49 protein-coding genes and 1 pseudogene (1 of these 50 running past the window's edge) are annotated in these 56,604 nt (G+C 74.6%); 32 read left to right on the top strand and 18 right to left on the bottom strand.

Annotation, left to right across the window (positions count from 1 at the left end):
* On the top strand, positions 1 to 231 hold the end of the coding sequence (locus tag BM093_RS03110) for a MarR family winged helix-turn-helix transcriptional regulator (RefSeq protein ID WP_093336861.1). The gene continues 258 nt to the left of window position 1, outside the view; 231 of the gene's 489 nt are visible here — the last part of the coding sequence; the start codon falls outside the window, past its left edge; the stop codon is at positions 229 to 231.
* 481 nt (positions 232 to 712) lie between these two features.
* Here BM093_RS03110 and BM093_RS03105 read toward each other — a convergent pair whose 3' ends face one another.
* Entirely contained in the window at positions 713 to 1,999 is a 1,287-nt protein-coding gene (locus BM093_RS03105; protein WP_093336859.1) for an acyl-CoA dehydrogenase family protein, read from the bottom strand.
* 233 nt (positions 2,000 to 2,232) lie between these two features.
* Between BM093_RS03105 and BM093_RS03100 the strand changes: the two genes are divergently transcribed.
* Positions 2,233 to 2,727 (top strand): hypothetical protein, encoded by a 495-nt coding sequence (locus tag BM093_RS03100; protein ID WP_177238235.1) that lies wholly within the window; start codon positions 2,233 to 2,235, stop codon positions 2,725 to 2,727.
* Positions 2,728 to 2,852: 125 nt separating this feature from the next.
* Positions 2,853 to 4,397 carry an AMP-binding protein gene (locus BM093_RS03095; protein ID WP_245773292.1) on the top strand — a complete coding sequence of 515 codons (1,545 nt, stop codon included), beginning with the start codon at positions 2,853 to 2,855 and terminating at the stop codon, positions 4,395 to 4,397.
* On the opposite strand, the gene BM093_RS03090 is transcribed toward BM093_RS03095, so the two are convergent.
* A complete protein-coding gene (locus tag BM093_RS03090; RefSeq protein ID WP_093336854.1) occupies positions 4,390 to 5,685 on the bottom strand; it encodes a L,D-transpeptidase in 1,296 nt (431 codons plus the stop codon). The two genes, BM093_RS03095 and BM093_RS03090, sit on opposite strands and share 8 nt — an antisense overlap.
* 104 nt (positions 5,686 to 5,789) lie before the next feature.
* Here BM093_RS03090 and BM093_RS03085 point away from each other — a divergent pair, with 104 nt between their 5' ends.
* Genes BM093_RS03085 through BM093_RS03070 form a run of 4 tightly spaced genes read left to right on the top strand, consistent with a single transcriptional unit; the run spans position 5,790 to position 10,147 of the window.
* Positions 5,790 to 7,001, top strand: coding sequence for a cysteine desulfurase-like protein (locus BM093_RS03085; protein WP_093336850.1), 1,212 nt, complete (start codon positions 5,790 to 5,792; stop codon positions 6,999 to 7,001).
* 22 nt (positions 7,002 to 7,023) lie between these two features.
* Complete coding sequence (locus BM093_RS03080) at positions 7,024 to 8,202, top strand: ABC transporter substrate-binding protein (protein WP_143105240.1); 1,179 nt, start codon at positions 7,024 to 7,026, stop codon at positions 8,200 to 8,202.
* The gene (locus BM093_RS03075) at positions 8,199 to 9,302 is read left to right on the top strand and encodes a FecCD family ABC transporter permease (protein ID WP_093336844.1); all 1,104 of its coding nucleotides are present in this window, start codon (positions 8,199 to 8,201) and stop codon (positions 9,300 to 9,302) included. The genes BM093_RS03080 and BM093_RS03075 overlap by 4 nt, the downstream gene beginning before the upstream one ends.
* Positions 9,299 to 10,147 (top strand): ABC transporter ATP-binding protein, encoded by an 849-nt coding sequence (locus BM093_RS03070; RefSeq protein WP_218162639.1) that lies wholly within the window; start codon positions 9,299 to 9,301, stop codon positions 10,145 to 10,147. The genes BM093_RS03075 and BM093_RS03070 overlap by 4 nt, the downstream gene beginning before the upstream one ends.
* Before the next feature lie 19 nt (positions 10,148 to 10,166).
* Here BM093_RS03070 and BM093_RS03065 read toward each other — a convergent pair whose 3' ends face one another.
* Positions 10,167 to 10,967, bottom strand: coding sequence for a TetR/AcrR family transcriptional regulator (locus BM093_RS03065; RefSeq protein ID WP_093336842.1), 801 nt, complete (start codon positions 10,965 to 10,967; stop codon positions 10,167 to 10,169).
* 101 nt (positions 10,968 to 11,068) lie between these two features.
* Between BM093_RS03065 and BM093_RS03060 the strand changes: the two genes are divergently transcribed.
* Together BM093_RS03060 and BM093_RS03055 are read left to right on the top strand one after the other, a co-directional pair.
* A complete protein-coding gene (locus BM093_RS03060; RefSeq protein WP_093336840.1) occupies positions 11,069 to 12,271 on the top strand; it encodes a DUF418 domain-containing protein in 1,203 nt (400 codons plus the stop codon).
* A 27-nt stretch (positions 12,272 to 12,298) separates the two neighbouring features.
* Entirely contained in the window at positions 12,299 to 12,703 is a 405-nt protein-coding gene (locus BM093_RS03055; protein WP_093336837.1) for a hypothetical protein, read from the top strand.
* Positions 12,704 to 12,709: 6 nt separating this feature from the next.
* On the opposite strand, the gene BM093_RS03050 is transcribed toward BM093_RS03055, so the two are convergent.
* From BM093_RS03050 to BM093_RS03040, 3 genes are read right to left on the bottom strand one after another with little or no spacing between them, the layout of a single operon-like run.
* The gene (locus tag BM093_RS03050) at positions 12,710 to 13,735 is read right to left on the bottom strand and encodes a glycoside hydrolase family 183 protein (RefSeq protein WP_093336834.1); all 1,026 of its coding nucleotides are present in this window, start codon (positions 13,733 to 13,735) and stop codon (positions 12,710 to 12,712) included.
* A gap of 42 nt (positions 13,736 to 13,777) precedes the next feature.
* Complete coding sequence (locus BM093_RS03045; protein ID WP_093336828.1) at positions 13,778 to 14,524, bottom strand: enoyl-CoA hydratase/isomerase family protein; 747 nt, start codon at positions 14,522 to 14,524, stop codon at positions 13,778 to 13,780.
* Complete coding sequence (locus BM093_RS03040; RefSeq protein ID WP_093336826.1) at positions 14,521 to 15,387, bottom strand: alpha/beta fold hydrolase; 867 nt, start codon at positions 15,385 to 15,387, stop codon at positions 14,521 to 14,523. Before BM093_RS03040 ends, BM093_RS03045 begins: the two co-directional genes overlap by 4 nt.
* A 197-nt stretch (positions 15,388 to 15,584) precedes the next feature.
* Between BM093_RS03040 and BM093_RS03035 the strand changes: the two genes are divergently transcribed.
* Positions 15,585 to 16,829, top strand: coding sequence for an MFS transporter (locus BM093_RS03035; protein WP_218162638.1), 1,245 nt, complete (start codon positions 15,585 to 15,587; stop codon positions 16,827 to 16,829).
* Positions 16,830 to 16,850: 21 nt separating this feature from the next.
* Here the strand turns inward: BM093_RS03035 and BM093_RS03030 are convergent, their stop codons facing one another.
* The gene (locus tag BM093_RS03030; protein WP_093336822.1) at positions 16,851 to 18,260 is read right to left on the bottom strand and encodes a serine/threonine-protein kinase; all 1,410 of its coding nucleotides are present in this window, start codon (positions 18,258 to 18,260) and stop codon (positions 16,851 to 16,853) included.
* A gap of 363 nt (positions 18,261 to 18,623) precedes the next feature.
* Here BM093_RS03030 and BM093_RS03025 point away from each other — a divergent pair, with 363 nt between their 5' ends.
* Together BM093_RS03025 and BM093_RS03020 are read left to right on the top strand one after the other, a co-directional pair.
* Positions 18,624 to 21,107 carry an FAD-dependent oxidoreductase gene (locus BM093_RS03025; RefSeq protein WP_093336820.1) on the top strand — a complete coding sequence of 828 codons (2,484 nt, stop codon included), beginning with the start codon at positions 18,624 to 18,626 and terminating at the stop codon, positions 21,105 to 21,107.
* A gap of 70 nt (positions 21,108 to 21,177) precedes the next feature.
* Positions 21,178 to 21,720: a DUF4334 domain-containing protein gene (locus tag BM093_RS03020; RefSeq protein ID WP_093337452.1), complete on the top strand. Its 543-nt coding sequence runs from the start codon at positions 21,178 to 21,180 to the stop codon at positions 21,718 to 21,720.
* A gap of 6 nt (positions 21,721 to 21,726) precedes the next feature.
* On the opposite strand, the gene BM093_RS35725 is transcribed toward BM093_RS03020, so the two are convergent.
* Complete coding sequence (locus BM093_RS35725; protein WP_177238233.1) at positions 21,727 to 22,344, bottom strand: hypothetical protein; 618 nt, start codon at positions 22,342 to 22,344, stop codon at positions 21,727 to 21,729.
* A 193-nt stretch (positions 22,345 to 22,537) separates the two neighbouring features.
* On the opposite strand from BM093_RS35725, the gene BM093_RS03010 reads away from it, so the two are divergent.
* The 4 genes from BM093_RS03010 to BM093_RS02995 all read left to right on the top strand — a co-directional run bounded on the left by BM093_RS03010 (position 22,538) and on the right by BM093_RS02995 (position 28,826).
* The gene (locus BM093_RS03010) at positions 22,538 to 25,009 is read left to right on the top strand and encodes a Tex family protein (RefSeq protein WP_093336816.1); all 2,472 of its coding nucleotides are present in this window, start codon (positions 22,538 to 22,540) and stop codon (positions 25,007 to 25,009) included.
* A 323-nt stretch (positions 25,010 to 25,332) separates the two neighbouring features.
* Positions 25,333 to 27,159, top strand: coding sequence for a DEAD/DEAH box helicase (locus BM093_RS03005; protein ID WP_245773267.1), 1,827 nt, complete (start codon positions 25,333 to 25,335; stop codon positions 27,157 to 27,159).
* Between the two features lie 141 nt (positions 27,160 to 27,300).
* A complete protein-coding gene (locus tag BM093_RS03000; RefSeq protein WP_093336814.1) occupies positions 27,301 to 27,927 on the top strand; it encodes a hypothetical protein in 627 nt (208 codons plus the stop codon).
* Positions 27,924 to 28,826 carry an endonuclease/exonuclease/phosphatase family protein gene (locus tag BM093_RS02995; protein WP_093336812.1) on the top strand — a complete coding sequence of 301 codons (903 nt, stop codon included), beginning with the start codon at positions 27,924 to 27,926 and terminating at the stop codon, positions 28,824 to 28,826. The genes BM093_RS03000 and BM093_RS02995 overlap by 4 nt, the downstream gene beginning before the upstream one ends.
* Before the next feature lie 167 nt (positions 28,827 to 28,993).
* Here BM093_RS02995 and BM093_RS02990 read toward each other — a convergent pair whose 3' ends face one another.
* Complete coding sequence (locus BM093_RS02990; RefSeq protein ID WP_245773266.1) at positions 28,994 to 29,926, bottom strand: EamA family transporter; 933 nt, start codon at positions 29,924 to 29,926, stop codon at positions 28,994 to 28,996.
* Positions 29,927 to 29,995: 69 nt separating this feature from the next.
* Here BM093_RS02990 and BM093_RS02985 point away from each other — a divergent pair, with 69 nt between their 5' ends.
* The 5 genes from BM093_RS02985 to BM093_RS02960 all read left to right on the top strand — a co-directional run bounded on the left by BM093_RS02985 (position 29,996) and on the right by BM093_RS02960 (position 34,163).
* On the top strand, positions 29,996 to 30,886 hold the full coding sequence (locus BM093_RS02985; RefSeq protein WP_093336807.1) for a LysR family transcriptional regulator: 891 nt from the start codon (positions 29,996 to 29,998) through the stop codon (positions 30,884 to 30,886).
* A gap of 117 nt (positions 30,887 to 31,003) precedes the next feature.
* On the top strand, positions 31,004 to 31,543 hold the full coding sequence (locus BM093_RS02980; RefSeq protein ID WP_093336805.1) for a hypothetical protein: 540 nt from the start codon (positions 31,004 to 31,006) through the stop codon (positions 31,541 to 31,543).
* A gap of 276 nt (positions 31,544 to 31,819) precedes the next feature.
* Positions 31,820 to 32,152, top strand: a complete 333-nt coding sequence (locus tag BM093_RS02975) for an ArsR/SmtB family transcription factor (protein ID WP_093336803.1) — start codon at positions 31,820 to 31,822, stop codon at positions 32,150 to 32,152.
* Positions 32,149 to 32,631 carry an SRPBCC family protein gene (locus BM093_RS02970; protein ID WP_093336801.1) on the top strand — a complete coding sequence of 161 codons (483 nt, stop codon included), beginning with the start codon at positions 32,149 to 32,151 and terminating at the stop codon, positions 32,629 to 32,631. Before BM093_RS02975 ends, BM093_RS02970 begins: the two co-directional genes overlap by 4 nt.
* Before the next feature lie 779 nt (positions 32,632 to 33,410).
* Entirely contained in the window at positions 33,411 to 34,163 is a 753-nt protein-coding gene (locus BM093_RS02960) for an alpha/beta fold hydrolase (RefSeq protein ID WP_093336797.1), read from the top strand.
* A 9-nt stretch (positions 34,164 to 34,172) separates the two neighbouring features.
* Here BM093_RS02960 and BM093_RS02955 read toward each other — a convergent pair whose 3' ends face one another.
* Complete coding sequence (locus BM093_RS02955; protein ID WP_093336795.1) at positions 34,173 to 34,682, bottom strand: L,D-transpeptidase; 510 nt, start codon at positions 34,680 to 34,682, stop codon at positions 34,173 to 34,175.
* A 172-nt stretch (positions 34,683 to 34,854) separates the two neighbouring features.
* Here BM093_RS02955 and ilvD point away from each other — a divergent pair, with 172 nt between their 5' ends.
* The 3 genes and pseudogenes from ilvD to BM093_RS36955 all read left to right on the top strand — a co-directional run bounded on the left by ilvD (position 34,855) and on the right by BM093_RS36955 (position 38,494).
* The gene (ilvD, locus tag BM093_RS02950) at positions 34,855 to 36,543 is read left to right on the top strand and encodes a dihydroxy-acid dehydratase (protein WP_093336793.1); all 1,689 of its coding nucleotides are present in this window, start codon (positions 34,855 to 34,857) and stop codon (positions 36,541 to 36,543) included.
* A gap of 220 nt (positions 36,544 to 36,763) precedes the next feature.
* A pseudogene (locus BM093_RS36960) lies at positions 36,764 to 37,489 on the top strand (maleate cis-trans isomerase family protein); the annotation flags it as partial.
* 24 nt (positions 37,490 to 37,513) lie between these two features.
* Entirely contained in the window at positions 37,514 to 38,494 is a 981-nt protein-coding gene (locus BM093_RS36955) for an ACT domain-containing protein (protein WP_245773291.1), read from the top strand.
* A gap of 39 nt (positions 38,495 to 38,533) precedes the next feature.
* Here the strand turns inward: BM093_RS36955 and BM093_RS02940 are convergent, their stop codons facing one another.
* On the bottom strand, positions 38,534 to 39,022 hold the full coding sequence (locus BM093_RS02940) for a carboxymuconolactone decarboxylase family protein (RefSeq protein ID WP_245773265.1): 489 nt from the start codon (positions 39,020 to 39,022) through the stop codon (positions 38,534 to 38,536).
* A gap of 169 nt (positions 39,023 to 39,191) precedes the next feature.
* On the opposite strand from BM093_RS02940, the gene BM093_RS02935 reads away from it, so the two are divergent.
* Positions 39,192 to 40,076: an RNA polymerase sigma-70 factor gene (locus BM093_RS02935; RefSeq protein ID WP_093336789.1), complete on the top strand. Its 885-nt coding sequence runs from the start codon at positions 39,192 to 39,194 to the stop codon at positions 40,074 to 40,076.
* Positions 40,077 to 40,098: 22 nt separating this feature from the next.
* On the top strand, positions 40,099 to 40,737 hold the full coding sequence (locus BM093_RS02930; protein ID WP_245773264.1) for a class I SAM-dependent DNA methyltransferase: 639 nt from the start codon (positions 40,099 to 40,101) through the stop codon (positions 40,735 to 40,737).
* 7 nt (positions 40,738 to 40,744) lie between these two features.
* Here BM093_RS02930 and BM093_RS02925 read toward each other — a convergent pair whose 3' ends face one another.
* Entirely contained in the window at positions 40,745 to 42,301 is a 1,557-nt protein-coding gene (locus BM093_RS02925; RefSeq protein ID WP_093336786.1) for a serine/threonine-protein kinase, read from the bottom strand.
* 136 nt (positions 42,302 to 42,437) lie between these two features.
* Here BM093_RS02925 and BM093_RS02920 point away from each other — a divergent pair, with 136 nt between their 5' ends.
* Genes BM093_RS02920 through BM093_RS02910 form a run of 3 tightly spaced genes read left to right on the top strand, consistent with a single transcriptional unit; the run spans position 42,438 to position 47,820 of the window.
* Complete coding sequence (locus tag BM093_RS02920) at positions 42,438 to 46,061, top strand: ABC transporter ATP-binding protein (RefSeq protein ID WP_093336784.1); 3,624 nt, start codon at positions 42,438 to 42,440, stop codon at positions 46,059 to 46,061.
* 38 nt (positions 46,062 to 46,099) lie between these two features.
* Positions 46,100 to 47,071, top strand: coding sequence for an ABC transporter substrate-binding protein (locus BM093_RS02915; RefSeq protein WP_093336782.1), 972 nt, complete (start codon positions 46,100 to 46,102; stop codon positions 47,069 to 47,071).
* Between the two features lie 26 nt (positions 47,072 to 47,097).
* Positions 47,098 to 47,820: a TetR/AcrR family transcriptional regulator gene (locus tag BM093_RS02910; protein WP_177238232.1), complete on the top strand. Its 723-nt coding sequence runs from the start codon at positions 47,098 to 47,100 to the stop codon at positions 47,818 to 47,820.
* Positions 47,821 to 47,822: 2 nt separating this feature from the next.
* On the opposite strand, the gene BM093_RS02905 is transcribed toward BM093_RS02910, so the two are convergent.
* The 4 genes from BM093_RS02905 to BM093_RS02890 form a co-directional block, all read right to left on the bottom strand.
* Positions 47,823 to 48,632: a methyltransferase domain-containing protein gene (locus BM093_RS02905; protein ID WP_093336778.1), complete on the bottom strand. Its 810-nt coding sequence runs from the start codon at positions 48,630 to 48,632 to the stop codon at positions 47,823 to 47,825.
* Between the two features lies 1 nt (position 48,633).
* On the bottom strand, positions 48,634 to 49,482 hold the full coding sequence (locus BM093_RS02900; RefSeq protein ID WP_093336776.1) for a shikimate dehydrogenase: 849 nt from the start codon (positions 49,480 to 49,482) through the stop codon (positions 48,634 to 48,636).
* The gene (locus BM093_RS02895) at positions 49,479 to 50,144 is read right to left on the bottom strand and encodes a nicotinamide mononucleotide transporter family protein (protein WP_093336774.1); all 666 of its coding nucleotides are present in this window, start codon (positions 50,142 to 50,144) and stop codon (positions 49,479 to 49,481) included. Before BM093_RS02895 ends, BM093_RS02900 begins: the two co-directional genes overlap by 4 nt.
* A gap of 106 nt (positions 50,145 to 50,250) precedes the next feature.
* Entirely contained in the window at positions 50,251 to 51,651 is a 1,401-nt protein-coding gene (locus BM093_RS02890; protein WP_093336772.1) for a PLP-dependent cysteine synthase family protein, read from the bottom strand.
* Between the two features lie 75 nt (positions 51,652 to 51,726).
* Between BM093_RS02890 and dprE2 the strand changes: the two genes are divergently transcribed.
* Both dprE2 and BM093_RS02880 read left to right on the top strand, forming a co-directional pair.
* Positions 51,727 to 52,461: a decaprenylphospho-beta-D-erythro-pentofuranosid-2-ulose 2-reductase gene (gene dprE2 / locus BM093_RS02885; protein WP_093337443.1), complete on the top strand. Its 735-nt coding sequence runs from the start codon at positions 51,727 to 51,729 to the stop codon at positions 52,459 to 52,461.
* A 163-nt stretch (positions 52,462 to 52,624) separates the two neighbouring features.
* Positions 52,625 to 53,749 (top strand): NDMA-dependent alcohol dehydrogenase, encoded by a 1,125-nt coding sequence (locus tag BM093_RS02880; RefSeq protein ID WP_093336770.1) that lies wholly within the window; start codon positions 52,625 to 52,627, stop codon positions 53,747 to 53,749.
* 26 nt (positions 53,750 to 53,775) lie between these two features.
* Here the strand turns inward: BM093_RS02880 and BM093_RS02875 are convergent, their stop codons facing one another.
* Complete coding sequence (locus tag BM093_RS02875) at positions 53,776 to 55,299, bottom strand: SGNH/GDSL hydrolase family protein (RefSeq protein ID WP_245773263.1); 1,524 nt, start codon at positions 55,297 to 55,299, stop codon at positions 53,776 to 53,778.
* Positions 55,300 to 55,301: 2 nt separating this feature from the next.
* Positions 55,302 to 55,802, bottom strand: a complete 501-nt coding sequence (locus tag BM093_RS02870; protein WP_093336766.1) for a DUF309 domain-containing protein — start codon at positions 55,800 to 55,802, stop codon at positions 55,302 to 55,304.
* Between the two features lie 38 nt (positions 55,803 to 55,840).
* Between BM093_RS02870 and BM093_RS02865 the strand changes: the two genes are divergently transcribed.
* Positions 55,841 to 56,602, top strand: coding sequence for an SDR family oxidoreductase (locus BM093_RS02865; RefSeq protein WP_093336764.1), 762 nt, complete (start codon positions 55,841 to 55,843; stop codon positions 56,600 to 56,602).
* Positions 56,603 to 56,604: the final 2 nt, after the last annotated feature.

Below are 56,604 nucleotides of genomic sequence, written 5' to 3'. Positions count from 1 at the left end.
AGCCGGGAGTCGACCGACCGGCGCCGGGTGACCCTGCGCCAGGCGGAGAACGCCGGCCGGGTCGGCGCCGCCTTCTTCGGCCCGCTCGGGGACCGGGTGGACGCCGTCCTGCAGGACTTCGACGACGCCGAGCTCGCCGCCACCGCGCGCTTCCTGTCCGCGATGAACGCCCTGGTCGCCGACTACCGCGCTGAGCTCGCCACCGACCGTCCCGCGACCCCGGCCTCCTGACCCGCGCCCCGCCCGGCACCTCGCCGCGGCGCGCCCCGCCCGGCACGTCGCAGGGCGCGTCGCGCGCGGAACCCCGCCGTGCCGCGCGCGGCACCCTGCCGGGGCGGAAGCGCGCCACTCACCGGTGCCGGGGACGTCGATCAGCGCGCTCATGCCCTGGTCCGGGCGGAAGCGTGCACCTCGCCGGTGCGGGGCATGTCGATCAGCACATTGCCGCCCGGGCCGGGGCGACAAGGTGCTGCTCGGCATGATCGGGCGCGTCGATCAGCGCGTTGGCGCCCTCCCGGAGGGGCTCGACGGCGCCGAGCATGTCGATCAGCACGGTCGTGCCCTCCGGAGGGCGAGAACGAGCTGCTCACCGGTGCGGGACGAGCCGCCGAGTCGTGAGCCCACCTCGAGATCAGCGTGTCGTGCAGGATCGGTGCCGGATCCGGCACCGATCCTGCACGACTGCCCGATCATCGCGCGGGCAGGCGCCCGGTCAGGCGTCGGCGGTCGCGGCGTCGAGGTACTCGGCGAACTTCGCGCGGGCGGCCTCGGTGCGGGTCGGGACGTGCTCGGTGGGCACGTCGACCGGGGTGTAGCCGCGCAGGATCCGGCGGGCGACGGACTCCTTGTGGACCTCGTCCGGACCGTCGTAGATACGGGCCGCGCGGGCTGCCCGGTACATCTGCTCCAGGGGCAGGTCCCCGGAGAAGCCCAGCGAGCCGTGCACCTGGATCGCGCGGTCGATGACGTCGTGCAGCACCCGCGCGCCCCAGTACTTGATCATCCCGATCTCGATCCGGGCGTTCGAGGCACCGACCTGGTCCATCGTCCATGCGGCCTGCAGGGTGAGCAGCCGGGCCGCCTGCATCTCCGCCGCCGACGTCGCGATCATGTCCTGGACCATCTGCTTGTCGGCCAGCCGCGAGCTGCTCGCGGTCCGGGACACGGCGCGCTCGCACATCATGTCGAACGCCCGCTTGGACTGCCCGAGCCAGCGCATCGCGTGGTGGATCCGGCCGGGACCGAGCCGCTGCTGGGCCAGCTTGAAGCCGTCGCCGGGGTTGCCGACGAGGTTCTCGACCGGAACCCGGACGTCGCGGTAGACGACCTCGGCGTGCCCGCCGTACAGCTCACCGCCGACCTCGGGGTGGTCCATCACCGGGATGTCGCGGACCACGTCGACACCCGGCGTGCCGGTCGGCACGACGATCATCGAGGCCCGCTGGTACGGCGGCGCGTCCGGGTCGGTCACGGCCATGACGATCAGGAAGTCCGAGCCGGTGGCGTTCGAGGAGAACCACTTGTGCCCGTTGATCACGTACTCGTCGCCGTCCCGGACGGCCCGGGTGGTGAGCATGGTCGGGTCGGCGCCGGCACCGGGTTCGGTCATCGAGAAGCAGGACCGCAGCTCGCCGCGCAGCAGCGGGTGCATCCAGCGGTCCTTCTGCTCCTCGGAGCCGCCGATGGACAGCAGCTCCGCGTTGCCGGAGTCGGGCGCCTGGTTGCCGAAGATCCCGGGCGCGTACCGGCACTGACCGAGGATCTCGTGCATCAACCCGAGCGAGACCTGCCCGAACCCGCCGCCACCCAGCTCCGGGGGCAGGTGCGCCGCCCACAGGCCCTGGTCCTTGACCTGCTGCTTGAGCGGTGCGGTGATCCGGGCGAACGTCTCGCGGTCGAGGTCGAGGGTCTCCAGCGGGATGATCTCGTCCCGGACGAAGCCCCGCATCCACTTGAGCTTCTCCTCGAACTCCGGGTCGGTGCTGAAGTCCCACGCCATCGTGAACCGCCTCCTGTAGGCCTGTCGTCCGAAAGTCTCCGCGAACGTAACCCGGCGGGCCGGGCGCGCGGTACAGGCGGCCCCGTCCGCCGGCCGACTGTCCGCCCGCGGAGGGAGATCCCGAAAACTGGGTATTGCGTTCGGCGCACGCTAATACCGGGGTCCGGCGTAGCGCTATGTCCGACGGAAGCACCACGGTGGTTGCGCCATCCGGAGGGGGAGGGCCGACCGCGGTGGTTCCGGTGTACGTGCTCAACCGCGACACCGCGCCGATCGACGTGCGCGTGACCACGGCCTTCGGTGAGCACAAGATCTCCAAGATCGCCCCCGGCACGGCGTACTACCACCGCTTCGAGACCGGTAAGGGGTCGGTGCCGGCGGGCAGCGCGACCGTCGCGGCCTACAAGTGGGAGAACGGCAAGGGCCACTACAGCCGCGCCGAGGTCGGCTACGGGGCCGCGTCCTGCGTGGTGAAGCCGCGGCTGCAGAGCACCGTGGTCGACGCCGACTCCGACGGCCGGATCGACTCCGCGACCGTGAAGAACGTCGGTGCGCACACCGTGGACGCCCGGATCTCGGGCCCGGCGGGCAGCACCGCGAAGCGGCTCGCTCCGGGACAGTCGTTCACGGTGCGCGACACGGCGGACCGGTCGCCGGTGGCCGTCTTCTCGGCGTACAAGGTCGTCGAGGGCAAGGCCTACTACACGATCGAGACGAAGCGTCCCTGACCCACGGCCGGAGCGGCCCGTGTCGCATTGCGCGGGCCGCCCCGGGCGGGAAGGCTGACGGCATGACCGACGGTGCCGTCGCAGCCTCCTCCCATCCCGCGGGCGTCCCCTCGGACCTGGTCGCGATGTCGTACGAGCCGCTCACCCCGACCGCGTTCCTGGACCGGGCGGCGACCGCCCACCGCGACCGGATCGCCGTGGTCGACGGCGACCTGCGGCTCACCTACGCCGAGCTGCACGACCGGTGCCGGCGCCTGGCCGGCGGGCTCGCCGCGATCCACTCCGGACGCCCGGTGGCGGTACTGGCCCCGAACACGCACGTCGCGCTGGAGGCGACCTTCGGGGTGCCGTGGTCGGGGGTGCCGCTCGTCGCGGTGAACACCCGGCTCTCGGCGGGCGAGATCGCCTACATCCTGGAGCACTCGAACGCGTCGGTGCTGGTCCACGACCCGGTCTTCGACGAGGTCGTCGCCGACGCGCTGGGCCGCACGCAGACCCCGCCGCAGGCGGTCCGGGTCGGGGACGACTACGAGCGCCTGATCAGCTGGGGCGAGCCCACCGCCGTCACCCCCGACGACGAGCGCGCCCTGCTTTCGATCAACTACACCTCGGGCACGACCGGGCGGCCCAAGGGCGTGATGTACGACCACCGGGGAGCCTACCTGCAGGCGCTGTCGATGGTCGGGCACACGGGGCTCTCCCCGTCGGCGGTGCACCTGTGGACGTTGCCGATGTTCCACTGCAACGGGTGGTGCTTCCCGTGGGCGGTCACCGCCGCCGCGGCCACGCACGTGTGCCTGCCGAAGATCGAGCCGGCCCGGATCTGGGAGCTCGTGCGCGAGCAGGGGGTCACCCACCTCAACGGCGCGCCCACGGTGCTGTCGATGATCGCCTACGCGCCGGAGGCGGGCCCGGTGCCGACGACGGTGCGCGTCGCGACCGGGGGAGCGCCGCCGAGCCCGGCGATCCTGCGCCGGATGGCCGAGCTGGGCTTCGAGGTCACCCATCTCTACGGTCTCACCGAGACGTTCGGGCCGGCGATGCTCTGCGACTGGCAGCCGGAGTGGAACGAGCTCGACGGTGACGCCCAGGCCCGGATGAAGGCCCGCCAGGGCGTCGGCAACATGATCGCCTGCGCGGTCCGGGTGATCACCGAGGACGGCTCGGACGCCCCGGCCGACGGCCTGACCACCGGACAGATCGCGTTGCGCGGCAACAACGTCATGCTCGGCTACCTGAACGACGATGAGGCCACCCGGGCGGCCGCACCGGACGGCTGGTTCCGGACCGGCGACATCGGCGTCATGCACCCGGACGGTTACGTGGAGCTCCGGGACCGCTCCAAGGACGTGATCATCTCCGGCGGCGAGAACATCGCCAGCGTCGAGGTCGAGCAGGCGATCGCCGACCACCCGGCCGTGCTGGAGGCGGCGGTGATCGCCCTGCCGGACGAGCGGTGGGGCGAGGTCCCGGGCGCTTACGTCACGCTGCGCGACGGGTACTCCGCCACCGAGCAGGAGATCGTCGAGCACGTGCGGGAGCGGCTCGCCCGGTTCAAGGCACCCAAGCGTGTCGTGTTCGGCGAGCTGCCGAAGACCTCCACCGGGAAGATCCAGAAGTTCGTGCTGCGCGACGAGGCCTGGGCCGGGCAGGAGCGGCGGATCAAGTGACCGGCGGCAGCGCCGACATCGTCGTCCACTCGTCCCACGGGATGGCCCAGTCGTAGTAGTCGCCGTCGCGCTGGGTCAGCGGCTCCGAGCTGCCGGTGACCTCGACCGGGTCGCCGAAGGTCGCCATGGCGAAGAACTCCTTGGCGTCACGGTTGGACAGGTTGATGCAGCCGTGGCTGACGTTGCTGTTGCCCTGCGCGTACGACGACGACGGGTTCGCGTGGATGTACTCGCCGTTGTTCGAGATCCGCACGGCCCAGAACTGCGGCTCGTCGACGTAGCCGTAGGCCTCGTTGGTCATCAGGACCTTCTGCGCCTTGTTCATCACCACGTGCACACCGGAGCGGGTCACCCGGTTCGGGTCGGAGTCGAGGCCGTAGGAGGCGTCGTAGCGGGCGATCTCCTGCCCGTTCTCGACGACGGCGATCTGGTGGCTCTGCGTGTCCGCCTTGACGATCCGGCTGGTCCCGATCGCGAAGGAGCGGTCGACGTCCTCGGTGACCCAGCCGGCCTCGCCCAGGTCGAGCCCGCGCAGCGCGCCGTGCACCCGGACCTCGGTACCCGAGGGCCAGTACGACTTCGGCCGGTAGTGCACGCGGGACCCGTCGGCGTCGTCGGGCAGCCACGCCCAGGCACCCTCGACCGGCGTGGAGGTCTCGACCGACAGCTCCCGCTCGACGGCGGCCTTGGCCTCGTCGGACAGGTTCGCCGCGAAGCTGACCGCCACCGGGGCCCCGACCCCGACCTCGGCGCCGTCGCGGATGTTCACGGTCGGCTCGAGCGTCTCCTCGGGGTCGACCGTGGTGAACGCGTCCTCGGCCAGCGGGCGGCGGGTCTCCTCGTCGACCACCCAGGTGCCGGACCAGCGGTAGGTGGTGTCGAACTCCAGCGGGGCGGTCGTGGTCCAGCTGCGGCCGTCGGGGGACGGGGCGCCGGGGACGGGACCGTCGTCGCCGGTCAGCGTGACGTTCTCCAGCCGGCCGGTGCTGACCTCGGCGGTGGCGGGCTCGCGCGGCCCGGCAGCAGGCCCGGGCCGGGGCGAGGTCGTCAGGATCTCCGGCACGGCCGGTGCGGCCGGGCCCGGGGTGAACCGGTCGACGGCCCCGGCGATGTTGCGGGCCAGCGAGTCCCCGACCCGCCCCTCGGCGACCGCCGCGGTCGCGCCCGCCACCAGGGCCGCGAGCGCCACCAGCACGACGGCCAGCCGCCCCAGCGTGCGACGGTGCAGCGAGCGGCGCCGCCGGCGTGGCGTGTGGCGGCCGCGGGAGCTGTCCCAGGACCTCGACATGGTCCGATCATCTCAAGCAGATCACCCACACGGGGTCACCGACACGTCACCGTTCGATCACCGAACGCTCGGCACGTGTCGTGCTCGGATGACAGGCTGCGGTCATGAGCTACGACGTCGCCGCCGTCCGCAGCCGGTTCCCCGCCCTGCGGGCCGGTGTCGCGCACTTCGACGGCCCCGGTGGGTCCCAGGTCCCCGACGCGGTGGCCGGCGCGGTGGCCGGAGCCCTCACCTCACCGCTGGCGAACCGGGGCACGATCACCAGCGGCGAGCGCTCCGCCGACGCGATCGTGCTCGCCGCGCGGGCCGCGATGGCCGACCTGCTGGGTGCCGACCCGCGGGGCATCGTGTTCGGGCGCAGCATGACCGCGCTGACCTTCGACCTCGCCCGCACCCTCGCGGCCACCTGGTCGCCCGGTGACGAGATCGTGGTGACCCGGCTCGACCACGACGCGAACATCCGGCCGTGGGTGATCGCCGCGGAGGCGGCGGGGGTGACGGTGCGGTGGCTGGACTTCGACCCGGACACCACCGAGCTCGACGACCTCGCCCCGCTGCTGGGCGAGCGGACCCGGCTGGTCGCGGTCACCGGCGCGTCGAACCTGGTCGGCACCCGCCCGGACATCCCGGCGATCGCGCGGCAGGTGCACGCCGCCGGTGCGCTGCTGATGGTGGACGGGGTGCACCTGACCGCGCACGCGGCGGTCGACGTCCGGGAGCTGGGTGCGGACTTCTTCGCCTGCTCGCCGTACAAGTTCCTCGGCCCGCACTGCGGGGTGCTCGCGGCCGATCCCGCGCTGCTGGAGACGCTGCACCCGGCGAAGCTGCTGCCCTCGACCGACGCGGTGCCCGAGCGGTTCGAGCTGGGGACCCTGCCCTATGAGCTGCTGGCCGGCACCACCGCGGCCGTGGAGTTCCTCGCCGGGCTGGACGGGCAGGCCACCGGGGACCGGCGGGACCGGCTGCGGGCGTCGCTCGCGGCGGTGCACGCGCACGAGGAACCGCTGCGCGAGCGGATCGAGGACCGCCTCGCCGGGCTGCCCGGGGTGCGGCTGCGGTCCCGGGCGGCGTCGCGGACCCCGACGCTGCTGGTGACGTTCGACGACCGCGACCCGGCCGAGGCCTACCGCTACCTGGCCGAGCGGCGGATCGCGGCGCCGGCGTCGTCGTTCTACGCGCTGGAGTGCTCCCGCCGGCTCGGCCTGGGCGACACCGGTGCGCTGCGGATCGGGCTCGCCTGCTACACCGACGACGACGACGTCGACCGGCTGCTGGAGGCGTTGTCCGGCTTCGTGAAGGCGGCGCATCACCGGTGACCTCGTATGTGAAACTGTTCAGGTGACTCGCCTTCGGTGGCTCGCCGCCGCGTTGCTCTCGCTGTTCCTCCTCGCCGGATGTTCGGCCCCCGCGACGGCACCACCGGAGGCTCCCGGTGGGTGCGTTCCCGGGGCGGCACCGGCGCCCGACACGACCGTCGAGTTCGCGCACGCGTCCAACGTCGAGATCACCGGGGCCGACGGGTACCGGGTGCTGACCGTGAAGCAGCCCTACCCGGGCGGCCCGGCCCAGTCGATCGTGCTGGCCGGCTGCGGGGAGCCCGACCCGGCGCTGCCGGCCGAGCTGGCCGACGCGCCGGTGGTGCACACCCCGGTCGACGGGATCTTCGCGCAGTCCACCACCCAGCTCCCGATGATCACCGAGCTGGGGCTGCTGGACCGGCTCACCGGTATCGGCGGGCTGGGCCTGGTCCGCGACCCGGCCGTGCGGGCGCACGTCGAGTCCGGCGCGGCGGTCGAGTTCGCCCCGAACGACACCATCGACGGTGAGCGGGTCGTCACCGAGGCCCCGCCCGTGCTGCTCACCAGCGGCGCGGACGACCCGGCGTTCCCCGCGCTGCGGGCCGCGGGCATCCCGGTCGTCGGGTGGGCCGACTACCTCGAGACCGGCCCGCTCGGCCAGGCCGAGTGGATCAAGGTGATGGGCGCGCTGACCGGGCGCGACGCCGAGGCCGCCGAGGCGTTCGCCGGGATCGAGCAGCGCTACACCGCGCTCGCCGACCGGGTGCGCGGCAGCGAGCCGACCCCGATCGTGGCCGGTCAGCCCTACCAGGGCAGCTGGTACGTCCCCAGCGGCGACTCGACGGCCGGGATCCTCTACCGCGACGCCGGCGCCACCTGGTCCGGGCGCGACACCCGCGAGTCCGGGACGAGCGCGCAGACCCTGGAGAGCGTGCTGGCCGAGGACGGCGACGCGCGCATCTGGCTGGCCGACGGGCCGTGGAACACCACCGCCGACATCGCCGCCACCGACCCGCGGCTGACCTCGATCGCCGCCGCGCAACCGGGCGGGCAGGTGTGGACCAAGGACGGGTTCATGGGCCCGACCGGCGGCAACCAGATCTTCGAACGCGGCGTCGTGCACCCGGACGAGGTGCTGGCCGACCTCGTCGCGATCCTGCACCCGCAGCTGCTGCCCGACCACGAGTTCGTCTACTGGCGCCAGGTGCCCACCGGATGACGGGTGCGGACACCGCCGTGCGGGCGGACCGCTCGACCCAGCGCTCCGGCGGCCGGGCCGCGGTCGCGCTCGGGGTGCTCGTGGTCGGCGTCGTGCTGCTGTTCGGGCTGGCCGTCGCGACCGGCTCGGTCGTGATCCCGCCCGGGCGGACGCTGTCGGCGCTGCTCGGCGTCGGCACCCCGGACGCGCGGCTGGACCTTCTGGTCACCGACCTGCGGATCCCCCGCGCGGTGACCGCCGGGCTGGCCGGGGCCGGGCTGGGCACGGCAGGCCTGCTGACCCAGACCCTGTTCCGCAACCCGCTGGCCGAGCCGTACGTGCTCGGGGTCAGCGCGGGCGCCGGGCTGGGTGTCGCGCTGGTGACCACGGTCGGCGCCGGTGCCGCCGCAGGGGCGTTCGCCGGCGGCGGGCTCGGTGGCGCCCCGGTCGCCGGGCGGCTGGGCACGGTGGCCGCCGCCGCCCTGGGCGCCGGGCTGGTGCTGGGGCTGGTGCTGCTGCTGTCCCGGTTCGCACAGTCGGTGGCCGCGCTGCTGGTCATCGGCGTGATGCTCGGCTCGGTGATCACCGCGGTGGTGAGCCTGCTGCTGGTGTGGACCGACCCGCAGACCGCGCAGCAGTACCTGCTGTGGGGGCTGGCCAGTGTGGACGGCGTCGCCCGCGCCGAGCTCCCGGTGCTCGCCACGATCGTCGGGGCCGGGCTGCTCGGGGTGGTGCTGCTGGCCAAGCCGCTCGACGGGCTGCTGCTCGGCGACGACTACGCGCGCACCGCCGGCGTCGACGTGGCCCGGGTGCGGCTGGCGGTGCTGGTCGTCGCCGCGGTGCTCGCCGGCACGGTGACCGCGTTCTGCGGGCCGATCGGCTTCCTCGGGATCGCGGTGCCGCACCTGGCCCGGGCCGCGGTCGGGACCTCCCGGCACCGGATCCTGATCCCGGCCACCGCGCTGACCGGCGCCGTCGCGGGCCTGGCCTGTGCCGTCGTGGCGCACCCGCCCGGCGCGGGCACGGTGGTCCCGCTGAACGTGGTGACCTCGCTGGTCGGGGCGCCGGTGGTGATCGCGGTGCTGCTGCGCTCGCGGCGGCTGGGCGGTCGCGCGTGGTGAGCCGGGACGCCCCCGCGGCGGCGACCGGGACCGCCACCCCCGCCGGGACCGGGCTGGTGCTGTCCGGGCTGGCGGTCGGGCACCGGACGGAGGGCACGCTGCGCCGCGGCCGGGCGAGCACCGTGCTGCCCGCGGTCGACGCGGTGGCCGGGCGGGGCGAGCTGACCGTGCTGCTCGGCACCAACGGCGCCGGCAAGTCGACGCTGCTGCGGACCCTCGCCGGCCTGCAACCCGCCCTCGGTGGATCGGCCCGGCTCGACGGCGACGACCTGCTCGGGCTGCGGGCCGGTGCGCGGGCGCGCCGGGTCGGGGTCGTGCTCACCGACCGGCCGGACCCCGGACTGCTGACCGGCCGCGACGTCGTCGAGCTGGGGCGGCTGCCGCACACCGGCGCCGCCGGCGTCCTCGGGCCGGACGACGACGCCGCCGTCGACACCGCGATCGACGCGGTCCGGGCCGGGCCGCTGGCCGGACGTCCGCTGGGCCGGCTGTCCGACGGCGAGCGGCAGCGGCTGATGGTGGCCCGCGCGCTGGCCCAGCAGCCGTCGTTGCTGCTGCTCGACGAGCCGAGCGCGTTCCTCGACGTCGCCGCCCGGGTCGCGCTGCTCGGGCTGCTGCGCCGCCTCGCCCGGGAGCAGGACCTGTGCGTGCTGCTGTCCACCCACGACCTGGAGCTGGCGCTGCGGCTGGCGGACCGGGCCTGGCTGCTCGACGGGGCGGGGTCGCTGCTGACCGGCACACCCGGCGAGCTGGCGACCTCCGGGGCGATCGGTGCCGCGTTCGACACCGACGAGCTGGTCTTCGAACCGGACCGGGGCGTGTTCGCGCTGCGCACCCGGGACTGAGCGGGGGCCGCGAGGCCGGTCACCCACCTCGGCGGTCCGCGGCGGCGTCGCGCCGATGTGCGGCGCCGGAGGTCGTCGCGATCTGTGCCTCGAGCCCGTCGAGCAGGAGAGCGAGCCCGGCGGTGAAGTCCTCGCGCGCCGTGACGTCGGTGGGCTCGTCCGAGGCGGCGAAGGCCTCCGACGCGAGCATCGCTGCCGTGTTCGGGAAGCGTTGTGCGGTGACGAGCCGGCCGAGCGCGCGTGCGTACTCGTGTTCACCCGCGGCCTGCGCCTGCTCGGCGGGGCGTCCTTCCTCCAGGTCCTGCGTGAGCTGGATGGAGTGACGCACGTAGCCGCTCAGCAGGGTGACCGCCCTGGCCTTCTCGTCCCAGCCGAGCCGCGTGTCCGCCAGCGCCTCGAGCCCCCGCTCGAGCCACGCGATCTGGTTCGGGCCCGAGGGTGTGCGGTGGAGCGGCACACGAGGGAGCCAGGGCCTGCGCCGGTACAGCTCCCAGAGGTCGAGCGCCCAGCGCCACAGGCCCTCACGCCACCCGGTGGTCTCCGCCGGACCGGCGGGAGGATCGCTCGCCGCGTCCAGCATGAGCTGGAGCAGATCGTCCTTGGAACCCACATGGCGGTACAGCGACATGGCTGTGACCCCCAGCTGTTCGGAGACCTTGGGCAGCGTGGCGGCCGCGAGGCCCTCGGCGTCGGCCAGCCGGACGGCGGCCGCGATCACCGTCTCGACATCCAAGGTCGACTTGCGTCCCATGCGCGTCGGCGTCGTGATCGGCAGCCGCCACAACCGGCGGACGAGGTCGGGTACGGCGTCGCTGTCCATGCTCTCGATCCGGTGGGGTCTCGACCCGATGGCATCGGGCCGCCACAGGTTATCGCAACAACAAACTATACTTGAGATAGTTTATCTCATAGAGTTAAACCATGACCGTTCATCCCGGTACCTCGACCAGCACGTCGCGACAGCGCGTGCACGACGTCGACGCCCTGCGCGGATTCGCCCTCATGGGGATCTTCATCGTCAACATCACGTTCATGGCCTCGGCCTACCCGGGCAACCTGGTCGACGACCCGTCGTTCTCCTCGCCGCTCGACGACGCCGCCCGGTTCGCCGTCGCCGCGCTGTTCTCGATGAAGTTCTACCTGCTGTTCTCCTTCCTGTTCGGCTACAGCTTCGTGCTCCAGATGGACGCCGCGCGGCGCGCCGGGCGCGCGTTCGCACCGCGCATGCTCCGAAGGATCGTGGGTCTGTTCGTGATCGGGGCCGTGCACATCGTCGTCCTCTACGGCGGGGACGTCCTGACGACGTACGCCGTCGTCGGCCTGGTCCTGCTGGCGCTGCACCGCGTCCGGGACGTCGTGGCGCTCCGGACCGCGGTCGGGATCTACGCCGTTGTGGTGACGTCGCTCGTCGTGAGTGCCGTGTTCCTCGACCGCTCGGCGTTCATGCCCTCGCACGAGCAGGCACTCGCGAGCGCGGCCGGGCAGACGCAGGCCCTGCTCGGCACCCCGGTCGACATCGTGCAGCACCACCTCGGGGGACTCGAGCTGCTCGTCCTCCAGGCGGTCTCGCTCCAGGGGCCGACGGCACTGGCGATGTTCCTGCTGGGCATGGTCGCCGCGCGTCGGCGTCTTTTCGAGGTCCTGGGGGAGCGGAGGTCGCTCCTGCGGCGGGTCCAGCTCGTCGGCTTCCCGGTGGGGCTCGCCGGAGGAGTGGGGTACGCGATGCTCGGCGCCGACGCCGACACCCTGGCCACGACCCTGAGCGTGATCACGGCACCGTTCCTGGCCGCCGCCTACGTGGCCACCCTGGTCCGGCTCATGCACGATCGCCGGACCGGTCGGATCCGGGATGCGCTCGCGCCGGTCGGACGCCTCGCACTCACCAACTACCTGGCGCAGTCGGTCGTCGGGGTCGTGCTGTTCACCGGGGTCGGCCTCGGACTCGCGGGCCGTGTCTCCCCGCCGATGCTGGCGCTGACAGCCCTCGGCGTGTTCGTCCTCCTCGCCGTGGTGAGTTCCTGGTGGCTTCGCCGGCACCGCTACGGGCCGGCCGAGTACGTGCTCCGGTGGTTCACCAACTGGCGTCGCCCGGAGCGCCGCAGCGTCGACCCGCGCCCGAGGTGAACGAGCGGCACCTACAGTGACCGGGTCATGACCGCACCCCGTGGCAGCAGCCGTACCCGCCGGGCCGTGAGCTGGTTCGCCGTCGCGTTCCTCGCGGTCTGGATCGGCGGGACCGTGCTCATGATCTCCACGGGCGGGGAGCGCGGCGCCGGCGACCGGGCCGCGCTCACCGAGCGGGCCACGGCGGCGCTGCGCGACGGCGACGGCGAGCGCCTGCACGAGCTGCTGCTCGACGCGCCGGACCGGGACTTCGCCGAGGACTACACGACCCGGCTGCGGGCCGCCGGGACGCCCGCGGTCGCCGCCACCGGCCCGGACACGGCCGAGGTCCGGTCCGGGGCGCTGCGCGTGACGCTGTCGATCACCGAGGACGACGGCCGCTGGTACCTCAGCCTGCTGCCCCCGGCGACCGCCGGGGCGTCGGGGGAGTAGCGCGGCTCAGCGCGCACCCAGCAGCTCGGAGGCGTCGGTGCGGAACTGCATCGACCGGTACGGCCAGTTGGTCGCGGTGTTCCACTGGCTGACGACCAGGTGCAGTTCGTCCAGAGTGGATCCGGGGACGACGTAGCCGCCGTAGAGCTGGGCGACCCGGCCGGCGGCGTGGTCCTCGTCCTCCCAGCCGCAGCCGTGCAGCAGCGTGGTGCGCGGCGCGCGGTGCAGGTCGGCGTTCGGCGCGTCGAGCAGCATCGTGTCGATCCGGTAGTTGCCGGCGTCGAAGAAGGTCAGCAGGCGGTGCATGCGTCCGTCCGGGCCGGGCACCCGGCGCAGGTTGAGCTCGCCGAACGCGCCCGGGATCGTCAGCGTCGGCGGGTTGCCCCAGTCCCAGCGCTCGCCGGCGAAGCCCCACGGCTCCCACGCGGCCGGGTCGGTGATCCGGTCGGCGGGGACCCGGTGCAGCAGCAGACCGTCGCGGCGCTGGAAGCCGGTGGTGTAGGCGTAGACGTACCCGTCGTCCTCGAGGCTCCAGGTCAGCTGCTGGAACAGGCCGTCGTGGTGGTCCCCGCGCCAGGTCGCGCCGGTGCGTTCCCAGGTCACGCCGTTGTCGCGGGAGGCGAGGATCTCGGTCCAGAGCACGTTGCCCAGACCCTTGTTCCCCATCACGTACAGGTACATCGTGCCGCCGACGGTGAGCACGTCGGCGGGCAGGATCGTGGTGATCCGCTTGTGCAGCCGGAACCAGTTCGTCGCGGGCTTGGTGACGAGCCGGCACGCGTAGTCGGCGCTGTCGCCCCCGGACCCGGTCCAGCGCAGGCCGGAGCGGAAACCCGCCGGGTCGGCGAACAGCACGACCGGGGAGCGCCACCCCGGCCCGCCGACCCCGGCGCGGTCGAACGTGTCCCCGAAGACGGCGACCAGCCGTCCGTCCGGCGCGGTCGCGAGGATCCCCAGGTCGGTGCCGCCGATCCCGAACCGGTCGGTGTGGCCGGGACCGGTCAGGTCGGCGATCTTCGTGGTGACGGCCATGGGCGCGACCCTAGGGGTGTTGCCGGGGACCCGCCGGGGTGGTCACCGCCGGTACCGGTCGATGGCGTCGCGAGTGACCGGCAGCGCGAACACCTCGGCGAACACGTCGACGCTGGCCTCGACCCCCGCCGCCAGGCCGTCGTTGCGCCAGGTCTCGAACAGCCCCTTCTGTGCGGCGAGCACCTCGCGGGTCGGGGCGGCGAGCTTCGCCGCCAGCTCGGCGACCGCGCCGTCGAGTTCCTGCGGGCTCTCGACGAGCCGGTTGACCAGCCGGCCGGCGCCGAGCTCGGCCAGGGAGTAGAGGTCGCCGGTGAGGATGAGCTCGTGGGCCATGGCCGGGCCGAGGAAGTCCGGCAGCAGGGCGGCGTCGACGACCGAGGGGATGCCGAGCTTCACCTCGGGCAGCCCGACCCGCACGCCGGCGTGCGCGACGCGGACGTCGCAGGCCAGTGCCAGCTCGAACGCGGCCCCGAGGCAGACCCCGCCCAGCCGGGCGATCGTCGGGACGGGCGCGGTCCGCACCGTCCGCAGGCAGTCCGCCAGCCGGGAGATGATCGCTCGGCCGTCCTCCGGCGCGGCGTCGCGGAAGACGTCGAGGTGCATCCCGGCGCCGAACGCGCGGTCCCCGGCGCCGGTCACCACGATCACCCGGGTCTGCGTGCCTGCGTCGCGGACCGCCGCGGCGAGCGCATCGACGTCCTCCAGCCGCAGCGCGTTGGCGTGCTCCGGGCGGTTCAGCGTGATGGTGCGGACGCCGCCGTCGTCGTGCACGAGGGGCAGCCCGCTCATCGCGCCGCCTCCGCGACCGCGGCGGCGAACACCTGCGGGGCCTCGACGGGGACGAAGTGTCCGACGCCGTCGACCCTGGTCACCGTGACGTCGGCGAGGAACTCGCCCACCCGGTCCGACCACTCCCGCGGGAACAGCGGGTCGTGTTCCGGCCACAGCACCCGGGCCGGGACGGCCGTGCGGTCCCGCGGGTCGGGCGCGGTCTCGCTCAGCGATCGGGCGACCGCGCCGCCACCGGCGCGGTACCAGCCGATCGAGGCGAGGAACGCCCCCGGTGGCGAGTAGACGCCGACGAGGTGGTCGAGCCGCTCGTCGCCGACGGCGAAGTCCGGCCCGGACCAGTGCGACCAGAAGTGCCGCAGGTAGGCGCGGACGGCCCGCGGGTCGCCGTCGACCAGCTCCTCGGCGAGGTCGAGCTGGTGGAAGGCCTGGTACCAGAACTCCCGCATCGGGTCCTCGGCGAGGACCCGGCGGCCGACGCCCGGCACCGGCGGTGTGATCACCAGCCCGCGCAGCAGGTCCGGCCGGTCGGCGGCGAGCCGCTGGGCCACCCGGCTGCCGACGTCGTACCCCGCCACGACCGCCCCGGAGAGTCCCAGCCCGGACAGCAGTGCGGCGACGCTGCGGGCCTGCGCGGCGGCGTCGTAGTGGCGGGCCGGATCCCGGTCGTGCTTGTCCGAACCCCCGAAGCCGCGCAGGTCGGGGACGACGACGTCGTGGGTCCCGGCGAGCTCCCCGGCGACCGCGGCCATGTCGGTCCGGTCCCCGGGCCAGCCGTGCAGCAGCACGACCGGTGGCGCACCGGCCGGCCCGTACCGGTCGTAGGCCAGACGGAAGTCGTCGATCGGATCGGACAGCGGCATCGCGGGGACTCCTCACGGTCGGTGGCTCGGACCCGGACGTACCAGTTCCCGGGCGGCGGGGCGACCCGGCACCGGTGCAACGTTGCCTTCCGCGACCGAATGATCCCGGTTACTCTTCGCCGACCGTTCGCAACACGTCTGGGGGCATCGTGGCTCATCCGCCGACGACAGGAGCTACGGAGCGTCATCGTCTTCCGGTGCGGACGCTGGTCGCTGCGTCCATCGGGAACGCCGTCGAATGGTACGACTGGACGATCTACGCGACGTTCTCCATCTACTTCGCGACCCAGATCTTCCCGCCGGACAACGCCGCGCTGGCGCTGATCTCGACGCTGGCGACCTACGCGCTCGCGTTCTTCTTCCGCCCGCTGGGCGGGTTCCTGCTCGGCCGGTTCGCCGACCTGCGCGGCCGCCGCACGGCGATGCTGGTGACCATCCTGATGATGGCGGGCGGCTCGGTGGTGATCGGCCTGCTGCCGACCTTCGAGATGGTCGGCTGGCTGGCGCCGGTGCTGTTGTTGCTGGCCCGGGTCGCGCAGGGGATGTCACTGGGCGGCGAGGTGTCGAACGCGTCGGCCTACCTGGCCGAGATCGCCCCACCGGCACGGCGCGGGCGCTACTCGTCGTTCTTCTACATCTCGACCGGTACGGCGGTGCTGATCGCCTCGATCCTGGGCTTCGTGCTGGCGGCGACGCTGACCGAGGACCAGCTCGCGGCGTGGGGCTGGCGGATCCCGTTCCTCATCGGCGGTGTGCTGGGCCTGATCGGGCTGTGGATGCGCAGGCAGATGTCCGAGACCGAGCAGTTCGAGGAGAACAAGGAGGCCGCGGCCAAGATCAAGAACCCGCTCATGCTGACGCTGCGTGAGCACCCGAAGGCCGTGGCCCAGCTCGTCGGCTTCACCCTGCTGTCGACGCTCTGCTACTACACCTTCTTCTCCGCGCTCACCCCGTACGCGACGACGTCGCGGGGCGCCGACGCGACCGACGTCTTCCTGGCGCTCTCGGTCGCGACGCTGATCTTCGTGCTCCTGCAGTACCCGATGGGTGCCGCCGCGGACCGGTACGGGCGCAAGCCCCAGCTGCTGATCTGGTCCGCGGCGACCACGATCCTGATCGTGCCGCTGTCGTTCCTCATCGGACCGGGGTTCTGGAACATGCTCGTCGTGTTCACGGTCGGTCTCGGCCTCTACACGATGATGACCTCGATCGCGCCGGCGATCATGAGCGAGCTGCTCCCGACGTCGATCCGCGGGCTGGGCATCGGTGCCTGGTACAACTTGACCGTCGCCGTGTTCGGCGGCACCGCGCCGCTGGTCGTGACGTCGCTGCAGCAGGCGGGCCTGGCGATCCTGTTCTTCGTCTACGTCGCCGTCGGCGCCGCGATCGCGTTCGCCGCGATCCTCACGCTGCCCGAGACGAAGGGCTCGGTACTGCGGTAGCGGAGGGGCCGGCGGGTCCTGTCAGCCGAAGCTCATGCACAGGACGGCCGCGTTCGCGGTCTCCTTGCGCTGGTTGGCGACGACGCGCCCGTCGGCGTCCGTGATCGTGCACTCGACGTAGGTGTCGCCGCGCGAGGACATCGTGAACGCGGAGAGGGAGGGCTGGGCGTCGTCTCCCCAGGCGGAGGTGTCGAAGCTGGTCGACCACGGCGCCGGTGTCTCGCCCGCGGTGACCCGGTCGCCACGGGCGTCGGTGTAGATCAAGTGGACCGGGTAGTTGCTGTCGACGGTGTACGTGTAGCCGGAGGGCTCGGCGGAGTCCGCTGCCGGGAGTGCGGGCGCCGGGGTCGGCACCGCCGGGGTCGTCCGGCTGGTGGAGGGAGTCGCCGGCTCGGTGGGGGACGGTGTGCCTGCGGCGACCGGAGTCTCGGCCGGTGCCGGGGCGGTGCTCATCCGGCCGATCCCGACCCCGGCCCCCACGGCGAGCACGAGCGCGGCGATCGTGGTTCCGGCCAGTACCGGGGTCCGGCTGCGGCGCCGCCGCACCGGCGCGGCGTCGACGGTCGTCGGCGGGAGCCCGGACGCCGCCGGCCGGGCCCGGGTCGGAGCCGGGCCGGAGATCGCGGCGACGGCCGCCGCGGCGAGTTCGCGGGCCGACCCGAACCGCTGGGCCGGGTCCTTCGCCATGCCCCGGGCGATCACGTCGTCCAGCGCGGCCGGGACGTCCGGGCGCTCCCGCGAGGGGCGTGGCGGCTCGGCGACGAGGTGGGCCTTCATCAGCGATGCGGGACCGGTGCCGTCGAACGGGCGCCTGCCGAGCAGGCACTCCGCGAGCACGCACGCCAGCGAGTACACATCGGACCGCTCGTCGACCGGTCCGGCGTCGAACCGTTCCGGGGCGAGGTAGGCCCAGGTGCCGATCGTCATCCCGGTCGCGGTGAGGCCGGGGTCGCTGCCGTCGGTGCGGTGGGCGATGCCGAAGTCGACGAGGTAGACGAAGTCCGCCGGGGTCAGCAGGATATTGGACGGTTTGACGTCGCGGTGCAGGATCCCGTGCTCGTGGGCGTGTGCCAGCCCCTCGGCGACCTGGCCGACGATCGCGACGGCGCGGTGCACCGGGAGCGGGCCGTGTGCGAGCGCGGTGTCCAGGCCGGTGCCGTGGATGAGCCGCATGTCGATGAACAGCCGGCCGTCGATCTCGCCGAAGTCGTGGATCGGGACGATGTGCGGGCTCTGCAGCCCGGCCGTCGCCCCGGCCTCTCGGCGGAAGCGCTCCCGGAACCCGGGGTCCCGGGCGACGTCGTCGCGCAGCACCTTCAGGGCGACCGCCCGGGACCGGCGGGTGTCGACGGCTTGATGGACCTCGCCCATGCCGCCCCGGCCCAGCAGGCCGTCCAGTCGGTAGTCCCCGAGCCATCCGTCGGCCGTCATCGTGCCCTCACGTTCCGGGCGTCCGTCGCCCCTCCGGTCATCGCCGGATCCCGGCTGATCGTTACCGGTTTCGCACCACCCGTCGCAAAAGCCCGGATCGGTCGGCGGCGTCGCTTTCCGGGGCGCGCCACGAGCTTGATCGGTCCGTTGCGCCGCGGTGTTGACACGGGGTCACCGCGAGCGGGACCGTGTTGCGGTCAGTACCTGGACGTTGCGCATACAGCAACACACGCGGTCGGATCGATGGTGGCCGCCGGCTCAATCCGTGTGTAGGTCCCCCGCCCGGCGGGGAACCGGGTGGTGCGCAACACCGGATCCGGACATCGGCTCGCGGATACTCGGATTCACACGCAGGAGACCACCATGGCGACCTCCCCCCGCATCGTCATCATCGGAGCCGGCGGTGTCGGTTGCGCGCTCGCCGACGAACTGACCCGTCGTGGCCACACCCACGTCACGGTGCTGGCGGAGGGGGCGCTGTTCGCCGCCGCGCCGGCGCCGGAGCCCGTCCTGCAGGTCTCGCACGACCCCGCCACGACCCGCCTCGCGACAGCGACCGTGCGGGTCCACACACGTCTGGCCGCGGCCGGTGTCCGGTGCCTGCGCCGGGTCGGGAGCCTCGAGGTCGCCACGACCCCGGCCCGGCTCGATGACCTGCACCGGCGGCACGGCCGGGCGGCGGAGGCCGGGATCGGGAGCCGGGTGCTCGACCCGGGGGAGTGCGCCGCGGTGCACCCGCTGCTGGACCGGGAGCGGATCCTGGGCGGGCTGCACGTGCCGGGTGACGGCACCGCCGCGGCCGTGACCGTGGCCGGGCTGCAGGCCCGGGCGGCGATCGAGCGGGGCGCCACGTTCCTCGACCACCGGCCGGTGGTCGCAATCGAGCAGCGGAACGGGCGGGTGACCGGCGTGCGGTGCGCCGGGACGGGGGAGTGGTTCCCGGCCGACCTGGTGGTCGGCTGCGCGGGCCTGCGGGGCCCGGCGATCGGCGAGCTCGCCGGGGTGGATCTCGCGCTGTCCCCGACGACGCGCCGGTACCGGTGGAGCGCCCCGCTCCGCGCGCTGGCGATGATCCACGCCCTGGAGTCGGTGTCCGGGGCCGGCGACCCGTCGTTGCCGGTCCTGCGGCAGCGCGCCGCCGGCCTGTACGTCCACGCGGACGGCCACCGGCTCGGCGTCGGCTCCGGCGCGCACCCGGCCGGGACCGACCCGTCCTGGGCGGCCGCCGCGGAGCTCCTGCCGGTGCTCGACGGTGCGACGGTCGCGGACGACGCCGAGAGCGCCACCGTGACCACACCGGACGGTCTCCCGCTGCTCGGCGAGCATCCGGGCCTGGGCGGGTTCTGGGTGGCCGAGGCCGTCCGGGACGCGCACGCGGCTGGGACCGCCGAGGCGGTCGCGGAATGGATCGTGACCGGCCGGCCCGCGTCGGGCGGGACACCGGTCGACCTGTCCGGCCTGCAGGTGGACCGGTTCGACCCCGCCTCGCGGGTGCTGACCGGCCGGGCCTCGGTCACGGCCGGACGCCCCGATCGTCCGATCCGGACGGCGCCGCTTGTCTCGCGGCAGGCCGAGCTCCGGGCCGTGTTCGCCGCCGGCCGGGCGGACGGGCGTCCGCTGTGGTTCGGGGCGAACGCGTCGCTGCCCGAGGTCTGCGAGATCCTGCCGCGGCGGGGCCCCGCCGCGGCGGACCGGTCGCCGGTCGCCGGGGCCGAGGCCCTGGTGACCCGCCGTGCGGCCGGGATGTTCGATCTCTCCCCGCTGCGCCGGGTGGAGGTCGCCGGCCCGCGGGCCGTGGAGTTCCTGCAGCGCCTGGTCACGGCCGACGTCGACCGGCCGGTCGGACGGGTCGTCCACGCGCTGCTGCTCGACTCCGCCGGTGGCGTGCTGACCGACCTCACCGTCAGCCGGCTCGGCGCGCAGCGCTTCCTCGTCGTGCTGCCCGGCCCGGCGGGTGTCGCCCACCTGTGCCGGTACACACGCGACGGTGTCGCGGTCACCGACGTCAGCGACGACACCGCATGCCTGGGCGTCTGGGGCCCGCTGACCGCCGAGGTCCTCACCGGACTGATCCCGGACGGGATGCACGACCTGGGCCCGTTCCGGGCGGCCGGGTTCACCGTCGGCCCGGTGCCGGTCACCGGGCTGCGGGTGTCCGCCGTGGGGGAGTACGGCTGGGAGCTCGTCTGCGCCGCCGCGGACGCCGAACGGCTGTGGGACACCGTCCACGCCGCCGGCGCGCGGCACGGCCTGGTCGCCGCCGGTCGGGACGCGTTCGAGTCGCTGTGCCGGGAGAAGGGCCGTCGCATCGTGGGGACCGACCTCTCGCCGGAGCACGGGCCGGACGCCGCCGGCCTCTCGGCCCTCGTCGCCATGGACAAGGGCCCGTTCGTCGGCCGCGCCGCCGTGCACGCGGCACGCGAGGCGGAGCTGCCCGCAGCGGTGCTCGCGACGCTCGTGCTCGACCACACCGGTGCCGTCCTCGGCGGAGGAGAGCCCGTCCGCGACCTCCCGGCGGCCCGCCGGTTCACCCGGGAGCCGGTGCCGCTCGCCGAGCTCGAACCGGGCCCGCCGGAGCCGATCGGCCGGATCACCGACGCCGGTATCGGCTACACCTGTGGTGTCGAGATCGCCCGGGCCCGGCTGCCCGTCGAGCGGGCCGTGGCGGGGACCCGGGTCGCCGTCGAGGTCGGTGGTCGCCGCCTGACCGCGCGGGTCGTCGAGGGGGCGCTGCACGACCCGGCCGGTACCCGCATGCGCACACCGGCCCGGGTGCACGGACCGGCCGCGCCGCCCGCCGTCGCGGCCGGGGCACCGGTCGAGAGCGGTGACGCGGGGGCGGCGTGAGCGCCGGGCCGTCCGGGCCGCGGGTACCCTGCCGTCGCCACTGAACCGGCCCGACGACGGGAGTTCGCGCATGACCACGGCCCCGGCCGACACCCTCCGCTACCTCGAGCACGGCGCCACGATCGAGGAGGCGCTGGCGCTGTTCGACGGGCTGCCCCCGGTGACCGTGGAGGAGCTGCTCGGGCGGTGGACCGGTGGTGAGATCCCGACCGGCAACCCGATGGACGGGCTGCTCGGCCGGTTCGGCTGGCACGGCAAGCGATTCGACTCCGCCGACGACGTCCACCCGCTGGTCATGAACCGCACCGACGGCGGCACGTTCAGCCTGCACCCCGGCCTGGTCCCGCTGCCGACGCTGCTGCGTTTCCCCGCCGCGTTGCGCAATCCGGCCCTGGCCCGCGCCGCGCGGGCGCTCGGCCCGGCGCTCGCCACCCGCGCACCGCGGGCCCGGCTGCGGACCACCCGGTACCGCGGGGTCGACAGCGCCACGATGTGCTACGACGACCTGCCGATCCACGACGTGTTCCGCAAGGTCGACGACGACACCGTCGTGGGCGCCATGGACATGCGCGGTCTGGCGCAACCGTTCATGTTCTTCCTGCGCCGCGAGTGAGTGTCCTCACCGGCGGGAGCAGATGACCACCGGGTCCGAGGTCTCCTTGCGGTCGCCCGCGACGACCTGCCCGTTCCCGTCGGTGACGGTGCAGGAGACGAACGTGTCCCCGTGGTCGGCACCCATCACCATGAGCGACGGCCGGGTGTCGGCACCCCACTCGGTGGTGTCCACCTTGAGGGTCCACGGTGCCTCGAGCGAGTCCCGGTGCACCTTCTCGCCCGCGGAGTCGATGTAGGACACCCGCACCGGGTGGTTGCTGTCCACGACGTAGGTGTAGGTCTCCGGCGCCGGCGCGGCCGGTGTGGGTGCGGCCGGTGTCGGGGCGGCGCCGGTGGGCGGCGTGACCGTCACGGCGGGCGCCGCCACCGGCTGCGGCGCGCCGACCGCCGTGGTCGCCGGCGGGAGCGCTCCGTGCCCGCTGAGACCGGTCATCCAGCCGGCGAGGAACGAGACGACCGAGAACGCGGCCACGACCGCGACCAGCCCGGCCGCCCGCCGGGTGCGCCCCCGGCGGGGCGTGGGCGCCGGTGCGGCCGGCACCGAGCGGCGGTCGACCCCCGCCCGGATGGCCTGCCAGCGCCGTTCGACGTCGCCGTCCTCCCCGGGGCCCACCCCGCCCATCACGCCTCCACCCACCGGTCCGACACTGCTGTCGTCCGGCCTGTCGGAGGGCACCCGCGCGGCCGTTACTCCCGGCACCGTCGTCGTCATCAGAATTGCTGATCGACCGCTGCTCCGACCGGGACACCGGCCCGGGTCCGCGGACCACCCACCCGGCGGTCGCCACCCGGACCCGGTTCGCGACGATGGTGCGGTGACAGGCACGGCAACCCCCGATACCCAGCAGCACCGCTCGATCAACCAGCGGATCGCCGACGAGCTCGGCGCCCGACCGGACCAGGTCGGGGCCGCGGTGGCCCTGCTGGACGAGGGCTCGACGGTCCCCTTCGTGGCCCGCTACCGCAAGGAGGCCACCGGCGGACTCGACGACGCCCAGTTGCGCACCCTGGAGGAGCGGCTGCGCTACCTGCGCGAGCTCGAGGAGCGGCGCGCGGTGGTCCTGGAGTCCATCAGCTCCCAGGGCAAGCTCGACGAGGCCCTCGAGGCGCGGATCTGGGCCGCGGAGTCCAAGGCCCGGCTCGAGGACATCTACCTGCCCTACAAGCCCAAGCGCCGCACCAAGGCGATGATCGCCCGCGAGCAGGGGCTGGAGCCGCTGGCCGACGCGCTGCTCGGCGACCCGGAGCGGGACCCGCAGGCCGAGGCCGCCGGGTACGTGAGCGAGCAGGTGGCCGACGCCGCCGCCGCGCTGGAGGGCGCCCGCGCGATCCTGGTCGAGCGGATCGGGGAGAACGCCGACCTGGTCGGCGGCCTGCGCGAGCGCATGTGGGCCGACGGCCGGCTGGTCACCCGGGTGCGCGAGGGCAAGGAGAACGACCAGGCCGCGGCGAAGTTCGCCGACTACTTCGAGTTCTCCGAGGCGTTCACGACGCTGCCCTCGCACCGGATCCTCGCGGCGTTCCGCGGCGAGGCCGAGGAGGCGCTCGACGTCACCCTCGACGCCGGGGACGCCGACGGCACCGCCGGGGAACCGAACGCCTACGAGCGCGCCATCGCCGCCGAGTACGGCGTCGCCGACCGCGGCCGTCCGGGTGACGCGTGGCTGCTGGGCGTCGTGCGCTGGGCCTGGCGGACCCGGCTGCAGACCGCACTGGGCATCGACATCCGGGTCCGGCTGCGGACCGCGGCCGAGGAAGGCGCGATCGGCGTCTTCGCGGCGAACCTGCGCGACCTGCTGCTGGCCGCGCCGGCCGGGACCCGCGCCACGATCGGGCTCGACCCGGGCCTGCGGACCGGGGTCAAGGTCGCCGTCGTCGACGCCACCGGCAAGGTCGTCGACACCGCGGTGATCTACCCGCACGAGCCGCGCAACGATCACGCGGGCGCGCTGAAGACGCTCGCCGCGCTGTGCACGAAGCACTCCGTTGAGCTGGTCGCGATCGGTAACGGCACCGCCTCCCGCGAGACCGACGCGCTCGCCGGCGAGCTGATCAAGCAGAACCCGGGGCTGAAGCTGACCAAGGTGATGGTCTCCGAGGCCGGCGCGTCGGTGTACTCGGCGTCGGCGTACGCCTCGTCGGAACTGCCCGACATGGACGTCTCGTTGCGCGGTGCCGTCTCGATCGCCCGCCGGCTGCAGGACCCGCTCGCCGAGCTGGTGAAGATCGACCCGAAGTCGATCGGCGTCGGGCAGTACCAGCACGACCTGCCCGAGTCGGCGCTGTCGCGGTCGCTGGACTCGGTGGTCGAGGACTGTGTGAACGCGGTCGGCGTGGACCTGAACTCGGCCTCCGCGCCGTTGCTGCGCCGGGTCTCGGGGATCTCGGAGTCCCTCGCCGGCGCGATCGTGGCCCACCGCGACGAGAACGGCCCGTTCGGCTCCCGGTCCGCGCTGACCGGGGTGCCGCGGCTGGGCCCGAAGGCGTTCGAGCAGTGTGCGGGGTTCCTGCGGATCCGGGGCGGCGAGGAGCCGCTCGACGTCACCGGTGTGCACCCGGAGTCCTACCCGGTCGTGCGCCGGATGGTCGAGCGCACGAAGCTCGACGTCGCCGCGCTGATGGGCAACGCCGCGCGGCTGCACCAGATCAAGGCGAAGGACTACGTCGACGAGACCGTCGGGCTCCCGACGGTCAGCGACATCCTCACCGAGCTGGAGAAGCCGGGCCGCGACCCGCGCCCGGCGTTCCGCACCGCCACCTTCGCCGAGGGCGTGCACAAGATCGCCGACCTGCGGCCCGGGATGCTGCTCGAGGGCGTGGTGACCAACGTGGCGGCGTTCGGTGCGTTCGTCGACGTCGGTGTGCACCAGGACGGCCTGGTCCACGTCTCCGCGATGAGCAAGGACTTCGTGTCCGACCCGCGTGAGGTCGCCAAGTCCGGTGACGTCGTGAAGGTGAAGGTGCTCGACGTCGACGAGGCCCGCAAACGGATCTCGCTGACGCTGCGACTCGACGACGAGCCGGGCGCGGACTCGCGGCGCGGCGGCGGCCGCGGCCAGGGCGGCCAGGGCGACGGCGCCGAGCGCGGTGGGCGCGGCGGTGGGCGTCCCCAGGGCGGTGGCGGTCGCCCCCAGGGCGGCGACCGTGGCCGTGGCGGCGGTGGTCGTGGCGGGCCCAAGGGCGGCGGCGCCAAGGGCGGCGGGCGCCGGGAGGAGCGCGGCAGGCCCGCGCCGGCCAACGACGCCATGGCCGAGGCGCTGCGCCGCGCCGGCTTCGGCAAGGGCTGAGACCCCTCGCACGACGGCGGCGGCTCCGGAAACGGGGCCGCCGCCGTCGTCGTACCCGGGTGGTGATCACCGGCTCGGCACCCCGGACCGCATGACCAGCGGCATCGGTGGCCGCGATCACCCCGGCCCCGGCGGACGGGTCCGGTTCGGACGTGGAAGAATGGACATCCGACGGCCGCCGGCGAGGATGCGCGGCCGCGAGCCCCGGAGGTCTGGGTTCACCGGCGCCACAGACGAGTCGCCGCACGCGGGCCTGGCGGGCTGGGAGCGGGCGAGAGCCGCCCGACGACGAGGCGCACCCCACTGCGCGACCTGAGGACCGAGTGAACACCCTGCTTGACGAGCACCCTGAGCTGACCACCGACGAGACCACGGTGGAGCAGACCCCGCCCCCCGAGGCTCCTGAAACGGCCGAGGCCCCCGAGACACCCGCCGGCCCGACCTTCGCGGACCTGGGCCTGGCCCCGCAGCTGCTGACCGCGCTGGCCGAGCTCGGCTACGAGACCCCGAGCCCGATCCAGGCCGCCGCGATCGGCCCGCTGATCAACGGCCGCGACCTGCTCGGGCAGGCCGCCACCGGTACCGGCAAGACCGCCGCCTTCGCGTTGCCGATGCTGCAGCGCCTCGCCGACGGTTCCGCCGCCCGCGAGCGCGGGCCGAAGCCGTTCGGCCTGGTGCTCGCCCCGACCCGTGAGCTCGCGATGCAGGTCGGCGAGGCCATCACCAAGTACGGCTCCGCGCTCGGTGCGTCGGTCGCCACCGTCTACGGCGGTGCCCCGATCGGCCCGCAGCTGGGCCGGCTGCGCCGCGGCGTCGACGTCGTGGTCGCCACCCCGGGCCGTGCGATCGACCTGATCAACCGCGGTGCGCTGTCGCTGGACGCGATCGAGGTCGCAGTCCTGGACGAGGCCGACGAGATGCTCGACATGGGCTTCGTCGAGGACATCGAGACGATCCTCGGGTCCACCCCGCCGAGCCGGCAGACCGTGCTGTTCTCGGCGACCATGCCGGGGCGCATCCAGAGCCTGGCGCGCACCCACCTGACCGACCCGGCCGACATCCGGATCAAGCGGGAGGCGACGCCGGAGGGCGAGGCCCCCAAGGTCCGCCAGACCGCGTACCACGTGCCGCGCAGCCACGTCACCGTCGCGCTGGGCCGGGTGCTCGAGATGGAGCAGCCGACCGCGGCGATCGTGTTCTGCCGGACCCGTGCCGACGTCGACGCGGTCACCGAGACCCTGACCGCGCGCGGCCTGCGCGCCGAGGCGCTGCACGGCGGGATGGACCAGGAGCACCGCACGCGCGTCGTCGAGCGGCTGCGTGCCGGGCGCACCGACCTGCTGGTCGCCACCGACGTGGCCGCCCGCGGCCTGGACATCGACACGCTGACCCACGTCGTCAACCACGACGTGCCGTCGTCGCCGGAGTCCTACGTGCACCGGATCGGCCGGGTCGGCCGTGCCGGGCGCGAGGGCGTGGCGATCACCCTGGTCACCCCGGGGTCGGTGCGCCACCTGCGCAACATCGAGCGTCTGATCGGTGCCCCGGTGCCGAGCGCGCCGGTGCCGACCCCGAACGACCTGCGCAGCGTGCGGCTCGCCCGCACCGCGCTGGCACTGCGTGAGCAGGCCGGCTCCGACGCCGACGCGCAGCCCTCGGACGGCGTCGACGAGCTGGTGCTCGAGCTCGCCCGCGACCACGACCTCGCCTCGGTCGCCGCCGCGGCGATCCGGATGGCCCGGGCCGGCACGTCCGTCCCGGACGACGAGGTCGAGATCCCCGAGGTCCGCTCGCGCGGCGGGCGGGACCGCGGGCCGGGCGAGCGGGGCCCGCGCCGTGACCGCGACGGTGGGCCGCGCGGCAGCCGTGGCCAGGGCGCCCGGCCGCCGAAGGCCGGCACCACCCGGCTGTTCGTCTCCGCGGGCCGCTCCTCGGGTATCCGCCCGCAGGACATCGTGGGTGCGCTGGCCAACGAGTCGCGGCTGTCCGGGCGCGACATCGGCGCCATCCAGATCCACGAGCGGCACGCCCTGGTCGAGGTGCCCGAGCACGCGGCCGAGGACGTGCTGCGTTCGCTGCGCGGTGCGACCACGCTGAAGGGCCGCAAGGCGAACGTCCGCCGGGACCGGGACGGCGCCGCCGCGGGCTGACCCTCCACATCCCCGACGACGGCCCCGGCGTGCAGCAGCACGCCGGGGCCGTCGTCGTCGCTCCGGCGGACGGTTTGCCGGTGGAGCGCGCCGGGTACCGGGCTGCACACGGACGTGGGTGGGCAGCCATGGGTGGGCAGCATGGACAGCAACGAGCCGGTACAGATCACCGTCGAGGTACCCGACGAGGGGATCCGGCTGGTCCGGGTCGCCGGGCGGCTCGACCGGGCCGGCGCGGACGGTGTGCTGCGGCTGGTGAGCGCGCAGCTCGAACTCGCCGCCGCGCGGCGGCGGGCGGTGCGTGAGCTGGTGGTCGACATCGGGTCGGTGTCCTGCTTCGAGCCCGGGGGACTGGAGCGTCTCGGCCGGGCCGTCGAGCTCGCGGCCGGACACGCTGTGGGCCTGTCGGTGAGCGGCTGCGGCGGGCGGGTGCACCTGTTGCCGCTGGGGTGCCGCCGGACGCTGTCCCGGTTCCGGACCTACCCGACCGCCGACGTCGCGCTGGCCGCGCTCGCCGGGGACCGTCCAGCCGGCGGGGAGGGCCCGCCGGCGGTGCCCGCCCCACGCCCGCCCGTCGAGGACACCGGGCATCCCGGGCACACCGAGCAGCCCGAGCACGCCGGTGCCTCCGGGAACGCCGGGGCCCCCGAGCACGCCGTCTACCCGGAGGACGGGCCGGGACCGCACGGTCACCGGGCGACCACGCCCGTCCACGGGCACGGTGCCGGGACCGGCGCGCCGGCCCCTGACCCGTACCGCCACCGGTGACCTCCTCGCCGGCCTCGGCCGCGACCCGGCTGCGGGTCGTCACGGTGAACGTCCTGTCGTCGCGGTTCGCCGACGGTCCGCGCCGGCTGGCGGCGATCCGCGACGAGCTGCGGCGGCTGGAGCCCGACATCGTCGCGCTGCAGGAGGTCCACATCGAGGGGGAGGTCGACGAGGCCGGGGACCTCGACGAGGCCGGGTACCTGCTGGGCCCGGACTTCCACTGCGCCCCGCACCCGGCCGTGGCCGCCGACGGGACCGCTGCAGTGCTCGGGAGCCGCCGGCCGCCGTCGCGGGTGCACGCGCGCGAGTTCGACACGACCCGCCGCGCCCGGGCGTTCACCTGGGGCGGCGTGGTCGTCGCCGAACTGGAGGTCCCCGGCCTCGGTCCGCTGCTCGTCGCCCACCACAAGCCGTGCTGGCAGCTCGGCCTGGAGCGGGAGCGCGAGCTGGCGGCGGTCACGACCGCGCAGCTGGTGGAACGGCTGGTGCGCGACCGGCCCGCGCACGCCGTGCTGCTCGGCGACCTCGACGCGACACCGGACGCGGCGAGCATCCGGTTCCTCACCGGCCGCCAGTCGCTCGAGGGCGTGAGCGTGAGCTACCACGACGCCTGGGAGAGCGCGCACCCCGGCGAGCCGGGTCCCACCTTCGATCCGGCGAACCCGCTGGTCGCGGCCGGTGACATGCCGCTGGTCCGGCCGCGCCGGATCGACTACGTCCTGGTGCGCGGCACCGCCCACGGCCCGACGTTGCGCGTGGCGGCATGCGAGCGCGGCGTCACCGGCGGACCGGCGCCGGACGGGCCGCCGGTGAGCGATCACCTCGGGGTCGTGGCCGACCTCGCCGTGCCCGACCGGCCCCCGGGCGAGTTCGGTGACGGGTTCGTGCCGCTCGGGTGAGCACGGCCCGGGTGAGCGACGCGCTCAGGCCGGGTCGTCGAGCTCGTGCCTGCGACGGGCGGCCGGCGGTCGGGGCGGGTCAGCCGGGCGAACCAGCCCACGCGGGTAGGGGTGCTGCGCCCGGCAGCAGGCCTACGCGCTGTGCAGCGTCGCCGTCCAGCTGCGGATCAGCTCCCTGCCGGACGTGCCGAACGCGTGCGTGACGGTCCGGCCCGCAGGAACGATGCGGTGGTGACGGCGGCGTTGCCGGCCACGATCATCGTGATGCCCATCCACTGCGCGGCGGTGAGGGCCTGCTGCAGGACCAGCCATCCGGCCAGTGCCGCCCATATCGGGTTCACGCTCGTCAAGGTGCCGAACAGGCCTGCCGGGACACGGCGCAGCGCACTCAGATCCGCGACGAAGGGCACCACTGAAGCCATCACCGCACAGACCGTCGCCAACAACACCGCCATCGGCGTCGGCGGATTGCTCACGAACCACCACACCGCGATCGGTAGCCACACCGTGGCGGCGGCGAGGCTCGCGGCCGCGGTGCCCTGCAGACCGGGCAGACGTCGACCGAGGTCGCGGTTGAGCAGGATGTAGGCGGCCCATGCCAGCGCCGCTGTGAGCGCTGCCGCGATTCCGGCGACGTCGCTGGACGGCCCGGGGTCGACGAGCACCACCACACCGATGGCGGCGAGCAGGGCACCCAGCGCATCGACCGCCCGTCGCGACGCCCCGATCGCCACCGCGAGCGGACCCAGGAACTCCAGCGTGACTGCCAGCCCGAGCCCGATCCGCTCGATCGCGGTGTAGAGGCACAGATTCATCACACCGAACGCCACGGCCAGGCCGAGAACCGGACGCAGCTGCGCCCCGCTCATCGATCGCAGGCGCGGGCGCACCACCGGCACGAGCACCGCAGCGGTGACCAGCTGTCGAACAGCGACGACACCCACCGGTCCGATGGCAGGGAAAGCGAGTGCGCCGATAGCCGCTCCCGTCTGGTTGCTGGCCGAGCTCCCCAGGATCGTGGCCACCCCGGCGGCACGCCGGCGTGCCGAAGCGGTGACGGCCGACAGCTGCGGCGTCGCTTGCGCCTCCTGCGATGTCACGGTCCGGACGCTAGGAGCCGCTGTCCCATGCATCAAATGCAACTCAGGTGCGGTGTATAACCTGTGCGTATGGACTGGACGCTGCGCGAGATCCGCTACCTCCTGGCGGTTCTCGACGCCGGATCGTTCACCGAGGGAGCCGCCGAGGCCGGTGTGTCCCAAGCGGCCATGTCCCGGGCCATCGCCGGCGTCGAACGGCGGGTGGGCGCGCCCCTTCTGCGCCGCACGGCACACGGATGCCATCCCACTCCGCTCGGGGCCGAGGTCGCCCAGCAGGCACGCCGGGTCCTTGCCGAGGTCGAGCACTTGGACGCCCTGTCGCGAGGACGGCATCGGCGGCTGCGGGTCGGTTACGCCTGGGCCGCTGCCGGTCGCCATACCGCGACCCTGATGCGCCAATGGTCGACGCGTCACCCGGACCTGGAGCTTCAGCTGGTCCGGCACAACTCGGCGACCGCCGGACTGGTCGAGGGGCGCTGTGACGCGGCGATCCTGCGCTCATCGCCCGACCGTCCCGGTCTGGACTCGATCGTCGTCGGACTCGAGACACGGATGGTCGCCTATGCCTCCGACGACCCCCGGTGGTCACGACGCCGCCAGATCGGGTTGGCCGAGATCGCCGAGCGGACCGTGATCATCGATCCACGAACCGGGACGACCACCGGCGAGCTGTGGAGCGACAACGCCGCCCCCGTGAACTTCAAGGAGATCGGTGACATCGAGGAGTGGTTCGACGCGATCGCGGCCGGTCACGGAGTCGGGATCACCTCCGAAGCGACCCCGGAACACCACACCCGCCCGGGCGTGGTGTTCCGGCCGCTGCGTGACAGTCCGTCGATCGTCGTGCACCTCGCGTGGTGGCGGGACCGGCCACCCAGCGGCCTCGCCGAACTCGTCGACGACATGACCGCCCTGTATCGCAGCCGCCCGATCAGAGGCCGGCGGCGGACTGCTCCATGACAGTCGAGCAGTTGACTGCACCTTCATGTGGGGCCACGGGGCCAGGTAGCTGAATGTTCACCGAGTTCCCGATCACACCCGAACCGATACCGGACGGTAACCTCTACGCTCCGCCGAATGGGTTCGACCTTGCTCAAGATCGCTACCGAGCGTGCTCGGGTTGTCGGGGTCACTGGCGCCACGGGCGCGCTGGCCGTCGCCCTGGCATACCGGCGACGGTCGGTCGACCGCCAGCGGGCTCGAGTGGGATGCGTCGCCCTCCAGGTTGCTCCGGTCGAGGCCGGTCGTGACGAGGCGCTGCTGTACGTGACCAATCACGGCGACGAACCGGTCCGCGTCACGGCGCTCGCCGGGGCCATCGATGTTCAGGCGACGCGTTCGTGGCGACGGGCCTGGGGGTGCCCACGGGTGTCGCTGCGGCTGGCGAATCCGGTCCGTGTCGGGCGGATCCTGTGGCCTGGCGGGAGCGACGTCATGACCGTTCCGCCGTTCGGTGAGACCCCCGCCCTGCACATCACCGACTCTGCTGGGCGGCAGTGGCTGCGTTCACCATCGGGCGATCTTCGCCGGGTCGACCGCATGCACGTGCACCGCGACGGGCAGCACGAGGACCGGGCCGACCGTCTCGTGCTCACTCGCCCCTGCGCTGCTGCGTGACAGGCTGGTCCGTCCGCGCCGGGTCGGCCGTGAGAGGTGCCTGGTCGTGAGGGCGCTGTCCGACGGCGCCGCTCTCCGCGCTGGAGGGCGGCGCCGTGTCGGTGCAGGGGCCGGGCCGCCTGCGCGCGGAAGCAGCGGTCGCCGCGAACCAGGGCGGTCTCGGAGGCCTCGATGGCGATCGAGACGCGGCCTGCACGGCCTGCGGGTGGTGCTCCGGTGGTCGCACCGTCCTTTCGGCCTTGACTCGCCCTCAATGTAAGCGGACTCTTACCGTTCGTGGATGCTTACCAAGCGGGTGACGGTTGGGCTGCGCTCGGGGACCCGACTCGACGGGCCATCGTCGCCTGCTTGGCCGAGCGGCCGCGCGCGGTCGGTGAGCTCGCCGCCGAACTGCCGGTGAGCCGCCCCGCGGTGTCCCAGGCACTGAAGGTGCTCAAGGACGCCGGCCTGGTCGACGAGCGCGCTCACGGAACCCGGCGGATCTACCGCCTCGATCCCACCGCCGTGGCCGCGCTGCGCGACCAGCTCGACACCTTCTGGACCCGCGCCCTGAGCAACTACGGCGACGTCATCGAACCAGGCACCGAGCAACCGGAGGAACCGTCATGACACAGGCAGCTGCAGCAGTGGTCCGCCGCCAGATCGTGGTGCAGGCCCCGATCGAGAAGGCGTTCGCCGTGTTCACCGAACGATTCGGCGACGTCAAACCGGCCGAGCACAACCTGTTGGCGGCCCCGATCGCCGAGACCGTGTTCGAACCGCGGGTCGGTGGCCACATCTACGACCGCGGCGTCGATGGCAGCCTGTGCCGGTGGGCGCGTGTGCTGGCCTACGAGCCGCCGCAGCGGCTGCTGTTCAGCTGGGACATCGGCCCGACCTGGCAGCTCGAACCCGACCCGGCCAACACCAGCGAGGTCGAGGTCCGGTTCGTCGCCGAGGCCCCGGAGCGCACCCGGGTGGAGCTGGAGCACCGCAACCTCGACCGGCACGGACCCGGCTGGCAGACCGTCAGCGACGGTGTCGGCCACGACGCGGGCTGGCCGCTGTACCTCGACCGCTACGCCGCCCTGGTCGTCCAAGCCGGCTGAGCGGGAATCCGGAGCCGCGCATCCCCGCGAGCGGCCGCGGACACCCGGTCACTGGTTACGTCCCTTCAGCTGGAACCCGCGCAAGTGGTTGCCGAAGACCCTGCCGGGTTGGGCGGGGAAGCTGACCCGCACGTGCTGGGCCACTACCGAGCGTCGGTGGGGCTGGAAGCGGCTCCCGAGCCTGGCGAACAAGGAGTACACCGGCCGGGACTCCCGGACTGACCGGCCCGTCATATCCACCGAGATGCGGCTCAGCGCGAGTTGTCGAATCCTTGCGAACCCTGGTCTGCATCTCGGCGGGATCCGGGGCCCGATTCGGTCAGAACCGGTCGAGGCACCGAAGTGCCCGCCCGTACCGGACGCCGTGGTCCCACCGAACGGAGCGACCGCCTCGTCGACGGGTCCCCGGCCTGCCACTGCCCGGCAGCGGTGAGACGCTCGACGAGCGCGCGCAGCTGGGCGGCGGCGGATCTCGCGGTCTCGGCCGCACCCAGCACGTCGCGGGAGCCAATGGACACGGGACCGCCCAGGGCGCCCAGCGAGCTCCTCGACAGCCTCTCCGGGGCCGCTGCTGGTGACGGAACGGCGGTCGTACAACTCCCGCGCGTGTCACGGGGACCCGGGCCCGCGGCTCGCCCCGGTGACCAGCGCGACCGGGCGGCCGGGCGCCGGAGCGCCCGGTGTGGTGGCCTGGTGATCGGTCATGGGTTCCGGGCGCCCCGCCCGTGCGTGGGTGATGCGTCCGGAGCGGCGGGAACCGGCGGACGGGAGGTGTCACGGTGCGACTGCCCGCACGGCTGCGGCCGCCCGACCTCGTCCGCACGGGTGGCGGCGGGCCCCTCGGCTGCGTCGCCGTGCCGGGGCTGGGCCTGTCGGTGCGCGGCTGGGAACCGACGCTCGCCCGGCTGGAGCTGCCGCAGGCCGCGGCGGCCGTGGCGCTGCCGGCGTACGGGGTCCCCGCGGCGTGGGGGAGTGCGCTGGGGCCGCGGGACACGGCGCAGCGGTTGCTCGACCGGCTCGACGAGCTGCGGGCCGGCCGCACGGTCCTGCTCGGGCACTCCGCCGGCTGCCAGGTCGTCGCCGAGGCCGCCCGCGCCGCACCCGACCGGGTGGCGGCCCTGGTGCTCGTGGGGCCGACCGGCGACCCGGCGGCGCGGCCGTGGGCGGCGCTGGTCCGACGCTGGCTGCGCAACCTGCCGGGCGAGACGCCCCGGCAGGTCCCGGTCCTGCTGCGTGACTACACCTACAGCGGGATGATCAGCTTCGCCCGGGCGATGGACGCGGCCCGGCGCCACCGCCTCGACGCGACCCTCGCGGGGTTGCGGTGCCCGGTCCTGCTGGTCCGCGGCGCGCACGACCACATCTGCCCACCGGCCTTCCTGGAACGGCTGGCCGGACGGGCCGCGTGCCCCGGCCTCGTCACCGTCCCCGGCGCCGCCCACATGGCCCCGCTGACGCACCCGCAGGAGCTGGCGGCGGCCGTGCGGCCGTTCCTCACCGGCACCGGCACCGGCGGCCGGGCGACCGGTTGACAGGCGGGCCTACCGGACCTCGACCCGGTCGTTCATCGCCAGGTTGCCGAAGAAGACCGACGCGTCCGCGCTCTTCAGCCGCACGCAGCCGGCCGAGGCCGCGTCCCGGTCGCCCTCGTGGAAGGCGATCCCGCCCGGTGCGAAGAACACCGACCAGGGCATCGGCGCGCCGTCGAACTCCGCCGAGAAGTGGTCCTTCTCCTTGGCGTAGACGGCGAAGTCACCGGTCGGGGTCTCGGTGCCCTTCCCGCCGTGGCTGATCGGCACCGGCCCGAGGGTGACCCGGCCGTCCTCCATCAGCCAGGCCTGGTCGCTCTCCAGGTCCACGCACGCCCGCGCGGCGGCCGAGCAGGGCGTCTCGTCGGACTTCTCGGACTCCTCGGACGACGCCGCGAGCGCGGTCCCCGCCGAGCCCAGCCCGATCAGCAGCACGGCCGCGGTGCCGGCCAGGGTGCGTCGCCGGCGGGACCGGCGGGTGCCACGCGTCGTGCGGGGCGTCGGGTCGTTCGTGTGCGCCATGGTGGTGACGTCGTCCTCTCCCGGGTGAACAACAGGCCTGCTGAAAGATCAACGGTTACGGACCGCGACGGTTACGGCTGAACGGGGGATTCGTGTCGCCGGGCAACCGGCCCCGATCGCTGATCTGCGAGAGGATCGGGCGGCCCGGCCGCCCGGACACGAGGAGCGCGTCATGACCACCACCCCACCGACCACCCGCAAGCCGCGCAGCCACCAGGTCACCGACGGGCTCGGCGCGACCGCAGCCCGGTCGATGCTGCGCGCCGTCGGGATGCGCGACGACGACTTCGCCAAGCCGCAGATCGGGATCGCGTCCTCCTGGAACGAGATCACCCCCTGCAACCTGTCGCTGCAACGGCTCGCGATGGCGGCCAAGGAGGGCGTGCACGCCGCCGGCGGCTACCCGCTGGAGTTCGGCACGATCTCGGTCTCCGACGCGATCTCCATGGGGCACCGCGGGATGCACTACTCACTGGTCAGCCGCGAGATCATCGCCGACTCGGTGGAGACGGTCGTCGAGGCCGAGCGGCTGGACGGCACCGTGCTGCTCGCGGGGTGCGACAAGTCGCTGCCCGGCATGCTGATGGGCGCGGCCCGGCTCGACCTCGCCGGGGTCTTCGTCTACGCGGGATCGATCATGCCGGGGCGGGTCGACGACCGCGAGGTCAACATCGGTGACGCGTTCGAGGCGATCGGCGCGTGCGCCCGCGGCCTGATCAGCACCGAGGAGGTCGACGCGCTGGAACGGGCGATGTGCCCCGGTGAGGGCGCGTGCGGCGGGTTCTACACCGCGAACACGATGGCGGCCGCGGCCGAGGCGCTCGGGATGGCGCTGCCAGGCTCGGCCAGCCCGCCCGCCGTCGACCGCCGCCGGGACGGTGTCGCCCGGGCCTCGGGGGAGGCGTCGGTCGGCATGATCGAGCAGGGGCTGACCGCGCGGTCGATCCTGACCCGGGAGGCCTTCGAGAACGCCATCGCCGTGGTCATGGCGTTCGGCGGCTCCACCAACGCGGTGCTGCACCTGCTCGCGATCGCCCGCGAGGCCGGCGTCGAGCTGAACCTCGACGACTTCAACCGGGTCGGCGACCGGGTCCCGCACCTGGCCGACGTCAAGCCGTTCGGGCGCCACCTCATGTACGCCGTCGACCAGGTCGGCGGGATCCCGGTGGTGATGAAGGCGCTGCTCGACGCCGGGCTGATCCACGGCGACGCGCTCACCGTCACCGGGAAGACCGTCGCCGAGAACCTCGCCGAGCTCGACCCGCCGGGGCTCGACGGCAGCGTCGTCCACGACCTGGCCGACCCGATCCACCCGACCGGCGGCATCACGATCCTGCGGGGCTCGCTGGCGCCGGAGGGGGCGGTGGTCAAGTCCGCCGGCTTCGACGCGGCGACGTTCACCGGCACCGCCCGGGTGTTCGACGGCGAGCAGGGCGCGCTCGACGCCGTCGACAACGGTGAGATCGAGCCCGGCACCATCGTGCTGATCCGGTACGAGGGCCCGCGAGGCGGTCCCGGGATGCGCGAGATGCTGGCGGTCACCGGGCGGATCAAGGGTGCCGGGCTCGGCAAGGACGTGCTGCTGGTGACCGACGGCCGGTTCTCCGGGGCGACGACCGGGCTGTGCGTCGGGCACGTCGCGCCCGAGGCCGCCGACGGTGGTCCGATCGCGCTGGTCCGCGACGGCGACCCGATCACCCTGGACATGCGGGCACGCACGCTCGACCTCGGCGTCACCGACGACGAGTTGGCTCGCCGGCGCGCGGAATGGGTGCGCCCGGAGCCGACCAACCGGCGCGGTGTGCTGGGGAAATACGCCAGGCTCGTGTCGTCCGCGGCCGACGGGGCGGTCTGCGTCTGATCGGCTGTTGCGCGCCGCGACGGTGGGATGGCACCCTGCCGTCGGGACGATCGAGAATGGGCAAGAACGCCTCTTCTCCGGCCAGGCGTGTGTTGTCGCGCGGATACTGGCGGGAAGACGGTACCCACGGCCTCCGGCGGGCGTCCCGACCCCTGTGAGACCCGCCGTGACCTCCTGTGGAACCGGCGGGTGATGATCCCTGTGCGGTGTGGAGGCCGGCATGAACGGTGAGCAGTTCCTGGATCCCCCCGGTGTGCCGGGCATCGGCGTCGTGGTGCCCTACGACTTCGCCCAGGACCGGGAGATGTGGCGATGGGTCCCCGAGCCCGTCTCGCTGCACGTGACCCGCACCCCGTACGTCGTGGCCCCGGCCGACGCCGGTCAGGCGCGCCTGGTCTCGGCCCCGGAGATCGTGCGCACGGCCGTGCAGAACGTGCTGGAGCCCGCCCCGGGCGTGGTGGCGTACTCGTGCACGTCCGGCAGTTTCGTCGGTGGCGCCGAGGGCGAGCGGGCGCTGCGCGAGGTGATCCGCGAGGCCGGTGCGCCGCAGGCGGTCACGACCGCCGGATCGCTGGTCGCGGCGTGCACCGCGCTCGGTGTCGACCGGCTCGCCCTGGCGACGCCGTACGTCGCCGACCTGACCGCCAAGCTCGAGGGCTTCCTGGCCGCGCACGGCGTCGACACCGTGAGTCGGCACGGGCTCGGCCTGCTCGGCCACATCTGGCACGTCTCGCCGGACGAGGTGGTGCGCGCGGTGCGGGCGGCCGACCACCCCGACGCGGAGGCGGTGTTCGTCTCCTGCACCAACCTGCCCACCTACGACGTGATCGCCGAGCTGGAGCGCGAGCTCGGCAAGCCGGTCCTGACCGCGAACCAGGTCACGATGTGGGCCGCGCTCGGCGCGGTCGGGCTGACCGCCGTCGGCCCGGGTCAGGCGCTGATCGAGTGCCGGGCGCCCGGCGACCGGCCGGTGCTGCGGGTGGTCACCGAGACCACGACCGACCTGGCGGCGGCCCCCGGCGACGGGGACGAGCCCGTCCTGCCGTCGCTGTACAAGGTGCGGGTCCAGCTGCCCGACGAGTCCGGCGCGCTCGCCCGGCTGACCACCGCCGTCGCCGACGCGGGCGCCAACATCCTGTCGCTGTCGGTGCACGGGCAGGACTCCCGCTCGGTGGTCGACGAGATGCTGGTCGGCGGGACGCTCACCCCGGACCGGCTCGTCGCCGTCGTGCGGAGCGCGCTGAACAGCGCCGGGCCGGACGCCGTGCGCGTGGTCGCGGCCGACCCGCACGAGCTGGTCGACGCGCCCACCCGGGCGCTGGACCTGCTCGCCGGGTGCCGCGGGCAGGGCCCGGCGGAGCTGGTCGAGGGGCTGGCCGCGCTGCTGCACGCCGACGAGGTCGACGTCGCCCCGACCGGCCCGGAGCTCGACGACGAGCACGTGTTCGTCCTGCCGTCGCCGCAGGAGCCGCCGATGGTGGCCCGGCGCGCGTGGGCCCCGTTCACCGTCACCGAGCGGGCCCGGGCGGAGGCCTTCGTGCGGGCCGCAGCCGTGCCGCCGGGCCGGGTCGGCCACGAGGTCCTGCTGCCCGGCGGCGACGAGCTGGTCGCGACCCCGGGCACCGGCGAGGAGACGGCCGAGCTGGACGTGCTGCTGCGGGCCTGCGTGGCGGCGCTCCCGGATCGCACACCGTCCGATGTGGAGTGGGCGGCGGCGGACCTGCGGGCGCTGCTGGTCCCGCCCGGCGGCGGCAGCCTGGTGGTGCGCACTGCCGACGGCGTCGTGGTCGCCGCGGGCTCACTGGCCGCGGCCGGGGAGCCGGGCCCGGACGCCGGGCCGGAGCCGATCGTGCTGGTGCACCCGGCGTACCGGGGGCAGCGGCTGGCCGGCTGGCTGCGGCGCAAGCTCGTCCACGCCGTCACCGCCCCGGGGGCCGCCGGGGCCGCGTGAGGCCCGACGGCGCCCCGGGCGCCGGGTGCACCGGCGGAGTCACTGCTGCGCGGCGGCGAACATGCCCGGCCGGTAGGACCCCGCCGGGGTCCGCGCGATCACGTTGAGCCGGTTCGCCGCGTTGATCAGCGCGACGAGGCACAGCAGCGCGGCGACCTGGTCGTCGTCGTAGTGCTCGCGCACCCGCGCCCAGGTCGCGTCGGACACCCCGGTGTGGGCGTCGGCGAGCCGGGTGCCCTCCTCGGCCAGGGCGAGGGCCGCGCGCTCGGCCTCGGTGAACACGGTCGCGTCGCGCCAGGCCGCGACCAGGTGCAGCCGCACGGCACTCTCCCCGGCCGCCGTCGCCTCCGTGGTGTGCATGTCGGTGCAGAACCCGCAGCCGTTGATCTGGCTGGCGCGCAACGACACCAGCTCGGCGGTCGCGGGCGGCAGCGGGGACTGGGCGACGACTCGCGCCGCGCCGGCGAAGCGGGTGGCGAACCGGGCGGCGACGTCGTTGCCGAACAGGTCGAACCGGGTGTCCGTCATCTGGTCCTCCGTGATCTCGTTCCGGGTGGTCGTGCGGACGGTCAGGGGACTCCGCCGGCCCGTTCCGCGTGACACCCTCGTGCTGTGACGCAGGACACCCGGCCCCGGTGTCACGGACCGGGCGCGGCCGGCGTCGGATGGTCGAGCCGTCCGGACGAGAGGAGCCGGCATGCCGATGCAGGGGCACACTGCGGCGTTCGTCGAGCACCGCAACCTGCTGTTCACCGTCGCCTACGAGATGCTCGGTTCGGCCGCCGACGCCGAGGACGTGGTGCAGGAGACATGGCTGCGCTGGTCCGGTGTGGACCTCGCGGCGGTGCGCGAGCGGCGGGCCTACCTGGTCCGGATCACCACCCGCCAGGCGCTCACCCGGTTGCGCACGCTCGGCCGCCGCCGGGAGACCTACGTCGGCTCCTGGCTGCCCGAGCCGCTGCTGACCACCGCCGACGTGGCCGACGACGTCGAGCTCGCGGAGAGCGTCTCGACGGCGATGCTGCTGGTGCTGGAGTCCCTCGCGCCGATCGAGCGGGCGGTGTTCGTGCTGCGCGAGGTGTTCGACCTCGGCCACGACGAGATCGCCGCCGCGGTCGGTCGCACCGCCACCGCCGTCCGTCAGATCGCGCACCGGGCGCGGGCGCACGTCGTGGCCTGCCGCCCGCACGGCACGGCCTCGACCGAGGAGGCCCGGTCCGCGACCGCGGCGTTCCGGCGCGCGGTGGAGACCGGCGACCTGCAGGGGCTGCTCGACGTACTGGCACCGGAGGTGGTCTTGGTCGGTGACGGTGGCGGCGTGAAGCAGGCCCTCCCGCGGCCGGTCACCGGAGCCGACCGGGTGGCGCGCGTGCTGGTCGGCGGGGTGTCCCGGCTCGCCGGCGCGGGCACGCTGTCCACGGCCGAGGTGAACGGGCGTCCGGCGGTGGTCCTGCGGATCGACGGGGAGCTCGACACCGTGCTGACGCTGCGGGTCGACGGGGGCCGGGTCAGCGGGCTCTACGCCGTGCGCAACCCCGCCAAGCTCACCGGGATGGAGCAGACGGTCGCCCTGCGGCGGTAGACCGGCACTACGCTGCACGACCGTGCCGGACGAGCTGCCGACGAACCCGCCGAATCCACCGAACCCACAGAACCCACAGAACCTGCCCGCCGACTGGGAGTCCTGGAAGTCGCGGGTCGACCTCGACGCCTACGACGCGCGGTGGGCGGCGATGGCCGAGGCGGGCCACGACCCGCACGGCGAGGCCGGCCTCGCGCAGGCCCTGCTGACCGAAGACCCCGAGGGCCCCGTGCTCGACGGCGGCTGCGGCACCGGCCGGGTCGCGATCGAGCTCGACCGGCGCGGGATCGCCGTGACCGGGGTGGACCCGGACCCGGACATGATCTCCGCGGCGCGGGCCAAGGCACCCGGGCTGCGCTGGGAGGTCTGCGGCCTCGAACACCTCGACCTGCCCGAGCGGTTCGGGCTGGTCGTGCTGGCGGGCAACGTGATCCCGTACGCGACCGACCGGTCCGGTGTGGTCGCCGGATGCGCCCGGCACCTGCGCCCGGGCGGGCTGCTGCTGGCCGGGTTCACGCTGCAGCCGGGCTGGCCCACCCCCGACGAGTACGACGGCTGGTGCGCCGACGCGGGCCTGGTCCCGGAGCAGCGGTGGGCCACCTGGCAGCGCGACCCCTACACCGGCGGCGACTACCTCGTCGCCCTGCACCGGCGCCGCTGACCGGGTCTCAGCAGCCCGGTCCGCCGGGCACGCTGGGCGCGGCGCCCAGCGGCTGCAGGTAGGAGTCGCCACCGGCCGCGGCGAGGGCGGCACAGGCCCGCCCACGGTCGGTGAACGGCCCCAGGTACACGACGTAGATCAGCTCACCGGTCGGGGTCCGCGGCCGGAACGAGCCGCAGCCGCCCAGCGAGCGCAGGTAGCGCGCGCCGGGGTGCTTCGCCAGGTGCTCCACGACGTCCTGCGGATAGCGCGCCGGGTCCACCCCGGCGCCGACGACCACGACGTCGTCGCCGGTGCAGGCGAGCCGGGTGATCGGGGCGGCCAGCCCCAGGTCGCCGTCGCCCACCAGCGGGTCGAACGTGGGGCCGGTCGCGCCCGGTGCGCCGCCCGCGGGCTGGAGCGTGCCACCACCACCCGCCGTGGCTGTGCCGTCGGTGGAGGGGCTGCCGCCGGTCGGGCTGCCGGTCGGTGGGGCGGCGACGGTGCTCGCCGGCGGCAGCGTCGGCACCGCGATCCCCGGCCCCGCCCCGCGGCCGGGCAGGACCGCCCAGACGACCCCGACCAGCACGGCCGCGGTGACGGCCACGGCACCGATCGCGAGGAGCAGCCCGCGCGAACGCGGGCCCGGGTCCGGCCGGTCACCGCCGGGGAGCTCGAGCGCCGGTGCCGGGCGCGTCTGCTCCCGGGTCGGCCGCGGCTCCCGGTCGGCGACCCGCGCCACCGCGGCGGCGAGCTCCCCGGCACCGGAGAACCGGTCGTCCGGGCGCTTCGCCAGCCCGCGCGCGACGACGTCGTCCCAGGCGGGGTCCAGCCCGGGCACCCGGGCGCTCACCCGCGGCGGCGGGGACAGCAGGTGTGCCGAGAGCACGGCGGCCGGCTCCGCCGCGGTGAACGGGGGCCGCCCGGTGAGCATCTCGACCAGCACGCAGGTCAGCGAGTAGACGTCGGCGCGGCCGTCGACCGGGCCGAGGGAGTCCTGCAGCCGCTCCGGGGCGAGGTAGGCGAGCGTGCCGACGGTGGCACCGGTCTCGGTGAGCGCGGTGTCCGGGTCGGGGCCGAGTGCCCGGGCGATGCCGAAGTCGACGAGGTAGGTGAAGTCGTCGCGCGCCTCGACGACCAGCAGGTTCGCCGGTTTGACGTCCCGGTGCACCATGCCGGCGGCGTGCGCGGCGTCCAGCGCGTGCGCCGCCTGCCGGAGGATCCCCGCGGCCCGCCGCGGTGGCAGCGGGGCCCGGCGGGCCAGCAGCCGCGCGAGGTCCTCGCCGTCGATCAGTCGCATCGCCAGGTGCAGCCGGCCGTCGGTCTCGCCGAAGCCGTGCACCGGGACGACGTGCGGGTCCCGCAGCTCGAACGCGGCCCGCGCCTCCCGGCGGAACCGTTCGACGGTGACCCGGTCGTCGGCGAGGTGCGCGGGCAGCACCTTGAGCGCCACCTCGCCGCCGTGCCGGCGGTCGTAGGCACGGAACACCACGCCCATCCCGCCCGCGCCGAGCCGCCCCCGTATCTCGTAGTCGCCGAACTCCGCCCCGACCGGCAGATCCCCGCCCGCGCCCGCACCCGGCATGCCGCCCCCTCCCGCCACCCCGATCGTGTTGATACCACCCGGGAGCGGGCATCGGGGACGACTCGTGGAACCCGGGCGCGAGTAATTAAGTTCATCCTTGTTGACTTTATGGCGCCGGGGCGGCCAGAGTCACCGCATGCGTTCCGAGGTCCCGCCCCCGTCGATCGGAGCCGTGCTCCGGCGACGGCGCCCCGCCCTGGCGGTCGCCGCCGTGCTCTCCGTCGTCTCCGCGGGTGCGGGGCTCGCGCCCTACGTCGCCGTCTACCTGGTCGCGGTCGAGCCGTTCGGGGGTACGAGCCCCGACACCGGGGCCGTGGCCGCGATCGCCGGGTGGACGGCCGCGGCACTGCTGGTCAAGGCGGTGGCCGGGGCCGCGTCGGGGCACGTCGCGCACATCGCCGCCTATGCGGCACTGGCCGACCTGCGCCGGGCCCTGGTGGGCCGGTTCGACCGGATCCCGCTGAGCCGGGTGACCGGCCGGTCGGCGGGGGAGCTCAAGAAGACCCTGCACGACGACGTCGAGCAGCTGGAGGAGGCGCTCGCGCACGGCGTCCCGGACGTCGCCGCCGCGGCTGCCGTACCGGTCGCGACGACCGCGCTGCTGCTCGCCGTCGACTGGCGGCTGGGGCTGCTCGCGCTGCTGGCGCTGCTCGTCGTGCTCGTGATCGGCGGGGTGGCCTCGGCGATGGCGCGGGCGTCGAGCCACGAGCAGGCGGCCTCGCTGGCCGAGATGAACGTCGCGGTGCTCTCGTACCTGCGCGGGATGAAGGTGGTCCGCACGTTCCGCCGGGCCGGCGGCGCCGACGAGCAGCTGATCGGCATCCTGGACCGGGCGGTGCGGGCCGGTGACGCGCCGCTGCGCAGCCCGGCCCGCTGGCTGGTCGCGATGATGACGGCCGCGTTCGGGCTCCCGGTCGCGCTGCTGATCCCGGCCGCGGGCCTCGGCGTCGCCGGCGGCGGGGTCGACGTCGCGACGCTCACCCTGTTCCTGCTGCTCGGGCTGGGGTACGCGACGCCCCTGCTGGCGTTCGTCGGCACGCTGGCCACCCTCGGCCAGCGGGTGCAGACGGCCTCGGCGGGCGTCGCGGCCCTGCTCGCCGAGCCGGACCTGCCCGCCCCGGCCCGCCCGCGCGTCCCGCGGCCCGGCCCGGACGGGCTCGACGTCACCTTCTCCGGCGTCGGGTTCGGCTACGACCCGCAGCGCCCGGTGCTGTCCGGCGTCGACCTGCACGTGCCGGCCGGGCGGGTGCTCGCCCTGGTCGGTCCGACCGGAGCGGGCAAGTCCACCCTGGCCCGGCTGGTGGCCCGGTTCGCCGACGTCGACACCGGTGCGGTCCGGATCGGCGGCGTGGACGTGCGCGACATCGCCCCGGACGAGCTCGGCCGCATCGTGTCGGTGGTGGCCCAGGACGACCACGTCTTCGACGCCTCGGTGCGCGAGAACATCCGGATCGGCCGCCCGGACGCCTCGGACGCCGAGGTCGACGAGGCCGGGCGCCGGGCCCGGGTGGACGAGTTCGCCGACACCCTGCCCGACGGCTGGGACACCGTGCTCGGTGCGGCCGGGGGCCGGCTCTCCGGCGGGCAGCGCCAGCGGATCTCGGTGGCCCGTGCGCTGCTCAAGGCGTCCCCGGTGGTGCTGCTCGACGAGGCGACCGCGTTCCTCGACGCCGAGAACCAGGCCGCGACCACCGCCGCGGTGCGCGAGCTCGCCCGTGGCCGCACCGTGCTGGTGATCGCGCACCGGCTGGACACCGTCGTCGACGCCGACCGGGTCGTCGTGGTCGACGACGGTGCGGTCGCGGCCTCCGGCACGCACACCGAGCTGCTGGCCGGCTCGCCGCGCTACCGGGCACTGTGGACCGCCTTCACCGAGGGCGCGGGCTGGGCCCTGCAGGGCGGTGGGGAGGTGGCCCCGGTCCCGCGCACCGCGCCCGCCCCGGCGGGCCGCGCCGCGGCGCCCGCGCCCGCCCCGCTCGAGTCGGGGGATCCGGACGGGCCGGCGTGGGCGGCCGCGGCCGCGTCGATCGTCCGGCCGGGCCTGGGCGGGCTGGATTTCGGGCGGCAGTGGACGGCCCTGCTCGGCCGCTGGTGGCCACGGCTGCGCCGGCGCGGGCTCGGCAGGCTCGTGCTGGAGGGGCTGTTCCGCGGCGCGCCGGTCGCCGCCGTCTACCTCGTGCTCGTGGCCGCGGTCGAGGGGTCCGTGACCACGCAGTTCGTCGGGGCGGTGACCGGCGTGCTCGCGGTGCTGCTCGTCGGGCGGGTGTTCGCGAGCAACGCGGCCAACCAGGTGGTCTGGCGGATCGCGACCCGGGCGAAGGTCGACCTGCAGCTGTCGATGCTCGAACGGTTGCGGGCGGTGCCGCTGGGTGCGCTGGACCGTCTCGACACCGGCCGGATCGCCACCACCGTCACCGACGACACCGTCATGATCGACTTCCAGAACACGCCGCAGCAGATCGCCGGGGCACTGCTCACTCCGCTCTACGCCGCCGTCGTGCTGCTGGTGATCGACTGGCGGCTCGCGCTGGCGACCCTGGCCGGGGTCCCCCTGTTCGTGCTGTGCACCGTGCTGAGCGACCGCGCCTTCCGCCGGGTGATGGCGCCGATGGGCGAGGCCCGGGCCCGCGCCACCAGCCGGCTGCTCGACCACGTGCAGGGCTCGCCCGTGCTGCGCGCCTACCCCGGTTCGGCGATCGCGGGACGCTACGGCGCGGCCGTGGAGGAGCTGCGCTCGGCGAGCGTGGCGATGTCGGTGCGTGCCCTGCCCGCGGTCGCGCTCGGGTCGGTGGCCCTCGAGCTCGGCCTGGTCGCGCTGATCGTCGTCGGGGCCGGGCTGTACGGGGCGGGCGCGATCCCGGCGGCCACACTGCTGCTGTTCCTGGTGCTCTACCAGCCGCTCGGTGAGCTGGCCGCGCTGACCGGCTACCGCCGGACCCAGCAGCAGATCGCCCGGCGGATCGCCACGATCTGGGAGGAGCCGGTGCTGCGCGAGCCCGGGATCCCCGCGGTGCCCCACGGCGCGGACGTCGAGCTGCGCGCGGCCGGGTTCCGCTACGGCGCCGGTACCGGCGGTCTCGACGGCGTCTCGCTGCGGGCCGAGGCGGGTGCGGTGACCGCGCTGGTCGGCCCGTCCGGGGCGGGCAAGAGCACCGTCGCGAACCTGGTCGCCCGGTTCTGGGACGTCGACTCCGGTGCAGTGCTGCTCGGCGGCGCCGACGTCCGCGACCTCGGGTCGGCCGGCGTCGCGGCGCTGGTGACCACCGTGTTCCAGGACGTCTACCTGTTCCCCGGGACGATCCGGGACAACGTCGCGCTCGGCCGGCCGGACGCCACCGACGCCGAGGTCGCCGAGGCGCTCGACGCGGCGCAGTGCACCGAGTTCGTCGACCGGCTCCCGCACGGCGCCGGCACGGTGATCGGCGAGGGTGGCGCGGACCTGTCCGGCGGCCAGCGCCAGCGGCTCTCCATCGCCCGCGCCCTGCTCGCGGACGCCCCTGTCCTGGTCCTCGACGAGGCGGTCGCCTCGGTCGACGCCGAGACCGAGGTGCGGATCCAGCGGGCGTTGTCCCGGCTCGCGCGCGGCCGGACCGTGATCGTCGTCGCGCACCGGCTGTCCACGATCCGCGACGCCGACCGGATCGTCGTGCTCGACGACGGCCGGGTCGACGCCGCGGGCACCCACGACGAGCTCGTCGCGTCCAGCCCGGTCTACCGGCGCCTGCTCGCGGCGTCCGCCGTCCCCGCCGCGGCGTCCTGAACCCCCACGTCCTGATCCATGTCCCCGAGGAGACAACGATGATCCGCCCGCTCCTGGCCTCCACCCTGGCCGCGGCGCTGTTGCTGGTCACGGCCTGCGGCGCGCAGACCGTCGACGACCCCGCGCCGGCCCCGGCCGGGGCCGGGTACCCCGTCACCGTCGCGCACGCACTCGGTGCCGCGGAGATCCCGGCCGCCCCCGCCCGGGTCGTCACACTCAGCTCGGGCGACACCGACGCCGCGCTGGCGCTCGGCGTCACCCCGGTCGCAGTGGTCACCTCGTTCTACGCACCCGGGCCGGAGCTGCCGTGGCAGGCGGGCCGGCTCGGGCCGGAGGTCACCGCGATCCCCGGCAACCCGGACTTCTCGGTCGACGTGGAGGCCGTCGCGGCCGCCCGCCCGGACCTGGTGCTGGGCACCGGGGCGATGCTGACCCCGCAGACCTACCAGGCGCTGACCCGGATCGCCCCGGTCGTGGCGCACCTGGGCTCGCCCACCACCGACCGCTGGCAGGACCTGACCGCCGCCGTCGGGACGGCCCTCGGGCGTGGCGACGCGGCCGGCACCGCGATCGGGGAGACCACCGCCGCGATCGCCGCGTTCGGGGACCGCCACCCCGGCCTGCGCGGCCGGACGTTCACCTTCTCGGTGCTGCAGTCGCCGACCACGCTCGGCACCGTGGTCTCCGGGGCCGACCACCTGAGCGTGCTGTTCGGCGAGCTGGGCCTGGGCCTGCCCGACGCCGTCGCCGGGCGGCCCGAGTCGGCGCCCGGCGCGGGCATCGCGGCGGTGAGCACCGAGCAGCTCGGCGACCTCGCCGCGGACCTGGTGCTGGTCGTCGCGCCCTCGCCGGAGCTCGCCGAGTCGTTCGGGGCCGACCCGCGGGTGGCCGGGCTCGGGTCGGTGCGGACCCTCGACATGATCACCGCGACCGCGTTGCGGACGCCGTCGGCGCTGAGCCTGCGCTGGGGGCTCGAGCAGCTGGAGCCGCTGCCGGCCGCCGCCGGATGAACCGGCTCCGCCGTTACGGTGGCCCGGTGAGCGTCGCACCGTCCTCCGGACCGCCGCCGGGCACCGCCCGGCGGCGGGGCCGCCCGCCGAAGGGGGAGCCGGTGCTGACCCGGGAGCGGATCGGGCGGGCCGTGCTCGACGAGGTGTCGGCACACGGCGCGGACCGGGTCACGATGCGGTCGCTGGCGGCCCGGCTCGACGTCACGCCGCGGGCGGTCTACAAGGTGGTGCGCGACCGGGACGACGCGCTCGCCGCGGCGGTCGTCGTGGCGCAACGGGACTGGCCGGCGCCCCGGCTGGACCCCGCGCACGCCGAGGCCGACCTCACGACGTTCTGCCAGCAGCTGCGCACCTGGTACCGGCGCCACCCGGTGCTGCTGCGGATCGTGGCGAGCACCCCGATGGACGACGAGGTGCGGGCCGCGGCGATGCGGAACATGGACGTGCTCGCCGGGTTCCTGCTCGGCACCGGGCTGACCCCCGCCGACGCCGCCCGGGCGTGCGACCTGATCATCGGCACGGTCTCCGGGTTCGCCGAGCTCGAGGAGTGGGAGGCACGGGCCGGTGCCGCGGACCCGCAGCACGCCCCGGCCGAGGACACCGCGGCCATGGCGGCGTTCACCGCGGGCTCGGCCGACGACCTGCCGCACCTGCGCCGGATCGCCCCGGCCGCCGCGTCCGACGTGGACGACCGGTTCGCCGACCGGGTCGAGATGCTGCTGCTCTGGGTGCGCTCCCGGCTGCGGTGAGCTCAGGGGCGGCAGAGCAGCTCGCCGTGCGGGATGACGAACCAGCCGTCCGGGTGCGCCGCCCACTCCCGCCACGCCTGGGAGATCGCGTCCAGTTCGGACACCTCGGCGAGCCCGCGCTCCACCGCCATCCGCCCGACGCCGGTGTGGATCCGGTCCGCCCACATCCCGCCCCAGGCGGCGCGCTCCGCGGGCGTGGCGTAGCACCACGTCGACGCCGACGGCGTCACCTCGGTGAAACCGGCGGCGTGCGCCCAGCCGAGCAGCCGGCGCCCGGCGTCGGGTTCGGCGTCGTTGCCCCGGGCCACCGCCCGGTAGAGCTCCAGCCAGCGGTCCAGCCGCGGGTCGTGCGGCCACCAGTGGAAGCCGGCGTAGTCGGCGTCGCGGACGGCGACGAGCCCGCCGGGGCGAGTGACCCGGCGCAGCTCGCGCAGCACGGCGACCGGGTCGGAGACGTGCTGCAGCACCTGGTGGGCGTGCACGACGTCCCAGCTCCCGTCCGGTTCGGACAGTGCGTAGCCGTCGTCCACGGCGAACTCCACCGTGACCCCGCGCGCGGCGGCCTCGGCGCGGGCCCGCTCCAGCGGCCCGGCCACGACCTCGACGCCGCGCACCCGGCCGGGCGCCACCCGCGCGGCCAGGTCGACGGTGATGCTGCCGGGTCCGCAGCCGACGTCGAGCAGGCTGGTGCCGGGGTGCAGGTGGGCGAGCAGGTAACCGCAGGAGTTCTCCGCGGTGCGGGCGGCGTGCGAGCGGACGACGACGTCCGGGTGGCCGTGGGTGTAGGTGTCGCGGGGCGGTCCGGCCGGCATGTCAGTGCGCCCCGGCCCGGGCGAGCACCGCCGCGTCGAGGGCCTCGCGCATCGCGGCCTCCGGCCCCGGGCGCCCGGTCATCAGCTCCACCTGTGCGACCGCCTGGCGCAGCAGCATCTCCAGCCCGGACACGATCGTCGCCCCGGCCGCGGCTGCCCCGCCGGCGACGACCGTCGGCCACGGCGCGTAGACCGCGTCGAGCAGCACCGTGCCGGGCCGCCAGCGGGCGCCGGCGAACGCGTCGGCGGCCCCGGCCGGCAGCGTGGAGACCACGGCGGCGGCCCCGTCGAGCAGGTCCGCGGTCGCAGCCGGGTCGGTGAGCACGGCGTGCACCCGGGCCTCGGTGCCCAGCCGCGCCGCGGTCTCGCGCAGGTCGTCGGCCCGGCCGGCGTCGCGCACCAGCACGTCGATGCCGTCGGCCTCCAGGTCGTGCAGGGCGGCGAGTGCGGCCTGCGCGGTCCCGCCCGCGCCCAGGACCACCGCGCGCCCGCTGCCGGCCCCGGCCGCGCGCAGCGACTCGGCGATCCCAGTGACGTCGGTGTTGTGCGCGCTGCTGCCGTCCGGGGAGAACACCAGCGTGTTGCCCGCGCCGATCGCCGCGGCGCCGGGGGCGACGTGGTCGGCGACGTCGAGCAGCACCCGCTTGAGCGGCATGGTCAGCGACAGCCCCGCCCACTCCGGGCCGAGCCCGGCCACGAACCCGGCCAGGCCCGCCTCGTCGACCTCGAACCGGTCGTAGTGCCAGCCGTCGAGCCCCAGGGCGGCGTAAGCCGCGTTGTGCAGGGCGGGGGACAGCGAGTGGGCGATCGGCGAGCCGAGGACGGCGGCGCGGCGGGCGGGAAGGGTCACCCGGGCAGTATGCGCGGCGACGATCCGGCGACCGGGGACGGCTCCTGCGCCGCCGCCCCGGCCCGGCGGCGGGCCCGGACCCAGCTCCACCAGCCGTGCACGACCAGACCGGCGAAGACCACGTACACCGCCGCCGAGAACCACAGCCCCGACGCCAGCTGCAACGGCACCCCGACCGCGTCGACCAGCAGCCAGATCGCCCAGAACTCGATCAGGCGCAGCCCCTGTGCGAGGAACGCCACCGCGGTGCCGACGAAGATCGCCGCATCCGGCCAGGGCGCCCAGGAGGCGTCCAGCGCGTCCAGGACCAGCGCGGTCGCCACCGTGCCGCCGGTCAGCAGCCCGGCCAGCCCCAGCCGCTGCCACCACGAGGCCTGCCGCACGACGAGGCCGTAGACCGGGTCCCGCTGCCGCAGCCAGGCGAGCAGCCCGAACACCGAGATCGCGAGCACGATCACCTGCCGGAACGCCAGCCCGCCCAGGTGCGCGGACGCGTAGACGCCGAACAGCAGCGCGCACGCGGCCATCTGCACCGGCCAGGTGACGATGCTGCGGCGCTGGGCCAGGAACACCACCGCCAGGGCGCCGAGCTGGCCGACCAGCTCGGCCCACGAGACGAACTGGCCGAACACGGTCGGTCCGTGGTGCAGCAGCAGATCCACGACGTCCCCTCCCCGGGACGTCCCGGTGCACGCCCCGTGTCAGGGGACAACGGTGCGGGGTCGCACGCCCATACCGACCCGCCGTGCTGTGAGTGGACCCACACGCTCACCCGTCCAGCGCGGCCCGCTCGATCTGGGTGACACCGCGCCCGTCGACCAGCACCAGGACCGGGTCCTGCGGGTCGACGCCGGCGTCGTCGAGCCGGGCGGCGGCCGTCGCGGCGGCCTCGCCGTGCCCGACCGTGGGCGGCGGCGGACCCGCGTGCACCCCGACCCGGTCGGCCGCCGGCAGCCCGGCCAGCTCCCCGAGCCGGACGCAGCCGATCACGTCCGGTACGGACCAGGTGGCGGTACCGTCGGCGTCGGTCGCGCGGGGGAGCACGACCGGGACCGCGCCGCCCGGCCCGCCGGGGCCGACCTCCGCGTGCAGCTCGCCGATGGTCACCGTGGCCGGGGCGACCCGCAGGCCGGGCTCGTGCGGGCCGATCACGTCCCGGACCAGGGGTTCCTCGGCGGCGTCGAGGAAGCCGAGGGTGGTGAGCCAGGCGTCGTCGAAGTACTTCGACAGGTAGATCCGGCCGGAGTCGGGCAGCACCGCGACGACGAGGCCGTCCGGCCCGGCCGCGGCGGAGACCCGCAGGGCGGCGGCCACCGCGAGGCCGGCCGAGCCGCCGACCAGCAGCCCCTCCTCGCGGGCCAGGCGGCGCACCGTGCGCAGCGACTCGCCGTCGCCGACCCGCTCGGTGCGGTCCGGGACGGCGGTGTCGTAGACGGCGGGCCAGCTGTCGGCCCCGGTCAGCGGGTGCAGGTAGTGGCCGACGGCCTCGACGTAGTACGGGCTGCCGTCCCCGCCGCCGTAGCGCGAGGTCCACGGGTCGGCGGCGACGATCTCCACGCCGTGCCGGCGCAGGTGGCGGCCCGCGCCGGTGACCGTCCCGCCGGTGCCGGCCCCGGCGACCAGGTGGGTGATCCGCCCGCCGGTCTGGGCCCAGATCTCCGGGCCGGTGGTGCGCTCGTGGACGTCCGGGTTGGCCGGGTTGGCGTACTGGTCGGCGAGCCAGCCGTCGGGGGTCTCGGCCGCGATCCGGGCGGCGAGCTGCTGGACGTGGCGTGGGTCCTCGCGCGGCACCAGTCCGGGCGTCGGCACCACCTCGGCGCCGTAGGCCCCAAGCAGGGCGAGCTTCTCCGGTGTCGTCCGGTCCGGGACGACGAACACCGCCCGGTAGCCGCGGGCGGCCGCCACCATCGCCAGCCCGATCCCGGTGTTGCCCGAGGTGCCCTCGACGATCGTCCCGCCCGGGGCCAGCGCGCCGGACGCCTCGGCGTCGAGCACCATGGCCAGCGCCGCCCGGTCCTTCACCGAGCCGCCCGGGTTGGCCCACTCGGTCTTCACCCACACCGGCGCGCCGCCCTCGGGCACGATCCGGTTCAGCCGCACCAGCGGCGTCGCACCGATCCCGTCGAGCACCGACCCGTGGACCGGGCCACCGTCTCCGTCCGCCCCCATGGCCGAGATCCTGCCCCACGGTCCTGCGTCACGGGGTGGGAGGCTGCGCGGGTGAGCGAGCGGCGCAACGGGACCGTGCTGGTCCTGGGTGGACGGAGCGAGATCGGGGTGGCGGTCGCGGAGCGGCTCGCCGCGGGCGGGGCCGGGACCGTGGTGCTGGCCGCGCGGCGGGCCGGCGAGCTCGCGGCCGAGACGGCCCGGGTGCGGGCCGCCGGTGCCGTGGCCGACACCGTCGAGTTCGACGCCGACGACCTCGCCGGGCACCGCCCGCTGCTCGAGGAGGTGCTGGCCCGGCACGGGCGGATCGACGTCGCGGTCGTGGCGTTCGGGATCCTCGGCGACCAGGCCCGCGCGGAGACCGACGCCGCGCACGCGGCCGCGATCGTGCACACCGACTACCTCGCCCAGGTGCACGTGCTCACCGAGCTGAGCGGGGTGCTGCGGGAGCAGGGCAGCGGGACGCTGGTCGTGTACTCCTCGGTGGCCGGGGTGCGGGTGCGCCGCGCGAACTACGTCTACGGCAGCGCGAAGGCCGGCCTCGACGGGTTCGCCTCGGGCCTCGCGGACGCGCTGCACGGGTCCGGGGTGCGGCTGGTGCTGATCCGGCCCGGGTTCGTGATCGGCCGGATGACGACGGGGATGAGCCCGGCTTCGCTGTCCTCGACCCCGGAGCAGGTCGCCGACGCCACCGTGCGGGCGGTGCGCACCCGGCGGGGCAACGCCGACGTGTGGGTGCCGGGCACGCTGCGGCTGCTGTTCGCGGTGCTGCGCCTGCTGCCCCGCGCGGTGTGGCGCCGGATGCCCCGCTGACCCGGATGCTGCTGAGCCGGATGCCCCGACAAAGTGGGTAACCGGACCGTCGACTGGGGGTCTGCGTGCCGCAATCGGCGTGTGGCACTTCCGCTCCCGTGATCGTGGTCATATGGTCGCGTGCGCATCCCCAGTGGTGACGACGACGTCCAGGAGGACAGCAGTGGGACACACTCGCGGAGCCGTGGTCCGGAGCGCGCCGGGCAAGTTCGAGGTCGTGGACCTCGAGGTGGACGACCCGCGCCCGGGTGAGGTCGAGGTCAAGATGGTGGCGTCGGGCCTGTGCCACTCCGACGACCACATCGCGACCGGTGACATCCCGGTCGGTACCTATCCGTTCGCCGGGGGCCACGAGGGCTCCGGCATCGTCACGAAGGCCGGGGCGAACAAGAAGGGGCTCAAGGAGGGCGACCACGTCGTCTTCTCCTTCCTGCCCTCCTGTGGGCACTGCCGCTGGTGTGCCAGCGGCATGCAGAACCTGTGCGACCTGGGTGCCGGGCTGCTCGCCGGCACCCGCTGGGAGGAGAACTCCACCCGGCTGAAGATGGCCGACGACGGCACCCCCGTCGGCCAGATGTGCGGGCTCTCGACGTTCTGCGAGACCACGCTGGTCTCCGAGGACTCGTGCGTGAAGGTCCCCGACGACATCCCGCTCGAGGTCGCCTGCCTGGTCGGCTGCGGCGTCGGCACCGGCTGGGGCTCCGCGGTCAACGCCGGCGGGGTCCAGCCCGGCCACACCACGATCGTCATGGGCATCGGTGGCATCGGCATCAACGCGGTCCAGGGTGCCGCGCACGCCGGTGCCTCGCAGGTCATCGCGGTCGACCCGGTGGCGCTGAAGCGGGAGAAGGCCCAGCAGATGGGCGCCACCCACGCGGTGGAGTCGATGGAGGAGGCCACCGAGCTCGCCAAGCAGTTCACCAACGGGCAGGGCGCCGACCAGACCGTCGTCACCGTCGGTGTGGTCAAGCCCGACCACATCGGCCAGGCGATGGCCTCGATCCGCAAGGCCGGCACCGTGGTCGTCACGGCGCTGGGTGACATCAACAGCACCGAGGCGCTGCCGGTGTCGCTGGCCGACGTGACCCTGTTCCAGAAGCGGCTCCAGGGCGCGATGTTCGGCATGAGCAACCCGAACTGGGACATCCTGCGCCAGCTCGAGCTCTACCGCACCGGCGCGCTGAAGCTCGACGAGCTGGTCACCAGCACCTACACCCTCGACCAGGTCGCCGAGGCCTACGACGACATGCACGCCGGCAAGAACATCCGCGGCGTCATCCGTTACTGATCGCGCACGGCCGTCCCCCGCCCGGCTCAGCGCGAGCCGGGGGTCTCCTCGCGGGGGACGGCCAGCGCGGCCGCGGTCGAGGCCGCCATCCGCAGCGAACCGAGCGCCGTCGGGTGGAACGGGTCCGGCCGGTCGAGGCCCTGCAGGTCCGGGCCCATCCGGTCGCCGGAGACCGCGCAGAGCGGGGTCAGGTTCGGTGCCGCGGTGGTGAACCCGAACCGGGCCGCGCCGTCGGCGAGCACGTCGTTGAGCCGGCGGTTGCGCTCGGTCAGCAGGTCGATCTTCGCCTGGTCCAGCCCGGGGGTGCCGGCGGGGCCGCGCATGTCCGGGCAGGCCGGGTCGAAGGTCGCCGGGAACGGGTCGTAGGACAGCGTCACGACGACCCGTGGCCGTCCGGGCAGGTCGTCCAGGTCGGCGAACAGCGCGCCGGTGTCGCGGGCGAACTCGGCCAGCCGGGCATCGAACTCGCCGTCGGAGAGCCGGTCGTCGCAGGTCTCGAGCCCGTAGCAGTACAGCAGGAAGTCCGACCAGGCCAGGTCGTTCGGGCCGACCGCGACGGCCACCCACTCCAGCCCCTGGACCTGCTTGAGCCGCCCGACCTGCGGCGGCACCGTGACACCGTCGCGCTGCTGGGGACCGCGCAGCCCGGCCGGGACGCTCGCCCCGGCGCAGGCGAGGTTGAGCACCTGCTCGCCGCGCAGCGACGACAGCTGCGCGGCGGTGGAGTCGACGCTGCGGGAACACGCGGCGTCGTCCGGGGCGACGGTCCCGTCGGGGCCCTCGACCAGCGGTCCCCCGATCCGGGCGGCCCGCGAGTCACCGATGACGGCGCCGGTCACCCCGGTGACCGGCGGCCCGACGGGGGAGGGGCTGACCGTCGTGGCCCCCACCAGGTCGCTCAGCGAGGTGACCTTGCCGAGCCCGGTGGTGGTGCCGTGCAGGGCGGCGACGCCGGCCCCGCCCCACAGCAGCAGCGAGGCCGCCAGCGCGATCGTCGTCATCCGGCCGATCGGGCCGGCGTGGTCGTCCCAGTGCACCGGACGGTTGCGGGTGCGGCCCCGGCGCAGCGCGACCAGCAGCCGGGCGCAGGCCATCGCCGCACTGCCGAGCAGCGCGGTCAGCACCATCCCGGCCGCGCCCCACAGGTACCAGGTGGCGAAGCCCTCGGTGAGCTCGCGGACGGCCGCGTCCACCCCGCCGGGGTCGTCCGCCGACTGCGCGTCGAGCAGCGGCCCGTTGTCGGGCGGGCGGGTGAGCGGCCCGATCGACAGGCGGGGGCGGATCGGGCCGTAGACCTCGATCTCGGTCAGGTCGAACTCGGCGTTGCCCAGCTGCACGATCTGCGCCGGTCCGGACAGCGACAGCGGCGGGACGCGGGCGCCGACGCCGATGTCCTGCCCGAACACCTCGACGTGCTTCTCGGGCGTCAGCATGATCACCAGCGGGACGCCGGCGACCGCGATCAGCGCCAGCAGCGCCACGGTGGGGAGCGACCGGGCCTCGCGCAGCAGTGCGCGGAGCCGGGGGAATCGGATGCGGCGGGCCGCCACCGTCACGACGGGGTGCCGCGCAGCCGCGGACGGAGCCGGTCGGCGCTCGTCGTGCTGTCGCTCCCGCCCTCGATGTCGTCGGCCAGCCCGTCCGCGTGCGCGGTCACCCCGTCGAGGTCCAGCCCGGCCGGGGCGTCCACGCCCAGCACCCGCCACGACCGGATGCCCTCGGCACCCCGCCGCAGCAGCGCCACGGCGCCGCGGGCGTTGCTCCGCTGGGCGTGGGTGAGCCCGACGGCGACCTGGGCCAGCGCACGCCACAGCTCGCGGGTGTCGTCGCCGCTGTCCTTCCAGGTGCCCTCCAGGACCTCGTGGGCCTGGAACGGCAGGCCCTCGTCGAGCAGGCGCTGGGCCTCGGTGACGGCCTCGTCCGGGGCCAGGGCCAGGTCCTCGGGCACGCGGTCGACGCCGGCGGCACCGTGCGGCAGCGGGCGCCCGGCGGCGTCGCGGGGCCGGGCGTTGCGGGCCCGGCCCTGGGTGTCGCGGTCGCGGGATCGGGTCATGACCCGACCCTGCCAGGAGATCGGTTAGCGTGCGGACCATGACCCACGGGCTGTTCGACGTCGACGGCAAGGTCGCCCTGGTGACGGGCGGGACCAGCGGGATCGGTGAGATGATCGCCCGCGGGCTGGTGGAGGCGGGGGCACGGGTCTACGTGTCCAGCCGCAAGGCCGACGCGTGTGCCGCCGCGGAGGCGGGGACCGGCGCCGTCGGGATCCCGGCGGACCTGTCCTCGGAGGACGAGTGCGTGCGGCTGGCCGCCGAGATCGGGAAGCGCGAGGAGCGGCTCGACCTGCTGGTCAACAACGCCGGCGCCACCTGGGGCGCGCCGTTCGAGGAGTTTCCCGCGCACGCCTGGGACAAGGTCCTCGACCTGAACGTGAAGTCCCCGTTCTTCCTGACCCGGGCGTTCCTGCCGCTGCTGGAGGCCGCCGCGTCGGTCGAGAACCCGGCCCGCGTGGTCAACATCGGCAGCATCGACGGGCTGCGGGTGCCGGAGGCTGCCAACTACAGCTACTCGGCCAGCAAGGCCGCGGTGCACCAGCTGACCCGGGTGCTGGCCAAGGAGCTGGGGCCGAAGCGGATCACCGTCAACGCGATCGCGCCGGGCCCGTTCCCGTCGCGGATGATGCGGGCGACCCTCGAGGAGGCCGGGGACGAGATCGCCGAGTCCTCCCCGCTGGGCCGTATCGGGCGCCCGTCGGACGTGGTCGGGGCGACCCTGTTCCTGGCCGCGCCGGCGGGCTCGTACGTCACCGGCGCGATCATCCCGGTCGACGGGGGCATCTGGACGACACGCTGACC

The organism is Pseudonocardia ammonioxydans (assembly GCF_900115005.1).
GTDB classification, from domain to species: Bacteria; Actinomycetota; Actinomycetes; order Mycobacteriales; family Pseudonocardiaceae; genus Pseudonocardia; species Pseudonocardia ammonioxydans.
Note: the sequence above shows the minus strand (reverse complement) of the source record. Positions and strands in the feature narration are given on the sequence as shown.

Bases quoted from the DNA above. Each gene is read 5' to 3' on its own strand.
- BM093_RS03105 (WP_093336859.1), bottom strand. From the start codon at position 1,999: ATGGCGTGGGACTTCAGCACCGACCCGGAGTTCGAGGAGAAGCTCAAG.
- BM093_RS03095 (WP_245773292.1), top strand. From the start codon at position 2,853: ATGTCGTACGAGCCGCTCACCCCGACCGCGTTCCTGGACCGGGCGGCG.
- BM093_RS03090 (WP_093336854.1), bottom strand. From the start codon at position 5,685: ATGTCGAGGTCCTGGGACAGCTCCCGCGGCCGCCACACGCCACGCCGG.
- BM093_RS03085 (WP_093336850.1), top strand. From the start codon at position 5,790: ATGAGCTACGACGTCGCCGCCGTCCGCAGCCGGTTCCCCGCCCTGCGG.
- BM093_RS03075 (WP_093336844.1), top strand. From the start codon at position 8,199: ATGACGGGTGCGGACACCGCCGTGCGGGCGGACCGCTCGACCCAGCGC.
- BM093_RS03065 (WP_093336842.1), bottom strand. From the start codon at position 10,967: ATGGACAGCGACGCCGTACCCGACCTCGTCCGCCGGTTGTGGCGGCTG.
- BM093_RS03060 (WP_093336840.1), top strand. From the start codon at position 11,069: ATGACCGTTCATCCCGGTACCTCGACCAGCACGTCGCGACAGCGCGTG.
- BM093_RS03055 (WP_093336837.1), top strand. From the start codon at position 12,299: ATGACCGCACCCCGTGGCAGCAGCCGTACCCGCCGGGCCGTGAGCTGG.
- BM093_RS03050 (WP_093336834.1), bottom strand. From the start codon at position 13,735: ATGGCCGTCACCACGAAGATCGCCGACCTGACCGGTCCCGGCCACACC.
- BM093_RS03045 (WP_093336828.1), bottom strand. From the start codon at position 14,524: ATGAGCGGGCTGCCCCTCGTGCACGACGACGGCGGCGTCCGCACCATC.
- BM093_RS03040 (WP_093336826.1), bottom strand. From the start codon at position 15,387: ATGCCGCTGTCCGATCCGATCGACGACTTCCGTCTGGCCTACGACCGG.
- BM093_RS03030 (WP_093336822.1), bottom strand. From the start codon at position 18,260: ATGACGGCCGACGGATGGCTCGGGGACTACCGACTGGACGGCCTGCTG.
- BM093_RS03025 (WP_093336820.1), top strand. From the start codon at position 18,624: ATGGCGACCTCCCCCCGCATCGTCATCATCGGAGCCGGCGGTGTCGGT.
- BM093_RS03020 (WP_093337452.1), top strand. From the start codon at position 21,178: ATGACCACGGCCCCGGCCGACACCCTCCGCTACCTCGAGCACGGCGCC.
- BM093_RS35725 (WP_177238233.1), bottom strand. From the start codon at position 22,344: ATGGGCGGGGTGGGCCCCGGGGAGGACGGCGACGTCGAACGGCGCTGG.
- BM093_RS03000 (WP_093336814.1), top strand. From the start codon at position 27,301: ATGGACAGCAACGAGCCGGTACAGATCACCGTCGAGGTACCCGACGAG.
- BM093_RS02985 (WP_093336807.1), top strand. From the start codon at position 29,996: ATGGACTGGACGCTGCGCGAGATCCGCTACCTCCTGGCGGTTCTCGAC.
- BM093_RS02980 (WP_093336805.1), top strand. From the start codon at position 31,004: ATGGGTTCGACCTTGCTCAAGATCGCTACCGAGCGTGCTCGGGTTGTC.
- BM093_RS02970 (WP_093336801.1), top strand. From the start codon at position 32,149: ATGACACAGGCAGCTGCAGCAGTGGTCCGCCGCCAGATCGTGGTGCAG.
- BM093_RS02955 (WP_093336795.1), bottom strand. From the start codon at position 34,682: ATGGCGCACACGAACGACCCGACGCCCCGCACGACGCGTGGCACCCGC.
- ilvD (WP_093336793.1), top strand. From the start codon at position 34,855: ATGACCACCACCCCACCGACCACCCGCAAGCCGCGCAGCCACCAGGTC.
- BM093_RS02940 (WP_245773265.1), bottom strand. From the start codon at position 39,022: ATGACGGACACCCGGTTCGACCTGTTCGGCAACGACGTCGCCGCCCGG.
- BM093_RS02935 (WP_093336789.1), top strand. From the start codon at position 39,192: ATGCCGATGCAGGGGCACACTGCGGCGTTCGTCGAGCACCGCAACCTG.
- BM093_RS02925 (WP_093336786.1), bottom strand. From the start codon at position 42,301: ATGCCGGGTGCGGGCGCGGGCGGGGATCTGCCGGTCGGGGCGGAGTTC.
- BM093_RS02920 (WP_093336784.1), top strand. From the start codon at position 42,438: ATGCGTTCCGAGGTCCCGCCCCCGTCGATCGGAGCCGTGCTCCGGCGA.
- BM093_RS02915 (WP_093336782.1), top strand. From the start codon at position 46,100: ATGATCCGCCCGCTCCTGGCCTCCACCCTGGCCGCGGCGCTGTTGCTG.
- BM093_RS02905 (WP_093336778.1), bottom strand. From the start codon at position 48,632: ATGCCGGCCGGACCGCCCCGCGACACCTACACCCACGGCCACCCGGAC.
- BM093_RS02890 (WP_093336772.1), bottom strand. From the start codon at position 51,651: ATGGGGGCGGACGGAGACGGTGGCCCGGTCCACGGGTCGGTGCTCGAC.
- BM093_RS02870 (WP_093336766.1), bottom strand. From the start codon at position 55,802: ATGACCCGATCCCGCGACCGCGACACCCAGGGCCGGGCCCGCAACGCC.
- BM093_RS02865 (WP_093336764.1), top strand. From the start codon at position 55,841: ATGACCCACGGGCTGTTCGACGTCGACGGCAAGGTCGCCCTGGTGACG.